Origin of the sequence: Williamwhitmania sp. (assembly GCA_035529935.1) — a bacterium.
GTDB lineage: Bacteria > Bacteroidota > Bacteroidia > Bacteroidales > Williamwhitmaniaceae > Williamwhitmania.
In genome coordinates this window covers 1-45427 of sequence record DATKVT010000095.1, presented here as the reverse complement: position 1 = coordinate 45427, position 45427 = coordinate 1, and the positions used below count along the sequence as shown (strand labels likewise).

Below are 45427 nucleotides of genomic sequence, written 5' to 3'. Positions count from 1 at the left end.
TGTAGCTGGTAACAATACCTTGCTCCTTTAACTCTTTTCCCTGCCAGGTAACCTGCGACATTTTTCTGTTATCCATCGATTGGGTTCCGGCGAGCGAGATGGTCTCTGCAACATTATCCACAACCGTAAGCAGTGGTTCCGGTGAGGCTCCCATCCAGCATCCCACCTCTGGAATGTTAAACAGGTAAACAAAGGCATCGGGGTAGGTGTCAGTAAGAGAACTAAAAATTGTAGTAATCTCCTCTGTGGGCCTTCGCGGTTGCAGTTTAATGCGCGAGAGTACAGCCTTGGTTATATGCCCTTTGGTAATTTCGGTTTGCATGGCCCTTACCTGATCTTCAAACTCCTGCTCGGTTGATTCATAAAGGCTCTCGGATGGAAGTGGTTCAACGCCATCCGATGCGGTTACTTGCGACAGGGTATGCAATATCTCCTTCACCGTTTTATGGCTGGTGTGAACCATGTTTGGTTCAATTACGTAGGTTGGCCCTGTTTGGCTGAATGGTGATGCTACAAATCCTTCAACGTTATCGAGTGCCGAAAGACTGGTAAGTTTTTGCGGTTGCTTTGAGTGCTGAATGAAGGTGGTAATGCGTCCACTTTGGGGCTCATGAAATGAGGCAAATGGAATTCCTTTGCTGAAGCAAATCTGGTGTAAATGCTCAAGGGTAGCCTCCTCGCAATATTCTCTTTCTACTTTCACCTACTTCTTCCCTTTCTCTATAATCATGTTGGTAATCCGTCCCACCATAACCTTTCGGCCCTGCTCGTCTTCAATGCTGATGCTCCACACGTGCGTCCGTTCGCCGCGATGGAGTAGCGTTGCCGTAGCCGTAACTAACCCCTTTCTCACGCTGGCCAAATGGTTTCCATTAATTTCAACCCCTACGGCCGTATATTTCTCTTGGTCGATTAGTAGTATTGATCCTGCACTTCCCACCGACTCAGCCAGCGCCATAGATGCACCTCCATGAAGAATACCGAACGGTTGAACCGTGTGGCTGTCGACGGGCATGGTTGCCCTAACAAACCCCTCTTCGGCCTTGGTATACACAATGCCGAGGGTTTCCATTAGCGTGTTTTTGCAAAGTGTGTTTAGCTTGGTGAGCAAATCTTCCATCAGCCAATTTTTATAGTCAAAACAGCTGTCCGCTCAATCTGTTCATGCGGTAACAGCCAATTATTTCTTTTCAGCAGCGCCAGCGTAACCGGTGATGATTGTTTCAAAATTCGCAGCTAAAATAATAAATCCCTCGCGGTTGTGGATGGTCGCAATGAAAATCTCTACTAACTTACTAGGGGTTTATGGTCCAAGTTACAACTCTTTTGCGGTAGAAAAAGGAAAAGCCCCACTCGGTGGGAGCAGGGCTTTTATGGAGTTTTGTTATGTGCTAGTGATGAATGTTAGCCACAGCGTTACGGTCATGTTTATACTTGAATACCAATGGGAATACAAGTGCTAAAACAAGAGCGTAGGCGGCAAATACCATCCAAATGTCGTGCCAATTTCTTGTCAAAACTTCATGGGTGGTTGGGTTGTAAGTAGTGAAGATATCTACAATTTTACCGCTGGCAAATCCTCCAATAATGGCACCCAGTCCGTTGGTCATAATCATGAAAAGTCCCTGAGCACTTGCTCTAATGTTAGGGGCAACCTCCTGCTCCACAAATAGTGAACCGGAAATGTTGAAGAAGTCGAAGGCCATACCATAGATGATCATGGAAAGAACCAGCAGTATCAAGCCATGTCCGGGGTTACCAATGCCAAAGAGACCAAAGCGGAATACCCACGCAAACATGCTCATCATCATTACCTTTTTAATGCCAAACCGGCTGAGGAAGAAGGGGATGGTGAGGATGAACAATGTTTCTGAAATTTGCGATACCGACATCAGTAGGTTGGGGTGCGTTACTGCAAACGATGACTTATACATTGCATCCATGCTGAAGGAGTCGAGGAATGAACCTCCAAAGGTGTTGGTTATCTGTAGGGCTGCTCCCAGCAGCATGGCAAAGATGAAGAAAACGGTCATCTTGCGTTGTTTGAAAAGCACAAATGCATCTAATCCCAGAGCCGAAACAAGTGAACCCTTTTTGTTTGATTTAGATGGAGGGCAAGCGGGCAAGGTGAAGGCATATACTCCCAGTGCAATGGCAGTGATGGCTCCAACGTAAAATTGAATTGGACTTCTTGCCCAGCCAAACAGGTCAACTACCCACATGGCTGCAATAAATCCAATGGTTCCCCACACGCGGATGGGAGGAAAAACCTTTACTACGTCGTAGCCTTTTTGAGCCAGAATATCGTATGAAACGGTGTTGTTCAAAGCAATGGTTGGCATGTAGGTCATGAGGTAGAGCAGCATGATCCAGAACAGCATGTTTGGATCGGAGATGGTTGATGCATAGAAGAGTAGCACGGCGCCAATAATGTGACATAAACCTAATACTCGCTCTGCATTCATCCATCTGTCGGCCACAATGCCAAGTAGTCCCGGCATAAATAGCGAGGCAATACCCATTGTTGCAAATATGCCTCCTATTTGTTCTCCAGAAAAATGAAGGGTGCCACCAAGATATCCACCCAATGAGATAAGCCATGAACCCCATACAAAGAACTGCAGGAAGTTCATTATTGTAAGACGATTTTTAATGTTCATTGTAAATCTCTTTTTTTGAAGTAGGTTATTAAAATGAAAGGGTGTTAAAAGTAGTAAGAAATTCAAATTGCAGAAGGAAAATCTGTTTTTTTCTGAACTATTTTTGAGTTGAGCTGTTTGAAGCCCTTCTGTTTGCGCCCCTGCATTGGGTTGAATTCTTTTTTAAAAATTTTTCCGGCGATTGCGGTGCAGGCAGCTTACGGTTCGTTGAACATCTCTTGTGCGTGCACCGCTTACGCTAGGGGGGCTTTTAAACCGGGGGTTGGCACCCCCGGCTACAAGCATGCCACCTCTTCGAGGTGGTTTCCATTGGCCAAATTTGTTGCCCCCGCCATTTTTTAACTTCCTTGATTTCCTTGATCTGTCAATGGCCCAATACCTTCGCATTAAATTCATCAACCTTCATCTACCTTCTTTTAACTCCATCCCATTCTTTTTTAAAAATTTTTCCGGCGGTTGCGGTGCATGCAACTTGCGGTTCATTGAACACCATTTGTGCGTGCACCGCCCTTGCTAGTTGGGGTTTCTGACCCATGGCTGAAGCCATGGGCTATGTGTCTTCTTAGGATAGGTTAGTTTTATGATGAATGATTTTTCCTCCTTACATACGGTCACATTCTTTTAATCTTTTAACTCCCTCTAACTTCATTTAACTCCCTTATATTCTTCTTTATATCCTTATGGTTATTGCGGTGCATGGAAGTTGTGGTTCATTGAACACCATTTGTGCGTGCACCGCCCTTGCTAGTTGGGGTTTCTGACCCATGGCTGAAGCCATGGGCTATGTGTCTTCTTAGGATAGGTTAGTTTTATGACGAATGATTTTTCCTCCTTACATACGTTCACATTTTTTTTGACTTCTTATAACTCCCATTTAACTCCTTCTAATCCGTCAATGGCCAGATCTCCGCTGCGCTATGACTTCCTCTACCTTCTTATAACTTCATTTAACTCCCTCTAACTTCCTCTTCTTATTTTTTGCTTTTCAGAACATTTTGTCGGAAATTTAGTCACGTGAATGTTTTTGCCTGAACCGGGTTCTCATGTTTTTGGAAGATTGGCGTTGATTCTAACTTCAGAACATATAGCGTATGTTGGTAAAAACCTTTGGTAGCGCCGTGTATGGCATTAAGGCTACCACCATCACCATTGAGGTAAACATAGGGCAGGGGATAAACTTCTTCATTGTTGGGCTACCCGACAACGCGGTTAAGGAGAGCCACCAGCGTATGCTTTCGGCCATCCAAACCTGTGGCTTTCACTGGCCTGGCAAGCGCATCGTTATCAATATGGCACCCGCCGATATTAGGAAGGAGGGTTCTGCCTACGATTTACCCCTTGCCGTTGGTATTCTTGCCGCAACGGACCAGGTAAAGGCGCAACACCTCGAGGAGTTTGTCATCATGGGCGAACTCTCGCTCGATGGCAGCATCCATCCAATTAAGGGCGTGCTACCCATCGCCATCAACGCTCGTGACGATGGATTTAAAGGACTTATTCTTCCTAAAGCCAATGCTCGAGAGGCAGCGGTGGTAGCCGGTTTGGAGGTTTATGGGGTGGAAGATATACGGCAGGTGGTGGATTTTCTCAGCGACCGTGGTTCAATAGAACCAACCATAGTGGATACCGAGGAGGAGTTTGCCACCCACGCCAACAGCTACGACGTCGATTTTTCGGATGTCAAAGGTCAGGAGAACGTGAAGCGTGCCTTGGAAATTGCCGCCGCTGGTGGCCACAACATCATCATGGTTGGCCCTCCCGGTGCTGGAAAAACCATGCTGGCGAAGAGGCTTCCAACCATCATTCCACCATTAACGCTCGAAGAGGCGCTCGAAACCACCAAGATACATTCGGTTGCAGGAAAAATTGATGGTAACACATCCCTTATGACTCGCCGTCCATATAGGTCACCTCATCATACCATTTCTGACGTTGCTCTAGTTGGTGGAGGTACCTTTCCTCAACCGGGTGAAATTTCGTTGGCTCACAACGGCGTTCTTTTTCTCGACGAGCTGCCGGAGTTTAAGCGCACCGTGCTGGAGGTGATGCGTCAGCCGTTGGAGGATAGGATGATTACCATTTCTCGCGCTAAGTTTACCGTGGAGTATCCGGCCAACTTTATGCTGGTAGCCTCCATGAATCCTTGTCCCTGCGGCTACTACAACCATCCAGACAGGGAGTGCGTTTGCTCGCCGGGTGTGGTGCAGAAGTATTTGAACAAGATTTCGGGGCCGCTTCTCGACCGAATCGATATCCACATTGAGGTGGTGCCAGTTCCTTTTGAGAAGCTCTACGAAGGAAGGCTTTCGGAATCGAGCACGCAGATTCGCGAGCGGGTGGTTAAGGCGCGTAAGGTGCAGGAGCAGCGCTATGCCACGTATAAGGGAATTCACTGCAATGCCCTTCTCTCCTCTAAGTTGCTGCGAAAGTATTGCTCCCCCGATGAGGCAGGAGCAGCCCTACTGAAGAATGCAATGGTAAGGCTTGGCCTCTCGGCACGGGCCTACGACCGTATTCTCAAGGTGTCGCGTACCATTGCCGATCTTGAGGGTTGTGAGTCAATTGAAGCCGCCCACGTGGCCGAGGCTATCCAATACAGAAGCCTCGACCGTGAGAATTGGGCAGGTTAGCTATTTCTATTCTCTTTTTACTTTGCATCGGAGAAGTAGCGCATAAACTGGGCACGCTCATAAACCATTGGCTTTATGAGTTCCGATTGCTTTAGCTTTCCGACTATCGATGAAACGGAGGCGTAGCTGTGCTCGTCAAGCCACTTGTTCATTTCGGCAAGCATCTCCTCAATCACCTGTGCTCCCTTTTTGTAAATCACCGAGGAAATTTCAACGGCCTTGGCACCTACAAGCAAGTTCTTAAGCACCGTTTTCCCATCGTGAATGCCCGTTGTGGCAGCTAGGTCGCAGTTGATTTTTCCTGCCAGAATTCCAAGCCAGCGAATCACCATGGCGTTCTCCTCCGGGTAGCTGTAGATGTGCGATGACACAATCTTCTCGCTGTCGAGGTCAACGTCGGGTTGGTAGAACCGGTTAAATAGTACCAGTCCACCAATGCCAGTGTTGGAGAGCTCCTCAGCAAAGTTGGCAAAGCCGGAGAAGTAGTGGTGAACCTTCAGCGCTAGTGGAATGGATACCTGCTGCTTTACCTTTTCGATAATGTCGAGGTAAACCTGCTCAATCTCCCTTCCGGTAACGCTGGAGTCGGAGGGCATGATGAACATGTTCAGCTCTAGCGCATCGGCACCAGCATCTTCAATTTGCTTGGCAAAGCTGGGCCACTCCTCGCTTGATACGCAGTTGACGCTGGCTATAATGGGGATGTTTACCTTCTGCTTCGCCTCCTTGATAAGCGTGGTATAGTTGCTTAGGTTGTGCCGTTTGGTGTAGAAGCCAATGTAGTTCTCCACATCGGTGTAAGTGTCGAAGCTGTTGTTCATCCGCTGGGAGTCAACGTCCATTTGAATCTGCTCCTCAAAAAGCGATTTGAGAACCACGGCTGCAGCTCCATGCTGCTCAAACCTTACTATCCCATCGATGGAGTCGGTAAGTCCCGAGCTTGCCACAATAATGGGATTTTTTAGCTTCAGGCCAAGGTATGTGGTACTTAGGTCAGCCATACTTTACGTTTTTATACCCGCCGTTGCCGGCGAATTATTAAGTTGTAAATTACCTATTATTGAGGAATTTGTCAATTCCCATCGCTGCTTTATGCCCGTTGGCTATACCATGAATAACATCGGGGCCTTGGATAATGTCACCACCCACAAATAGCCATCCGAGGCTGGATTGGAAGTCGGCATTTACCACAATTCGTCCGCGGTTATCCATCTTCAGATTCTCCTTAATGTTCTCCGGTAGGTAGGTAAGGTCCATTCCCTGTCCGATGGATTCAACCACCATGTCGGCTGCAAAGAAGTTGGTTTGGTTCTCATCGAATTTCGGGCTAAAGCGGCGGTTTTCGTCAAATACGGAAACGCACTTCACCACATTCAATCCTTTGATTTTTCCATCTTCCATCTCAATGCTTACTGGACCCCAGCCGGGTTCAACGATGGCGTACTCTTCACGAGCTTCAATCACCTCTTCACGGTCGGCAGGCATCTCATTCTCCGACTCCAGCGAGGTAGCTAAAGTATCTACCTTCCCAAACTTCTGGTTTTGCAGACGGGCCAGCGAACGGGTAATATCCATGGCCACGTTGCCGCCGCCAATTACCACAATCTTCTTCATTACAGGAACCTCATTGCCCAGCACAATGTCACGAAGCAGGTCAACGGCTTGGTATACGTTGGGATGGTCGGTTCCGGGAATGCGCGTGCTGCGTCCAAGGTGCAAGCCTGTTCCGCTGAATACTGCATCGAACTGCTTGTTTAAATCTTCGAGCGTGATATCCTTGCCAACAGTTACGTTATACTTGATTTCAACTCCTAGTGAAAGGATGTAGTTCACGTCCTTGTCGATGGATTCGTAGGGTAGCCTGTACTCTGGAATACCGTAGCGCATCATACCTCCGGCTTGGGGCAACTTTTCGAAAATGGTACATTCGTAGCCCATGAGCGCAAGGTAGTGCGCCGCCGAAAGTCCAGAAGGTCCCGAACCGATGATGGCTACCTTTTTGCCATTTTTCTGCATGTTTTCGGTTTCCAGAATCTGCTTGTAGTTTTCGGATGGGTTCTGGTCGGCAATGTAACGCTTCAGCCAACGAATGGAGAGCGGATCGCCTTGGTGTCCAACGGAGCATACCGTTTCGCACTTGTGGGTGCAGATGCGTCCACAAATTTCAGGGAGCGGGTTGGTGTCGTATAGAATCCGAAGCCCCTCGTTGAGGTCATCGTTGCGAATGGCTTTGATGTATTCCGGAATACCCATGTGAGCAGGGCAGGTGGCAACGCAGATGCCGCACTCAACACAACGGTCTGCCTCCTCCATTGCTTGTTCCTTAGAGTATCCTTGAACAATTTCGATGAAGGATTTGTCGCGGTTATCTGGCTTTAGCTCGGGCATGTGAGTCCGCTCCTTGCTGTAGAGCTCGTAGTTTGACCCGGGCTTCTTCCATCCAGCCTCCTCGTTGTCCCACTCCTTTTTGTCAACACCGGGAGTGAAGCGAAAAACTTCCGGATCGGTGTCTACCCACTTGAAGTGATTCGATAGCGAGAGTGAGTTGGTGGTGCACATGTCCACGCAGAGGGCACACCAGCAGCAGCGCCCATAGTCAATTCTGGGTCGGAGACCGCTGTCACCATCCTTGGTCTCAATGCCTTCCACCGGCACGAGGTCGATGGCGGCGTTTTGGCAGATGGACTCGCACGTACCACAGCCAATGCAGGTTTCGATGTCGTTCTTGTGAAATCCCCTATACCTAGGTGCCGCCTCACGCTTGAGTGGTTCCTTGATGGTAACCGGTTCTTTTACCAAATTTTTCCAAGCTGTAAATGGGCTCAGTATATCATTTATTTTACTCATGGCTCAAAGAGGTAGAATTAAACACTAGTTGATGCTTACCGCTCAATTTCGGGTGGATAGGTGTGCAGTGACACCATTAATCCAGCCACGTCGGAAATGTTGGTGTTAATTATCATTTTCTCGAGGAGCGCAACAGCGTGCGTGTAGCTTGGTCCTCTAACGTTAATTCTTCGAGGATATTCGCTCCCGTCCGACACCATGTAGTAGCCGTACTCGCCGCGTGAGCACTCAGCGCGTCTGTAGGTTTCTCCCTGTGGCACTTTCCAGTGAAGCACGTTGGGTGTTGGTGCCTTAATGTCGCCTTCGTCTGGAATCCGTGCCATAATTTGACGAATAAGGTCTACCGAAAGGAGAAGGTCGCGTCGTCTTACATCGGCACGAGTGTAGATATCTGAATCCTTACCAACAACCGGTTCAAAGTCGAGTTCGGCATATTTTAGGTAGGGGAAGTCTTTTCGAACATCGTTGGGTACTCCTGCAGCGCGTGCATTAGGTCCAGTTATACCAAACTGGTAAATCCACTCAGGGTCGATGTAGCCCATGCCCACGGAGCGTTTTTTAAATACGGCGTTATTGAACATTACCTTGTCGATGTCCACCATAAAGGTGTCGATGGTTTTTAGCGTTTCCTCCATCCGCTTTCTGAAGCCATCGGGAAGGAGACCTCTAACCCCACCAGGGATAATGTACATGTGGTAAATTCTTCCACCTGTGAGTTCCTCAAAGCGGTCGAGTACCAGGTCGCGGAGGTAGATGGACCACTGCCCGATAACGCCCATGCCAAAGGCACCCGATTGGCCGCCAATCCACATTAGGAAGCTCTGTAGCCTTGCCATTTCCAGCACCAGCGTTCGAAGCCATTGAGCTGCTTCTGGTACTTCAATGCCAGCCAGTTCCTCTAGGCCTGAGGCAAAGCAATACTCGTTAAAGTCGGGTTCCGGAACGGCCACACGGCAAACGATGGGAAAGCATTGGATATACTTTCTCCGCTCCATCAACTTTTCGAAGCCACGGTGTAGGTAGCCTACGTGCGTTTCGCAGTCCATTACCTCATCGCCAAGAACGGTAAGTTCCAGCGACATGTTACCCGTAATTCCGGGGTGTTGAGGTCCGTGCCACAGCTTTAGATACTTGCCAGAGCTGAGATCGACGTCGATTTTTCCATCCTTGTTTTTAGGAGGGAAAAGACTTCTGTCTTCATTTATTTTAAATCGTTTGCTAGTCTTCATTTGGGTAGAGCTTTTTCTTCATGTATTCCCTAGGATCGTTGGTCTCCCTGCCTGGGCGTGGGAAGTAGGTTTCTTCCGAATATTTCTTAGTGTCGAAGTCGCGACGGTATGGAGGAATTTGGTCCCAACCTTCAAGAATAAAGGGTTTGTCGACGCGTGGGCTGCCGGGGAAGTTGATGCCAAACATCTCCCTAAGCTCGCGCTGGTAGGTTGCCGCTTGCTCCCAAAGGTGGTGAATGGAGGTAATCTCCGCCTTCTCCCGGTCGATGAATGTTCTAACGGCAACATCCACCTTCTTGAACGGGTTGCTTAGTAGATAGGTGAGCTGAAACTGGTTCTGCTCAATCCAGTCCACTGCTGTAAGCAGTACTAGGTGCTTGTAGCCCTCGTAGTCGCGCAGGTGGGTAATCAGCGACGCTGCCTTGTCGCTGGGAACCGTCAGCAACGTGAGGTCACTGCGCTGTGCTACAACGTTGGTGATGTCAAACTGCTGAGCTATATGTTCGAAGTTATTTTTCATGGTCATTCCTTTTTTCAAATTTGGCACTACCAGTTATAGTCGGGCATGTCCCAGTCCTTAATGATCTTCTTCTGGTTTGCCTTGTACCAGTCAAACTCCATGGCATACTTATTGGCACCTTCGCCTTTGCCCTCCCTGATGAGCGATTTGAGTTTCTCAAACCCTGCTAGAATGGCCTCTGGACGTGGCATGCAGCCGGCAATGTAGATGTCAACAGGTAGGTAGTGGTCGAGACGGTTAATAGTGTTGTAGCTGTCCCAATACATGCCGCCGTTGATGGTGCAGCTGCCTAGCGCAATCACAAACTTGGGCCCTTGCATCTGCTCGTAGCTACGGATAACGCGCTTGAGCGTCTTTACCGACAGGTAGCCTGAAATCACAAAAACGGACGACTGTCGTGGGGTTGGTCTCCACTGTATGCCAAATCGGTAGGCGTCAAACCGGGGTGTCATGAGCGGACGCATTTCGATTGCGCCGCAGCCGGTGCCAAAGCCCAAAACCCAGAGGGATTCGGAGCGGGCCCAGTTGGCAAACTTCTCGATTATTGCGCTGGCTGGTTTGTGAACCTGCGGCCGGGCGTCACAGAAGTAATCGTTCAACGGGTCAATCTCGATGGGGTTGCCATCGGGTGTCATGACCGTTCTTTTTTCCAATTCGCTCTTACTCATGGTGAATGATATCGAGTGTGATAACTTGTTTAAATGAGGATAATGGCAATAATTCCAAACAGAAGCGGAACGCCAAGGAACCAGCGTACGGACTGGTCGACCCTGAAGCGGGGGAATACCACGCCCACAAATACCGACCACATGTATATGAAGAAGGTTTTGATGATTAGTTCAACCCAGTTGGTTGCACCACCAAATAGCAGGTTCATGTATAAAATGAGCTTGGCAACGGGGAAGATGGCCCGGTTGATCTGTAGCACGCCAAGAAAGCTGGAGTGAAACTCGGTGGGTGGACCGATCGGAATTTCCTGAGGTGCCAGCACCACGTCGAAGGGTGCCCTACCCATTGCTCCCAAGAAGGAGAGCATCAGCGCTATGCCTGCAAATGGGTTGGTCATAATGGTCCAGTGGAAAAATCCGCCCTGCTGTGCAGCCACAATATGGCTAATGTTGAGCGTGTGATACTGCATTGCAATGGAGATAACTCCAAGGGTGAGCGGAAGCTCCAGCGCGGTGGCTTGCGATAATCCACGCGATACACCAATGGCTGAATGGGGATGACTGCTTTCGGCAGCACCCAGCGCCATGCCTAGCACACCAAAAAACTGGAAGTAGAGCACTAGGGTTAGGTCGCCAGCAAAGGAGAAGTTGCCGAAAATTGGGGAGCCGAAAATTACTGGCATAAAGAGTAATAGTCCAATTCCTCCGGTTAGGCGAAATACCGGCGCAATGTAAAACATGGTTCCGTGGGTGATGCTGCTCCGCATGGAGTAGTTCTTAATCAGGTCGATGTAGGGTTGATACCATCTTATGCCGTAGCGTCGTCCTACTCTTGCCCCAATTTTGGGAACAATGCCCTGCACAAGGAGTCCATAGTTGAGCACAATAAAGATTGTCAACAAGGAGTATAGCAGCTTAGTTAGGGTAAAGTCCATTTAGTTTCCTCCCGTAATTATCAAGTAAGCAATTACAATAAATCCAAGAATGTGAATGGCGTACGATTGTCCATTTCCGCTGTATAGCTGGCGAATTTTGTTGGCAACCGACTGAACTCCTTCGGCAACGGAATCCCAAAAGTTGGAAATAACCGGAGCAACCAGAAATCCAAGCGCCCTTCGATATGGTGCAAAAAAGTTATAGGCATAGTGTGTGGTTTCGGGACGGAAAGGCCGTTCACCGGCAAATACAATGTTGAACTGTTTTACCTTTTGGGCCTTACGGTTCATAAACCAAAGCCATGCAAATACGGTTGTAAAGATGCCAACCACGATGTACATCACCATTTTACCATTCCAGTAACCGTATAGGCTTATGGCCAGCTGACCGTGCCATTCGAGTGCCCCGTATGGGAATATGGGTTTGAGCATCTCCCCAATGGGCTTGAGCATTGAGTTTGGTAAGGCCGAAAGCACAAACACTATGAGCAGAATGATGTATTGGGGAACAAGCATCCAAAATGGAGCCTCCTTCACCTGTCGATGCTCATCCTTTAGCTGTCCTAAGAAGATGGAGTGAATGAGCCTAAAGCAGTAGAGGTAGGCCACAATTCCGGCAAAGAATATGACGGCTGCCTGGAAGAACCAACCCTTTTCCATGATGGCATTATAGAGAATCCATTTGCCGCCAAAGCCGGAGAGCGGTGGAATACCAGCAATTACAATGATGCCAATGAGCACCGATACAAAGGTGAACGGCATTCGCTTAATTAGTCCACCCATGCGGTACATCTCCTTGGTTTTAACCCGCATTACTACACCACCGATGGCGAGGAAGAGCATGGCCTTAAATAGGAAGTGGGTTATGGAGAGCGATATGGCGGCTAACCAGCCAAGGTGATTCATCAGTGTTAGGCCAAAAAGTGCATATCCTAGGAAGCCAATGCTGGAGTATGCCAGCAGACGCTTGGCATCTTCCTGGAATGCAGCCATCATATTGCCCATTAGCGCGGTTATGGCACCTACCCAGCTGAGCACGTAGAGTAAATCTACCTTGCCAAAGTGCTGGTCGCCCATTCCCAAAAAGAGGAGAACGAGACCAAATATCCCAGCCTTCAGGAGAATGGCTGAAACCATAGGCGATACATCAGCCTCTGCTTCGGCGTGAGCACCCGGTAGCCATATGTGCAGACCAATGGATGCCGTTTTGGTCATAAAGCCAATTGCCAGTAAGGTAAAGGCGTAAGGTGCATAAAGCTGCACGTGGCTAAGTATGGAAAGGCTGTTGGTAAGTTGTCCTATCTGAACAATACCAAAACCAGCGATTATCATATAGGCCCCGCCAAGGGAGAATAGCATGTAGCTATAGGCATGCTCCATCGATTTTTTACCTCGAATAATGAGGAAGTAAGAACCAGCGGTCATCAGCTCCCATGCAAAGAAGAATTCCAGCGTGGTTTTAGCCTCCAGCAAGCCAACTAGCCCCACAAACATCATCATTGCAAGTGGGTAAAAGCCGAGTCGCTTACCCTTAAAGGTGTAGCCAGCAATAAGTGTGATTATGCCACCTCCCACAAAAATGAGGAGGAACACAAAGTGAAGACCATGGAAGTTGTTGTAGTTGGTGGCAAAATACCAACCCATGGCACCAATGGCAAGGGTATTCTTGATGTATACGTGTAGAAAATCGAGGAGGAAGAGCGCGGCCACAAATCCCAGCGCTAGGTAGTTGAACACCCCTTCACTCTTCATTAAGGTTGAGGTGTAGATGCCAGCAGCGTATGCAGCGATGGCAAAGAGCACCACGGGAATTATCTTGTTGAGCGGAATAGCAATTTTTTTCTCCTCATCGGTGGTTTCCCACTTTATGGCGTAGCCCAACCAGCGGAACAGGTAAACGCCTTCGAAGAATGAGGCAAATAAGATGGCTGCAACATAACCAAACTGCTGTGCTTGCGATAGGCTCATTATAAGCTCCCACTTACCAAAGAAGGAGGGGAAAGGTGGGAATCCAAGCAGAAGGAAAATAAAGGTGCCCATTAGGAGGAGCATGAAACGCTTGCTTTTTAGTATGCCCCAATCCTTCAGCTTCTCCGCTTTTACAATGCCAGCCAACCAGAAGAGTCCTGCCTTGGCGAGGTAGTGCGAAACGAGAATGGATATGGCTATGAATTCAGTCTTGTCACCAAGGAAAGGCTTTAGCCCGGCAATGGCCAAGAGGAGTCCCATCTGCCCAATGGAGGAGTAGCCCAGCAGTCGACGAGTGTTGTCCTGCTTAATGCCCAGTAGGTTTGACCCCAAAAAGGTTAGCAGTCCAATTACTGTGGCCGCCTGGTAGTAGATGCTGCCACCCATATCCAGAACTTTGGTGGCAACAAAGAATGCTGCCGTGGCCGATGCTGCTGAGAACATGGCCCCAACACCCGGTTTTGCTCCTTCATAAAGGTCGAGTGCCCAACCGTTAGCCGGGAAAGGTTTCATCTCAAGAATAATGGAGATGAGTATGAGGAAAACGGCAACGCCGCCTCCGCTTACCGCCATAATGTTGGAGTGGAGCAGCACATCGATGTTGAGGGTGCCGGCAAAGTAGTAAGCAAAGGTTATCCCTAGCAGCAGCATGCTGGAGATAATTCCTGTTGCGATAAGGTATTTGAAACCAGCCTGAGCTGCTTTATCTTCCTTCCCTAAAATTACCAACCCGGCAGTTGCAATGCTTACCACCTCCATAAAAACAAAGAGGTTGAAAATATCGCGGGTCATTATCATGACGTTGAGCCCCATGATAAATACCAAAAACACAATCATGGTGTATATGCCTTGCTTTCGAAGGGTGTTGTAGAGGTATAGCCCGCCAAGCAGCCCCGCAATGTTGATGAGCGTGGTAAAGAAGGCCTCACCTCTGCCCATGAGCAGGTTGATGGAGTAGGGTGGCCGAAAGCCTGCCGTTAATATTTGGGCAGGTGCTCCACCCATCAGGATGGCGAATAGCCACTGGAGCGAAATTGCAGAGGCAAGCGCCACTCCCAGCAGCATAACAATGGCTGAGAGGTGGCTGTTGGCCTTCTTGAGAAATCCAAGGGCAAAAGCAGTTCCCAGCGTAATGGTGATTATATGTATCGGTGAAATCATCACTTGCTTATTTTTAAAGGTTATGCTACCATTTCAAATCCTTGAACTGGTCAATGTCCAGCGTCTGTTTGCTCCTGTATAGCTTAAGGGCGTAGGTAAGCATGAGTGCTGTTACCCCCAGCCCAATCACAATGGCGGTAAGAACCAACGCTTGTGGAACTGGGTCTACTACGCGGCTGGAGGCATCTGCTGCGCTAACCGTGCTGTCGATAATGGGAGCAGTGCCACCTTTAATGTAAGCTATGCTAACCAGTATCACGTTGAGACCAGTGTCGAAAATGGTGAACCCCAGAATTATCTTAATCAGATTTTTTCTGGTCAAAATTCCCCAAATCCCAATGAGAACTAGTAGAAAACCTGTGGCGAGGCTGATGTATTCCATGGTCGTGCAGGATTATATTTCGTTTTGTACTTCGTTAAAGTCGCCCAAAAGGTTGGATAGCTCAGAACCTACCTTGAGCCCAATGAAGGAGTAGATAATTGGTATGGCGCCTGCGCTGAGCAGCGAACCCAACTTCCCCATTTCCATAATTCGGTTGTCGAGAAATCCTCCTGCTAGGATAATTCCTATGATTCCAACTACTACAAATCCAACGCCCGATATGCTCTCGAGAACGGTGAAGAGCGTCCGGTTTATCTTCATATTGGGGTTTGAGAGTAGCAGTAGAACCACCGACGATGCAATTACTGCGCCCCCCTGAAAACCTCCACCGGGAGTGAGGTGTCCGTTTATCATGATGTAAATGCCGAACATAATAAATACTGGAACCAGCACCTTGGTGGCTGTGGCAAGAATTTCGCTTGTTTCCCGAACGGCTCGTTGCTCCTTTGGCTTAACCTTTCCTTTCATAAAGAAGCCCACAATGGAGGCGGTGATGAAGAGTATGGTTACCTCTCCAAGCGTGTCGAATCCGCGGTAGGTTACCACCACTGCCGTAACCAAGTTCGCCGAATTTACGGCGTTGATGTTCTCCTCTGCAGTGTAGTAACTGGCAAGCTGGTTTGGCTTCTCTGTTCCATGGTAGTTGCTGAATAGTCCGTAGAATATTGCAGCAAGGCCGGCCAGTAGCACGATAATAAGGCTATTGCGTATCATTTTCTCTCTTGATTTTATTGAGGACGTAGAAGAAAATTATCGTAGAAAGACCGCTGCCAATGGCTGCTTCGGTCATAGCCACATCGGGTGCAGCAAGCACGAGAAATAGCACAGAGGCAAAAAGGCTCACGCTACCGGCTGCAATAACTGCCACCGACAGCTTTGGGTGGTGGATGGCCATTACCGCTCCAACCAGCATCACCAAGCTGAGGATTAAGGTGAGGATTAAGTATATCATAGCAACATTCATTTGTTTGCGTTATCGGTTTGCTCCAGCTGGTCGTTGTCGCGCTTCAGGTCATCGGCTACGGAAACAGGTGTTAGAGGAATGCCAATGTGGTGAGCCGCTCTGGCCAGCACATGCGATGAGATGGGGTTGGTAATGAGCACAAATAGTATGAGCGTTACTACCTTGCCAATCCATCCCGGCATAAGAAAGCCAATGCCCATAAATATTAGAATGGTGCCAAGCGTAGAGGCCTTGGTGCTGGTCTGTATTCGGGTGTAGAAGTCGGGCATGCGGAGTAATCCAACCGAGGCCAGCAGTAGGAAAATTGACCCTGCTAGTACCAGTAATGCTCCAATTAGTTCCATATAGTTCATCTTGTATCTTCTTGTAAGTGTTAGAGTCCCTTTTCGAAGTATCGGGCAACAATCAGAACGCCCAAAAAGCTTAGCAGACCGTAAACTATAGCCACATCGAGGTAGATAATTCGGCCAGTTAGGTAGGTTATCAGTCCAATAATGGCCACCGAGGTTACGGTCATTACGTCGAAAGCCACCAGCCTATCAGCGCTAGTTGGCCCCTTAATAAATCGTATGAGCGACAGCAGTATGCTGAGAATGGCTATGAACAGAGCCACAGTCAATATCACGTTAACCATAAATTACCTCCAGATATTTTTCAAATTTTCTAACAAGCGCAATAGTTGCCTCCTCCGTGTTGGTGGTGGTAACGTCGAGGCAGTGAATGTAAAGCATCTCTTCCCGCATCTCCACCGTAAATGTGCCCGGGGTAAGGGTAATGGAGTTGGCCAGTATCATGCGAGCCATGGGCGACTTAAGGGTAGTTTTAGCCTCAACTATGCCTGGGTTAATCGGCATTTTTGGCGAAATTACCCGTCGGGCCACGTCGAGGTTGGAGAGCAGCAGATCCTTGGCAAATACCACCAGGTAGATAATGGTGTAGAGAAATGCTGCAGGAGTTAGCCGGATGTCGGAGAAGACCTTCAGCTGTGGTGCCGAGAATGCTGCAATGACCAGCGCCAATGCCGCTCCCGTTATCCACACTATGGGATCGAAGGTGTTGTTGAGCAGCCCCCAAATTATGAGAAGGATTGCAAACAGCACCACACCGTTTTTGAGTTGTTTCATTTTGCTGATTGTTATATGGTATACTTATCTATGGTTCTTTGAACAAGGGCACGAAGTTCCTGCAGGTGTTCAATGGTAGTTTCCTTGGAGTAAACTCGTATGAAATCATCCAGTCCGTACCGGCTGTGCATGGCTGCTTGGGCAAAATCGAAGTTGCTAAAACCGGGCGTTTGCTTTACCTCCATTACAATTTTTTCGAAGTCGGGCCATTTCAGAAATTTAGAGATATGAAAGTATTTGCAGTCGAGATTTTTGTTGCTTGTCCATAGGCCGTCGGCAATGTTTTTCAGCTCAAAAAACTTGTAGACATTCACCATGCTGATGTAGGGCGCAATTGGCTGGTTCTTCGAAAAGGTAACCCCGTAGAGGTTGAATAGGGATATGATGTCCGCAACGGAAGATTCCTCCGAGAGCATAACCCGAATGGCCGACTGAAACTTGTTGTAAAGGGTTAGTCTTCCTGGGCAGGCGTCAAATTCTCGATGGTATGTTTGCCTCAGGCTTTTGGTGATTCTGAATATATGCTCACTGTTGTCCGTTGAGGGCTGGTCAACACCAAGGTAAACATAGGTGGGCTTTGAATCGAGGGCGTTTGAACCTTCGTACCCGGGAAATGGTTTAGTTACAGATAGAATCAGTGAATCATAGCTGGCAAATGCGGCCTCGGTAGTGAGCTGCTCTTGCTTAGTTATGTATCCGTAGGTTTGAATATTCTGCTTTGAACTTACCTCCATTTTCAAGATAAATTATGGGGTGCAAGTTACATGCGGATAGAAAATTAACTAGTTTTGCGCCGCAAACATGAAGCAAGGTATATATATAAATATGGCTGTTAGCCAGTAGACAAATATCTACTTTTTTCATGCTGTGCATCTAATTACTTCTTACATTAGCCATTGCAAACAATTTGAGAACATGAGCAACACCAATGTCGCCAATTGTATCTTTTGTCAATCGAAGTCGGAGTGTTTCAAGAAGTTGGGACACGATGAGCTTGGCCTTGTTGATCAGAGCAAGGTGGAGATTTCGTTTAAGAAGAAGGAGATAATTGCCAAGCAGGGAGTGTTTGCCTCTCACGTAATGTATATCAAGCAAGGATTAGTGAAGCTATACCTTGAGGGAGATTCTGGCCATAACGATGTAATTATTAATTTCTTTCCACCAGGTGAAATTATTGGACTTTCCTCCGTTTACGGCAAAAGTACGTTCGATTTTTCCGTAGCCGCGGTGGAGGATTCTACCCTTTGCCTCATCGAGATAAACGTGGTAAGGAACCTTATACAAACCAATGGCGAGTTTGCTAGCCAGCTTATTCGACGAATAAATGAGACCACCCTGTTTGCCTATCGGCTGCTTTACGATATGACCAATAGGCAGATGAATGGCCGAATTGCATCAGCGCTGCTGCACTTGGCTAAGGATGTGTTTAAGTCGAAGCGGTTTAAGATGACGTTGTCGCGCAAGGATTTGGCAGAGTTTACGGGAATGTCCACCATGAGCGCCATCCGCGTGCTTAACGACCTTAAGAGCGATGGGGTTATCAGCGATACGGAAGGTGTTATCGAAATACTCAACCTCGATGCGCTGGAAATGATCAGCCGAACGGGCTGATACTAGAGTAATATCTTCATCTGTTTTGTGTATTCGTAGCCAACGGCGAACATCTCATCGGCCTTGCTTACGTCCCAAATCTCAAAGTTTGTGAGCTCTCTAGGCTCAATAAGTACGTCACACTTTTCTACTGTGTGCTCGGTGCTGGCGTTTACCATTAGGTGAAAGGTGCGGGTGGCAATCTGCACCAGGTTGCCAATTTTATCCAGGTGCTGAAAGGGGGTGACGTGCACGGCAATAATCTTGTCGCACTTGCCCAGTAGCGGAGCCACTGGCAGGTTGTCGAAAACGCCCCCGTCGGCATAAAGATTTCCGTTAATTTTTACAGGTGCAAACACCACCGGTATGGAGGCAGAGGCGGTTATGATGGTTGAGAGTGGTCCCTGGTTAAAATACTCTATGCGCCCTGCATTGAGGTTTGACGCAGCTGCGAAAAAAGGTATTCGAAGGTCCTTTAAATCCTTAACGGTAATATTTTCATCCAAGGTCTTGGTGATGTGGTCGATGCTCATCAGGCCGGTCATGGGCAGGTGAATGGAGGGGAAGCTGAAGAACTTGGTGTGCTTAAACAGCTCATGAATGGCGTCGGGAGTTTTTCCATCAGCCAAAAAAACACCAGCCAGTGCGCCCGCGCTCACGCCAGAAATCATATCGGGAAAGATATTCTTCTCGTAGAGTGCCTTCACCACGCCAAGAAGGGCGAATCCACGTGCGCCGCCACCGCCAAGAACCAAGCCAATTTTGCTCATCGAATTTTTCGTTTGATTTGAAGTGATTAAGGTAGAAAAAATTTGGTAACCCAATGTTGAGATAGGCTCATTTTGTAATGGATTAGAGATGCAAATCATTATGCCGCACCATTTGGTGATCTTCCCTGAATTCCTCTAACATCGCTTTCGCGGGATCTTCGCTGCGCTACGACTTCTTGTAACCCCTTCTTATTCCCCTTGTATCATTGCTGTGCGGGGTAACTAAAGTGCCTTGAACACTAAACCAATGCGCACCGCCTGCTCCTAACAACAATCCATTTCTACAAAGATTGCACCCCGCTGGGGTGCTGGTATTGGAAGGTGGTGCATGGCAGCCGGGAAGATTTTGATGCCATTTGATCGTGCACCGCTCTCTCAGGCTAAGATATCAAGCCCCGCTGAGGCGCGGGGTAATTTAACCGAAATAGCATGTTTATCCTATATCTACTAAACGTTCATTCCCCAAAACGCTACGTTAAAAAAACGCCTACAACTTTATAATGATGCAGCAAGTATATTGTCTTAGCGGTTTGCGGCTGTAAAGAAGCCAACCCCAGCCAGCAAAGCAACGGAAGAAATTGGCATGAAACTAAAACTTTAAACAAAATGAAGAAGCTAACTTACTTAATTACAATGATGCTAATGGTTGCACTGATGAGTGCAAGCTGCTCTAAGAAGGATGATGCTGTTAATCCTACTCCTCCTCCTACCCCTACCAACCCTATGGTGGCTCACATCGTGGGCAAGTGGATTAATACCGCTACCTACTACGATGGTCAATTGAGTAATGTGGTAGGACAACGTCAATTTGAATTTATTCTGAATGGTAATGCTATTGAAACAGATAGAATTAATTCTGCAATGCACTACGTATATACTTCTTGGACGCTTAGCTCAGATAATACAACACTAACTCTATCTAATGGTCAATATGATTCTCAAGTATTCACCATTGCATCATTGCCATTAGAACCAGATTACAATACAATGGCGTTAGATTTAAGCGGTGGTGGACATACATTTCGATATGTATTGAGCAAGCAATAGTAACCATCCATAGTATTTTAAAAAACCTCGAAGTAATTTCGAGGTTTTTTATTTTAAATCACACCAAAGTCCGATAGCATTTTTATGCAATCATTCCCATACATGCCCTTAAACAGGTAGGCACTTCTATTATCTGTGCTAGAAATATATGTATTATACGGATATGTATAGGCGTTTGGTGACCTATCCCACTCATCCCAACCAAAGGCATTGTAGGTTCGTCCATCGGTATTGCTTGAAAAGTACGAACTTCTTTCCTTTACTTTTGCATACTTGTAATAGTTTGGTGTAAGTTGAATGTCAAATTGATTTTTATAACCATTAACATCTTTTTCTGACCCCCCATTCCACCTAGTAACATTAATACCCTTTAAATCTACTTGAAGCAGCTTAGAAAGTTCCAGCTTAGGTAGGTTAATAAATGCTGTTTGAAACGCATCACCCTTCAATAAGAACTTAGTATTAACTAAACCTGCAAATATTTTCTGCTGGTTATCGGTAACAAAGTTAGGTGAACCACCCTCAAAATCGTTATGGTAAACATCGGCATAGTTAAGATGGTTGCCATATGACCAACCGTATTGTGGAAACATCAGGCAGAAGTTCAGCCACTGTCCACCAAAGAATGTATCTGCACTATATGCTGGAAGGCTGGAATTAAAATTAACGACATTGGGCGAGAAATTATACTTATAGTATGTTGGAGTTGTGCTGCTGCCACTATATGGCTGTACAAGATAATTTTGGTTATCCGTTTGTTCTGATTGAACGACCCAATCCAATCCTGCGGTTTTAAACCAAGCACCAGCAATTTCAGCATAGTTATAGCCAACACCACTACTATTAGTGAAACTGTTTTCAAAATTCTGACCACCAGCACCACTAGCACCCCACTTGGTTGGATAGAATTGTGCAACACTATAAATGCTACCACCGCTGAATTCCTGATACTCTCTTCTCCATGCATTATTGTTTGCGGTAATGTATTCTGGGGGATAAATACCATTAGGATTGTCTTGATTAGTATCACTCAGTAAACCAACACTTTGTGGTATTTTAAACCAGCCACGTGCCTTATATTCATTATCATGACCAAAAAATTTGTGTGACCAACCAGAATTTTGTGGCAGGTCATTTAAATCTGGATATTCAATAAGTATCATACCAAAGAATTTGGTAAATACACCGCTAGGCGAATTCTCATCAATATACACGTCTTGACCATTTTCATCAGTAATTACCTTAGCTCTATTGCAGGGTATGGTTAGAAAAAAATTACCATTTTCATTATATTCGAAATATTCCGTATCTGATAGTTGGCGTATCTGGCTATCGAAATCAATGTCATTATCTGCTGGAAGTTGAATTTCTCCATTAACTACTGGAATATCATTAGTGTAAGTAAATACGCTAATTGTTGGTTTTGCTACTCTAAATGTTCTTATATCAAGGTTGTTATGTCGGCCAATGTTATTATTGCTAGTAACTGCACCATTATCAGTATTAATGGAAGCATTTGATTACGGTTAACCCCTATTGGGCAACTTTAAATAAATCGGTTTGGTTTTCATCTATTTCATCGTAATTTTGAAAACAAAAGTGCATGCTTACTGCTGTTATTATTGATGATGAGCAAAATGCCATTAGCGTTTTATCGCAGTTGCTCAAGGATTTTACCAATACTCCAGTTAAGGTGCTGGGAAGTGCCCATAACCTCGATGAGGGTATCAAGCTAATTAACTCAACCAAACCTGAGTTAGTTTTTTTGGATATTGACATGCCCAACAAGAGTGGCTTGGAAATTTACGACTACTTCAAAGAGCCTCAATTTAGGGTCATTTTTGTCACCGCCCATAGCCAATATGCAATTGAAGCCCTTAAGAATTCAGCAACGGACTACCTTTTAAAGCCCATAAACTTTTTGGAACTCAGGGAGGCCCTTCAGAAGGTCGCCCATGAAATTGAGGACGAACAGCAGCAGCGGGAGCTCGAGGATAGGATTAATGTACTTACAACCGCTGAAATGCCGGGCGTGAATGTGGTGCTCGATGTTGAAAACGGTTTTATAATGGAGAGCACCAAGAATATTGAATACTGCTACGCCGACCAATCCTATGCCGTAATAGTGACAAACCTAGGGAAAAAGATAACGGTTACAAAAACGCTGAAGAGTATGCAGGAAGTACTGCCAGCAATGCATTTCTATCGAACGCACAAATCGTATCTGGTTAACATTTTCTATATAAGAAAGTTTGTAAAGGCCAATGAAAGCTATGTTTTGCTTAAAAGCGGGATGAAAGTCCCCGTATCGGTGCGAAACAGCACAATAATTACCAACGACATCAAGAAAATGTTAGCCCATTGATAAATAGACTTCTATTTTTGCTTTTGGTGCTGTTAATCGCTATCACACACACCAGCATGGCTCAGCAAAAGCCCACCGCACACTTTACCGAGGAGGATGGTTTGGCGGGCAATGTGGTTCATGACATTAAGGCCGACAGGTTCGGGAACCTATGGATTGCCACTGAGAAGGGGCTATCGTGCTACAATGGCAACAGTTTTAGGAACTTCTACAAAACCGATGGGCTACCCTCCAACGCTGTGTGGGCAGTGGAGTTCGATAACCAAAACAACCTTTTTGTTGGCTGTTACAGATCTGGATTGGCTGCAATTAGGAACGATTCGGTGGTGAAAATTCTGCATACCAATGGGCCTTACCCCAACTCATTTCGAAGCCTGCATTACAGCAGCTGTTTTAAGACTTTGCTGGTTGGAACAGATTACGGGCTTTTTAATCTTCAAGACACCACGCTCATTCCGGTTGAATTTCCGAAGGATTCAGAAAAAAAAGCAGCCACTACGTCAATTGCTGAGGGCGGTGGACATGTTTTTTTTACCAATTTAGGATGGAAGTTGAACGGTTTGTATAAGCTAATGGTTGAAGGCAAAAATAATCGCAAGTTTTATGCCAAAAGGATTTCAGCCAATGGGCACTTTGCTTCGGCAGTAATGAACGACTCCCTATACTATAATGGAGGAAATCTGATTTACTCTTGCCCACTCACCAATGTTAATTTGACGCGAGTTTATGCGCCAGTTGATAGCCAGTTCCTTATTTGGACTATGATGCCATACCGTAACAAGGAGCTGTGGCTTGGTGGTTGGGGCGAAGGGAGGTTTAGGGGTTCTTTTGGCAAGCTTGTTTTCGGGGATAGCTATTCTGAAAAGCCCATTAGTATAAATGCTCAATCGGTTTGGAAAATTTATGAGGAGCCCAAATCCAAAACCGTTTGGATTGCTTCCGATAACGGACTCTACTGCGCCTACCAATCGCCCTTTACGGAATACTCCTGTAGCAAGAATGGCAACATTCTCGATATGGCTATTGTGGGCGATTCTACTATGGTGCTTACCGAGAAGGGCGTTTTCCTTTTTAAGGAGGGGCAACTTGTTAAAGTAATTGATGGTACTGTGATGCTAAATAGGGTGTTGCGAACTTACAACAAGATATTGGATAAGACTGATGAGCGGTTTGGCAATCTGTTCAGTTCGCATCGGACGATTGAATTGTCTAACTTTTTGGAGAACGATGGACAGCTCTATGTTCAGACTACTAAGGGGATTATCTCCATTCCAGACCTGAAGCAATACATTGCCATTGGCCTGGGGGCGGTTAAGTTGATTAAGGGCCATGCTGCCTACTCCGGAGTTCTCTACCAACCGCTTTGCTACCATCCGTCCCTCAGCTTAAGCAGAGTGTTGGACTACGATACGCTAAGAGCACCAAACGGATTACTGAATGAAATTTTTAAGATTGTTGAGTCGAAAGGAGTTTTCTACTGTGCTTCTAGATTTAATGGGGTGTATGCCATAAGGCATGAGCGGATATATTCGCTGAACGATTCCAACTCATCCCTCGACAACAATCTCACCGATATTGCCAAGGATGACGGTGGCAATATTTGGTGCTGCTCTGCCAACGGCAACCTGTTGGAGCTGGGCCTTTCCGATAGCCTATTTGTTCGAAAAATACTTACACCTCAAAATGCTGGTATTACAGGCACCTACTGCAACTGGCTAATATTTACGGGTAAGGAGCTATTGCTATCTACCAACTTGGGGTTGAATATTTTTAGGTTAGATAGCCTAAAGGGTAAGCAGCCACAGGTGGACCATTTTTACAACTCCTACAATGGCTATGATGCCATATCGGCGGTGGGGCCAATTAGGGACAGGTTTGGCAATGTGTACGTACACACCACCGACAGGATTATTAAGATTAGTCCCGACCGTGAGCTTAAACAGCAGCTAAATATTCTAGTGCAAGGTGTTTTCATAAACGGAAAGGCAGCGCAGCTCGCCGAAATTGAGGATCAGTCTCTACCTTTTTCTACTCACTCAATCGAGCTGGAGTTTTGTGTGATTAAATACCCTTCGGCAAAAAACATGAGCTATAGCTACCGGGTGAATGATGGAGGCTGGGTTGTTGGCAGTAAGGTTAACATGGAGTCGCCACGATCGGGCAGCTATACCGTTACTCTGCAGGCGTTCGATAAGGAGAACAGAACCGTGTATCTCAAGACCATTTCGTTTAAAGTGAGGTTGCCGTTTTGGCTCGAGCTTTGGTTTTTGGTTCCCCTCGCTTTGCTCATCATCCTGTTTATTTTTCTTATTGTAAAAATCCGTATTATTCGACTGAACCAACAGCACGAGGAAAGGTCGGCCCTTATTACAAGCAATTCAGAGCTGCAGCTGCGCTCCCTGCAGCTGCAAATGAACCCACACTTTATATTTAACTCTCTGCAATCGATTCAGGGATATGTGCTCGACCGAAATGTTGAGGAGGGATTAACGTTTATTGGCAACCTTTCCAGCGTGATACGGGCCAACCTTGCCAATGCTGCAGAGGAGTATATTCCTCTTTCAGCAGAAATTGAATTTTTGAAAAAATACGTTGAGATTGAGAAGATACGATTCCAGAATACGTTTCAGGTCACCTTTTCAAATAAGCTGGACGACTGGAATGTTATGCTGCCCCCGATGCTTATACAACCGCTTGTGGAAAATGCCATAAAGCACGGCGTCCGAAACCATGCTGGCCGTGGGTTAATAAAGGTAGAAATTTCGAAAAACGATAACCAGTTGGTTATTGCAGTTGAGGATAATGGCGTTGGTAGGGAGTATACCAAAAACCTGAAAAAATCGGATGGCAACGGAAAGGGTTTGGATATTATAGTGCAACGCCTCAATTTACTAAACGCCAGAACCCGCACCAACGCTCACAAGCTGGAGTTTGTTGATTTAAGCCATAACGGGCTACCAGCCGGTACAAGGGCAATTATTCAACTTATCTACCAGCTGCAGGAGGGTTAGCAAAATCTGCCTGCTATCTTTCCACTTTTCCCCATTACGTTAAACCCAAAATATTCTACGTTAAATAAACCGACTTTAGGTTGGGGTAAGGGTGTGATATATTTGGTTGAGAAAGTTGGGTTGAAGAGGTGCTAATTCAATCAAACCACAATACAAATAGTATAGTGGGCAATCAAGAAAAACATGGTTAGATACTAATTTTTCAAGTAATGAAAGTATTTACAAAAAAATGATGTTGTTATGGAAAAGTTTAAAATTGGCCAGCGGGTTAGACTCGCAGTTGATAATGAAGTTGTCTATGAAATTATTGAAATTCATCCAAATGTTCAAAAGGGGATTAGAATTCGAGCTTTAGGGTCAGGAACTTTTGTGCAAGTTAGTGCAGATGAAATTGTTTTAATAAAAGGTTAAACGAATTAATTAAGCGAAAACAGCACGTAATACATATGCCTTATGAAAGAAGTTGAGCAAATGATAGATGAAATTGTCGACCAATCAAACGGTCAAAAATGGAATTTCACAAAAACTAAGGCAACAATTGTCGATTTCGACAATAAAATGAAAGATTTATATTCGAATGACACAATAGATAGATTTTTCGTTAAGAGTAATAATGTTAACAATATTAATAAAGTTGTTGAATGGTTGGGTACTCGATTAGATGTTGAAAGAATACCAATTTACTCACAGGAGGAACAATTGAATTCGCTATTTATAACCCAATCTCAGGAAAGACCTACGTATTGGATAATATTTTTTAGGCTCTGCCCAAAAACAATTTGACGACTTCATACAATGATTAATTATGGTTCTGCAATTACAACTTTAAAAACTTAAGAATTATGAATGTACTTGATTTAATGAATGATTTGGATGATCAAAAGATTCGCATCCTAGGCATTAATTTTGATAATGATAATAAAGCAATTGTAATACTGCTAAAAATCTTTGATTTGAAGCATATTCTGACTGCTCATGAGATTCTAAAAAATAATGCTAAGGAATTCACTGCGAATGGTTTTAGTCTGGCTGTTAGATATGAAATATCAATTTAATATTACGAAATCGGGTATAGATGTCCTTATCCGTGCCAATCGGACTGTTGCTAGCGTAAAAATAGTAAACCTTAACCCTGCTGCAAGGAAGAGGTTCTGGTAAAAGAGCATTACTTCTGGATATGACGTGTAATCAGGCTTCTCCCGAACTTATCAAAGGAGGCTAATGTGGAACTATAACCCATTGTCAATAGAGTGATAATGGCAATTGTAACAATAGGTATTTTTCTAAAATAATAAGTCATGAAGAAAATTACAACTTTATTCATCTTAACAATTTTAATGATGTCATGTAGTAATTTCTCAAATGTCAAAAAGCGAGACATTTGTGGGAAAAGATATACAAGTAGCATTCCAAGTCCAATAACCGAAGGTGTTAGTGATGATACCGGGACAACTCTTAATTGCGATGGTACTTTTGAATCGGGTGAGGTTACACGTATGACTGGGCAAAATACTGTCGATAGAAATCATTTTTCAGGTACTTGGCAATTAATTAATGGCAATATTCCAGAAGATGTAATAAATGCTGTAAAAAAGTACGGAATTGACGGCACAAATTATTCAATTATTAAATACTCGAGTAGTAATGGTGTTAATGATTATTGTGTGTATTATCCATCATCTTATGACGGTTCTCCTACCTTAGCACCTCTCAATGTGTCATGTGACCCAAATAATGCTGGTATATATGGTGGTTCTCCTGATGAAAATTAATATTTAAAAGAATGAAAAAGATTGGCTGTGGAGCTATAGTAATAATAGTTGTAATGTTGGCTATTTTTGGCTCATTTTTTAAAGTTGATATTAAGGATGAACAGGCTGTAATAAAAGATATGCAAGGAACTTGGGTTGGTTACGACCATGAAGATGGCGTATATACTCACTATAAGTTACAAATAGTTGGAACGAACTTCAAGGGGTGGATGCAAACTGCTTATACCGATGATGAACCATCATGGTCTTCACAACCAGATGAAAGTGGCACATTTTCACTAAGTCCTGTTCAAGGTTATACAAACGCTACCGGCAAATATAGAAATATCAATTTTGATAAAGCCGGAGGTAGTTATGGTGATAATTCGCTGGTGGCAAGAGCATTTACCAATATGATTATCTATGACGATGGTAATGGCCTTTACGTTGCAGGTTGGGGTTCGATGAAAAAGAAAGATAAATCCTAAAGAAGGGACTAATTTGAATATTATTAATGCATTTAAATTAAATAAATATGAACTCAGCAGAAGAAATTAATAGACTTAAGAAACTTTTAGACCAAGGAGCTATAAGTGAAGATGAATTTCAGACCCTGAAAAAGAAAGTTCTATCAAAAGCGAAATTTCTTCATTCTGAAGAATCGTCAATTTTAAAAGATGGGTCAAATCAAGAGAATGAGGTGTTAAATACAGAAGGGGTGAACGATTCCAATCTAGAAATTAAAAATTCTGAAAATAAAGCATTTCCCAAAGACAAGATTGCACAATACATCAGTATTGCTTCATTAATATATTTAGTTGCAATGGGAATTTACTTAGGTAGTCTTGATAATTCTTACATTTCAATTCTCTTAATAATACCAATTTCAATAGTTATCTACCTTTTTTTGTTTAAAGCACTTCAATTAAAGTTTTCCAAACTGATTTCTTCATTAATAATGCTAAGTTTCCCTATTTTAATTATGGCTTCTCAATTCTTCAATGTCAATCTATACTCAAAGTTTACTTATAATCCCAATATTAAACGAGTTATTACTTATCAATACAATGCCCATGGGGAGAAAATCCCTTATGAAATTTACTTCATTCGAAAAGATTCATTTGAAATAGTTGGGGGTGATACAATTTACCTCAAGACAGGTATGCATGAACTGTTTGATGAAAATGGGATTGCCAAATCAAAAGGTCTTGTGGAAAATGGTATCATGAGAGGAGAGTGGTTTGCAAAAGACAAACAGATAGCATTCTATTGCAAATTTGATAATTCTATAAACTATGATTCTATTCTATTAATAACTAATCATTTTAACACTCAAAAAGAATATTATGAATCTTATTCAATGGATATTAAAGTTGGTAAAGATAAAATCGTTACTAATGGTTTTTTAGATGGTAGTTTAGGTGAAGAAAAACTATATGGTGTATTTAATGGTAGTTTTTCAATATACTATAATGATAGAATCTATGTGAATGGGAGATTTAAATATGGTTATTTAGATGGTATCTGCAAATACTATACCCCTGAGGGGAAAATATATAAAACTATAAATTACAAAAATGGTAATCCTTTTGATTTAACAGTTATTGACGAAAATATTAAGACTGAACCAGTACAAGAAATGAACGGTAGAGAAAGAATCGTAACTTCAAAATTGTTTAACGGTAATTATCATGGCAGTTGTAAGTATTACGATAAGTACGGTGAAGTTATTGCTGAAGGTCTATACGTAGATGGTAATAAGCATGGTAAGTGGAAGTACTATGGAAGGTTCGAAGCGAATTACTATTCTTCAGAAGAATATATTCTGACAAGTATTGAGAACTACTACAATGGTCATTTACATGGTTTGCAAACCCATTATTGGTCGGCTAATGGGCATTATTCTGATGAAATAGGAAATGTAGTTAATTACACCGAAATGTATCGATATGGGAAAAGACATGGGAAGATGACTAAATATTCAAGTAGTGAAACCAGAAAATCAAAAAAGATATGGTACACAGAGGATTGGATTGATGGAGAATTAGTAGAAAATTCAACGAAATATTATTAACCCGCAAATCGCTTATGCCACTCATCTTCTGCTATTTAAAAACAATCAAAAAGGTTTTTAATGGCTGGGCAAAAAAGAGGGACGCTCAACAGGCATCCCTCTTCAAATTAGTGCAAGAACTATCTTACTTTTTAGGAATTCGCATGCTGTAGAACGACCTCCACACAAATACCAGCGCGATAATTAGGAATATTACGCCTACGTATGGAGCAATGTCGCGGAAGCGCTCCGAAATGGCAATCTCCATGGCAAGCAGACCAAACAGCGTGGTGAACTTGATAATGGGGTTGAGCGAAACGGAGGAGGTGTCCTTAAATGGGTCACCAACGGTATCGCCTACAACGGTTGCCTCATGGAGAGGGGTTCCCTTCTCCTGAAGGTCTACCTCTACCACCTTCTTGGCATTATCCCAGGCACCACCAGCGTTAGCCATAAAGATGGCCTGGAACAATCCAAATACGGCAATGGAGATGAGGTAGCTGATGAATAGAGATACCGATGCTGCCTTAACCGGATCACCCGTTCCGGAAGGAGCCGACATAAACGAGAAGGCAATGGCAAACGAGAATATGGCAATAAAGATGTTGATCATCCCCTTTTGCGCATACTGGGTGCAGATCTTCACCACCTCCTTGGAGTTCTCGGTGCTGGCCGATGCGCTGGCTCCGGGATCGAGGTTAATGTGCTGCTTAATATACTCTACGGCACGGTAAGCTCCGGTAGAAACGGCCTGGATTGATGCACCGGTAAACCAGTAAATAACTGCACCACCGGCAATAAATCCAAGGATCGACCATGGATTGAGCAGGTTAAGCACCATCTCGGGCTGAATACCAAGGGTGTTTTTGATCACCAGAATTAGCGAGAATATCATGGTGGTGGCACCTACAACCGCCGTTCCGATAAGAACAGGCTTAGCGGTTGCCTTAAAGGTATTCCCGGCACCATCGTTGGCTTCGAGGTAGTGCTTTGCCTTTTCAAAATCGGGTTTAAACCCAAAATCCTTTTCAATTTCGGCAGCAACATTTGGTCTTCCCTCAATGAGCGAAAGTTCATACACCGATTGTGCATTATCGGTAACCGGTCCGTAGCTATCTACTGCAATTGTAACTGGTCCCATGCCCAAGAATCCGAAGGCCACTAAACCAAATGCAAAGATGGTTTCGTAGCCCATAATGGCATGTAGACCAAATTGGCTAAAGAAGTAGGCTAGGAACATAAGCACAAAGAATACCATGCCCATCCAGAAGGCGCTGAAGTTACCGGCAACCAAACCCGAGAGAATGTTGAGAGATGCTCCACCTTCGCGGGAAGCTTGAACAACCTCGTTCACGTGCTTCGACTTTGGACTGGTGAAAATTTTGGTGAACTCCGGAATAAGCGCAGCACCTAATGTTCCACAGCTGATGATCGAGGAGAGTACGAGCCATAAGCTGGAATCATCGGTTCCAAGAACAGTTCCTGGACCAATTAGAATGTAGCTGATGGCGTAAGTAACTAGGATAGACATAATGGAGGTGATCCAAATGAGGTTGGTGAGTGGTCGCTCAAAGTCGATATCATCCTTGGTGCTATAGCGGAGGTTGCTGATGTATCTGTTAATCCAGAACGAAAAAATGGAGGTGCCAATCATGAGGATACGCATGGCGAAGATCCAGGTGAGCAGCTCCGTTTGGTATTGAATGCTGGTAACCGAAAGAACGATGAAGGAGATGAGAGCTACGCCGGTAACACCATAGGTTTCAAAACCATCGGCGGTTGGTCCAACGCTGTCACCAGCATTGTCACCAGTGCAGTCGGCAATAACGCCGGGGTTGCGCGGGTCGTCCTCCTTAATGTTGAAGGCAATCTTCATCAGGTCCGAACCAATATCAGCAATCTTGGTGAAGATACCTCCTGCAATACGAAGGGCGCTGGCTCCAAGCGATTCACCAATGGCAAAGCCAATAAAGCTGGCACCGGCATACTCCCGAGGAACAAATATCAGTATGGTAAGCATCATAATGAGCTCCACCGAAATGAGCACCACACCAATGCTCATACCTGCATCCAACGGAATGTTGAGGAGTTTGAGTGGTTTGCGCTCGAGGGAGGCGAAGGCCATGCGGCTGTTGGCGAGGGTATTCATGCGAATTCCAAACCATGCAACACCATAGGAGCCCAATACCCCAATTACCGTCCACATGAGGATGAGCATTACACCTCCAAATGAGGTGCTCTGGAGCCCTCCAAAGTAGAACGAAATAAATAGGGCAATAAAGGTGAAAAGAAGAATTAAAAACTTGCCCTGCTGCAAAAGATAGGTTTTGCAGGTTTCGAAGATAATTTGGCCAACTTCAAGCATTGAAGAGTGTGCCTTTATTCTTCTTACTTTCAAAAACTGGTATATTCCGAAGACAAAACCAAGAATGCACACCAGAATGCCGATCATTAAGAGATGGTTTTGCCCTGCACTCAGCTCGGGGATCTTTAGGTCGGCCTCACTGGCAGATGCAGCCAAGGGAAAGAGTAGGGTCCCCATTAGGCCAAGCAGTAATCCTTTTTTCATAAAGTTTGTTTTTTGAACTAGTTATAAATGTTTAGGTCGATTTTTATCGTATTTAACATTGTGGCAATTCATGACAAGGATCAATATAATTTTCCCTCTAAAATAGCGAATGAATGAATAGGATGACCAAATTACCTTTTCTTTTTTCTATTCAATATAATTTTAATTGGCCGAATCAGGTTGCTGCAATTGAATTCTATTTTTATTCTCATGGCGTTGAAGCATGGATAGAAAAGGATGATGTTTCTTTTGATAGGCACTTAGCAATGCTTGCTTTGCCTGATAAAAATTGATATATTGTGGAATAAAGAAGGATGAGTCGGGAACGTTAAATTATGCAAACGATGCCTAGTGATTAGGGCTTCTTTCTAACTTTACGTTCTTTTTTCTGTTTACAAATGCGCCTAACTGATAATCTATGCAGCACAGCCATGTATTAAAGAGATTGACAGCCCAGCTTGGCTTTCAGAAGTTGATTTCTGAAAATCGAAAAATGCTCATTCAGTTTATCATTGCTGCATTTTTCCTTTCGGTGGCCATATACTTTTTCCTTCACCAGGGTGCGGAATTTCAGAATATCAAGAGTGCTCTAACCAACGCAAGTGCATCTTGGGTACTCCTAGGGCTGGTAATAACCTTGACCTATGTTTTGTTGCAGGCATTGATGTATGTCTTCAGTTTTCGATCGCTGGGCTGTAAAATTGGGTTTCGAAACGCCATACTTCTTTTCCTTAAACGAAATTTTATTAGCATTTTTTTGCCGGCAGGAGGTATCTCCTCGTTGGCCTTTTTTACCAAGCCCATTGAAAAGCAGAATATTTCTAAAACGCAGATTCACATTGCCTCGAGCATCTATGCTATCGTAGGAATTGTCTCCGTTATTTTAGTGGCTATTCCCAGCCTCCTCTACCTTGCTATTACTAAAAATCTTTCGAGCGGGGAGGTGTATGCATTTACTGGAATAGTCGCCTTTGTTGCCCTCTTATATTGGATTTTTCGATCGGCCATTAAGGGACGTGTGGTGTATCGAATCATTGTTCGGTTTAGTCCTCAGTTTGCGTCGGTTATTGAGGAGGTACAGGCTCAGTCGTTCAAGGTAAAGTCGTTTATCTTAACCATCATCACCTCTGTCTTTATTGAGTTTTGCGGAATAGGTCACCTATGGATTGCCATGAAGGCATTGGGTTTTGTAGGTAGCTGGGAGGCTGCAATAATCGGCTACATCGTATCCATACTTTTTCTCCTCCTCTCGCCATTTCTCCGAGGTCTTGGAGCCATAGAACTCTCGTTAGCTTTTATCCTCACCCGGTTTGGCTTTTCCACCATGGAGGCTGTTTCAATAACATTCCTTTACCGGTTCTTCGAGTTTTGGCTCCCGCTAATTGGAGGTGCCCTCAGCTTTGTGCTTGTTCGCAATAGTCTCGTTCTTCGAGTAGTACCATCGCTTCTAACTTTCTTTTTGGGTGTGATAAACATTGTGTCGGCTGTTACACCTGCCATTCCAGAGCGTTTTGCACTTATCCGAGATTTTTTACCCATGTCCGCCATCAATGCATCGGTTTACTTTACCCTTGCGTCCGGAATATTCTTGCTAGCCACCTCAGCCTTTCTGCTAAAGGGATTGCGCATAACTTGGAATGTGGCCATGGTGCTGGCCATCGTTTCCATTGCCGCCAACCTCACCAAGGCTATCGATTATGAGGAGGCAATGTTTGCCATGCTTCTTGTGCTGTCGCTGTGGTTAACCCGAAAGCAGTATTATGTTCGTAGCAATCCCTCGCTGCGAATTCTAGGAGTCAAGACAGCCCTGTTCTCGGCGGCGGTGGTTATGCTCTACGGAATTGTGGGATTCTACTACCTCGATAAGAAGCATTTTCATCATGATTTTAGTTTGAGCCAATCGGCTTACTATACCGTGCAGGGATTTTTTCTGCAAAACCCTCCCGACTTGATCGCCCATGATAAGTTTGCCAGAAACTTTCTTCTATCCATCAACTTTGCCGGTATTAGTTCAATTGCCTTTCTGGTTTATACCCTATTTCGCCCTTATGTGTTCAGGGATGAAAAGGAGGAAGAGGCACTGTCTCGGGCAACAGGTATGGTGCATCGCTTTGGAAATTCCTCACTTGACTACTTCAAATATTCAACCGATAAGCTTTTCTACTTTACCACTTCGGTTGATGGGTTTATTGCCTACCGCATTACCGGGAATTACGCCGTAGTGCTCGAAAATCCGGTGTGCCAATCAAGGGAGGATATGAAGATGGCCGTCCATGAGTTCGATAGGTTCTGCTACCAAAATGGACTTATGCCACTGTTTTATCGCGTGCCGGAGGAGTACTTGGAGACCTACCGGAGTATTCATAAAAAGGCCATGCTAATTGGGCAGGAGGCCGTGGTCGCACTGGATGAATTTACAATTGAAGGTCGATCGAGACGATCGATGAGGAGTGCAATTAATCGCATGAATGATGCAGGGTGGAGTTTCAAGGTGTATCAACCACCACTTAAGGCAGGACTAATGCAAAAGTTGAAGGCCGTATCGGACGACTGGCTTGCCGACCAAGGGTATACCGAAATGGTATTTGCCCAAGGAAAGTTTAACAGTGATACGTTGAAAAATCAAACCGTAGTGACCATCGAAAATGCAGAGGAGAAGGTTATCGCTTTTGCCAATATTATCCCTGATTATGTTCCAGAAGAAGCAACCTATGACCTAATCCGCAGGACATCCGATGCCCCTGATGACACCTTGGAGTTTCTTTTGGTTAATCTTTTTTTTCACTTTAAAGATTCGGGATATAAGTATGTGAACATGGGCCTTGCGCCAATGTCGGGACTGGATCGCGCCAAGGATATTTCCGAACGAACCATGCGGTTTGCATACGAGGAGATACGAGTGTTTTCAAGATATAAAGGACTTCGAAATTTTAAGGAGAAGTTCTTCCCAGAGTGGCAAAATAGATATTTGGTGTATGAGCATGGCTACGACTTACTCCAATCGCCAGTTGCCTTGTCTAGGGTTTTTAAACAGTAATATTTGGTCACCATGAAGAGGTATTTAGCACTTATCGCCTTTGTTTTTATAACAATTTCGGGTTATGCTTGGAGTAAAGCCGATACACTTGTTTATAAGCCATTTGGAAGAGTTGTAGTGTTGAATCCTGGTGCAAATCCCGCGGGCGTTGCCATAATTATTTCGGATAAGGGTGGATGGACAAGTGAAATGGATGCAATTGCCAAACGGATAACCGACCAGCACTTAATGGTGGTGTGCGTTGACCTGCGCCACCTGATGACGCTATTTGTGGAGTCGAAGAGCAAATGTCTCTATCCTGCATCAGACTTTGAAAATCTGAGCATATACATTCAGAAAAAGTTTGGATTAAAAACGTATCATAAGCCAATTTTGATTGGAAGGGAGGCGGGTGCTACGCTAACTTATGCATTAATAGCCCAGGCTCCAGCCAATACATTCAAGGGTGGTGTTGCGCTAGGTTTTTCTTCCACCATTGATCTTAACAAGAAGTTTTGTAGAGGATCGGGACTACAATCGTTGCTGAATGCAAAGCATAGCAAAGTATCGGTGATGGCCTCTGCAAAGTTGCTGGCACCTTTTGTGGTGATCCCTTTTGGGAAGGAGAAGGATGGAGAAATTGCGGCGTGTCAAAAGTTCTTTAAGGGTATGGAAAACGCCGATGTGAGCGTTCCCGAAAAGGTTGGCGAAGTAATGGATTGGGAAAAGGTGCTGCTCAGCTCAGTTCAGCGTATTCAAGCGGCAAAACCCTTTGGTGGTTCAGTGCAGCCATCCGAGCCGAACATTGCTGCCTCGGAGATTGCCGATCTTCCATTCTTGGAAACAGATGCTACTAAGGGGAGTAGCCCTTTGATGGCCTTGCTTATTTCTGGCGATGGCGGCTGGACCGATTTTGACCAATCGCTGGCCAACGAGCTGGCTAGTCGTGGAATTCCATCGGTTGGGCTTGATACGCAGAAGTATTTTTGGGAGAAGAAAACACCGGAGGAGACGGCTGCTGCCGCAGAAAAATTGCTGCTGTTCTTCTCCAAAAAGTTTGGGCGCGAAAAGATTTTGCTCATGGGTTACTCCTTTGGGGCAGATGTAGTTCCATTTGTGGCTAATCGGCTTTCGCCAAGTTTAAAAAGCAGGTTAGTTATGGTGGCCATGCTCTCCCCTGACGATAAAACCGATTTTGAGGTTACCATCAGCAGCATGCTCAACCTCGATATGGAGAGTGGTTACGATGTGGCGCCTGAGGTGAAGAAGATGAGCTATGTGCCAAAGATATGCATATACGGCTCCGACGAAGATGAGGAGCAGGATCAGGAGCTGTTTCGTAAACTGGGTGCACAGATCTTGATTCTGAAGGGAGGCCATCACTATGGCGATAGCTACAAAGAGATTATCTCCGCCGTTCTCGCTCCACTAAAAATCAGGTAGCGGCTTCTCTTTTATCAATTCTTGTGCAATCGATTGGCCAACTTTTTCTTGGTGAAGATTGATTTGGCCTGAGTAGTCATTGTCCTGTTAATGTTGGTGGCGAATACATGGAGTTCTTCCGGTTCAGCATGAACATGCACCTCACACCGCGGGATGGCCTCGCGGATATCATCTTCAATCTTGTCGGTAATCATATGCGCTTCACCAATCGAAAGTTCGGGGTCGACATGAATATTTACCTCCACAAACGTATCAGCGCCAGAAGTTCTTACCTTTAAGTCGTGAAAGGCGGTGATTTCAGAAACCTTTGCCATAATTCCCTCCACTTTTCGCCTTGTCTCCTCCGGCACCTTATCGAGAAGCACTTCAATCGACTTCTTCCCAAGCCTAACTGAAATGTAGATTACAATGGCGGCCACCGCTAAAGCGGCAATGGGGTCGGCAAGGTAGATGCCAAAGCTGGCAAAGATTAGGCCAAATAGAACCACCGTGGAGCTCCATATATCGGTGGAGAAGTGTAGGGCGTCGGCTTCTAGCGCTTGGCTATTGGTCTCCTTGGCCACCTTAAGAAGTGCCCTCGACCGAGTAAAGTCAATGGCAATAGAGGTTAGCACCACAACAAAACTCCAAACGTTAATTTCGATAACGGTATTTCCTGTAACCAATCGATGAATGGCCTCATAGATAATCCAAACGCAGGTAATCAACAGCAGAATAGTTTCTAAGAAGGCCGATAGGTTTTCCACCTTTCCATGGCCAAAGTTGTGGTCGTTGTCGGCAGGCTTATCAGAAACTCTTACGGAAAAGAAGGTAATAACGGCCGCAACCAAGTCAAGGGTTGAGTGCAGCGCTTCGGAAAGAATACCCAAGCTGCCAGTCAATACTCCAATAACTATTTTGAAGGTGGTTAAGAATATGGCTGCCAATACTGAAATAAAGGCGACACGCATTTTTTTCTTTTCCATAAACAAATTTTGCTCATGCAAATGTAGCAAAAGATTGATTTTAGAAACAGAATCTGCGTTAGGTTACCTTGTTTTTGGTAGAATGATGAAGGTAGGAATATCGAGAAGGTGCATGGTAGGTAGTTCGGGGTTTAGGTTGTAAGACTATTAGGGAAAAGGCTGTAGGGTAGGCCATTGGCTGAAGATGCGCTACTGCACAATTTCGATCTCCCGACTCAGGGCCCCTACATTTTTCACTATTCACATGTCACTATTTTACGCTTTTCGGCCAACTAGCCAACCATCTAAATCCACTTTTTTATGCGGATTAGCAGCACGCCAACAACCGATAGAATAATAGAGAATGCAAGAATGCTCACAAAGGCAAAGTGGCTATTCTCAAACATGTTGGGCACGTTCATTCCAAAGAAGCTGGAAACCAATGTAGGTATCATTAGGATGATGGTAATGATGGTGAGCTGCTTCATTACGATGTTCAAGTTGTTGGAGATAACCGATGCAAAGGCGTCCATCATGCCGGCCAAAATGTCGCTGTAGATGTTGGTGGTCTGTAGTGCCTGATTTATTTCAATGGTGATATCCTCCACAATATCTTCCGGAATGTTGCTCGATGGAAAATACTTTGGGTTTTTGAGCTTGTTCACTAGCATGAGGTTCGACCGAAGTGATGTATTAAAGTAGACTAGGCACTTCTCCATGAGCAAGAGCTTGTGCAGCTCCTTGTTTTTTGTCGACTTCTCCAAATCTTTTTCAATTTGGTTGGTCTGGTAGTTAATCTGCTTCAGATACTTAAGGAAGGCAGAGGTGGAGTGGTTTATGATGTTGAAAAGGAACTCAACCATGTTGGTATATTCGCTGGTTTTGCGAATGGTGCGCGAAAATACTTCGGAGAGCACATCGTTGCCGTGCTGCGAAATTACGATGAAAGCCTCTTCGGAGATTATAATACCCAGCGGCATGGTAGCGTAGGGAATGCCATTCTCTGGGTTGTAAAATGGAACGCGGTATATGATGTAGATCTTATCGTCCTCAACCTCTATGCGCGATCGCTCATCAATATCCATGATGTCGGTTAGGAAGTCTTCCGAAATGTTGAACGTGGTTCTAAGACTGTTGAGTTCATCCGCCGTGGGAGCTACAACGTTTATTACACTTCCGTTAACAAACGACTGCAGGGGCAGTAAACCATTTTTAATGATTTGCCAGTAATTAATCATTTTCGCTACCTCCATAAATTAAGATCTACAGAGGTTGCAGTTGGCAGTACCTCTCTAGAGCTAGTTTAACCTAAAATTCTCCGCGTGGTAATCGTCCATTATTTGGATAATTTGTTTGATGGCGCAAAGGTATAAAAAAATGGGGCAGATGGTTTAGCTGCCCCATAAATGGTGTTTATTTTTACAACCCCTGCTAATACTAGCCTGCTATTCGTTGAGTTATTTCCCGTTGAACTTTTTCGGCTAACGAATCTGGAGTGTTACCTTCTGGATAAACGGCCGGTAAAAATTTGATATGAACTTTGGTGCCAATCTTCGGAAACTTTGATCCGTGCGGAAGGGCGTCGAATGCTCCTTCAATGGCCACGGGCACCACCGGAATATTTAACTCGGTGCTCAAAATGGCAAATGTCTTTTTAAATTCACCTACCTCGCCTGTAGTGGTACGGGTGCCTTCGGGGAAGATGATGATGTTTCGGCCATTTTTAAGCACCTCTGCCAACTTTTGAATGGACTCCAGTAAATCCTTATTGGTATCCATCACAATTACGTTGTTTGTGTTGGCCATAAATCGCAGAAAACCATTGTTCACGTGTTTTTTCTTAGCGTAAAAATAGGTCTTCTTCATAATCTTTCGTCGAAGAAAAGCTGCCACAAAAAGTCCATCGAAAAAGCTTTGATGGTTGGGTGCAATAATACAAGGACCCATCGGAATATTCTCCATGCCTTCGCCGTGGAAGCGGAAGTAAAGCTTGAAGAATGTTTTGAAAACGTTTTTGAGGAAGTTTTGTGTGGGCCAGGTTTTGGGTAACTTAACGTCCACCTTCTCTCGAAGTGCCTCCGACCAGTTGTGGGTACCCTCCTTAAACCATTTCTTTTTCTCGCTGATGTATTCCGAAATATCCTTTACCGAAGGAAACTTAAGAAGTCGGTCTTCCTCAATAGTTACGCCAAAGGTTTTTTCGATGTAGTCTATCAGGTTCAACTTTCCAAGTGAATCGAGAGCAATGTCGAATTCGATGTGGTCGTTGGGTGAAATGTCCATGTCGACCTGGCTTTCGATGAATGTCTTAACGGCTAGGTATTCTACCGTAGTGGGTTGCGCTACTTGCTCCTTGCCTCGTGTTGGCTTTTCGGCCATTTCAGAAAGTTTAAAGCGCTGAATCTTTCCCAACTTTGTCCTTGGAAGCTCTTCCCTTATGATGGTAAACTGCATTATTCGTTTGTAGGAGCTCAGTTTGCTGTTTAGATCCTGTATAACCTCTTCTCTGAAATATTTTTCAATATCCTTAATCTCTTTCTCTCCAGTGACTTGTAGGTCCGGAAGAATAACCGCGTGAAGTTGGTCGTTGCTCATGAAAACTCCTGCTTCGCGAATGCAAGGGCTTGCCTTTTCGAGCTTGGCTTCCAACTCCACAGGATTAACGTTTTTTCCGTTCGATAAAACAATTATCTCTTTCTTTCGTCCGGTAATGTAGAGATACCCTTTTTTGTCAATGCGGCCAAGGTCTCCTGTATAGAGCCATCCATCCTTTACCACCTCAGCGGTTTCTTCGGGGCGGTTGTAGTAGCCTTGCATTATGTTGGGACCCTTTGCCACAATTTCTCCGTCACGGATTTCAACCTGCATATTGGGCAGTGGTTGGCCGGGGGAGCCAATATGCAGCTTGCCCGGTCGGGTGAAGGTAATCATAGGAGAGGCTTCGGTCATGCCATACCCTTCGAGCACATCGAACCCGAGGTCTCTGAAGAAGCGTCCAACTTCCTTGTTTAAGGCAGCACCACCAGCAACCATTATTTCCAAATGACCTCCAAACCCGTCGTGCACCTTCTTGAAAATTTTTCGTGAAAGCTTTGGGCTGTGAAGCCGGCGAACGATGGCAAAGAGGTTTCGTGCCACAAAACTCGAGTCAAGTTTGGCTTTTAGCCCCTTAAATAGTAGTTCGTAGAGCCGAGGAACGCCAATCATGATGGCTACCTCGTTTTGCTTTAGAGTTTCTAGCAGATCTGATGACTGCATGGAGGGTGCAATAACTACCGATGCACCAACAAAGAGCGGCGCTACTAAGGAGCCGACTAGTGGGAAGATGTGGTGTAGTGGCAGTAGAATGAGAACCTGCCTGTTGGCATCGAAAATCTTAACGTCTTTGGAAACTGCCTCAATGTTTGCCAGCAAATTCCTGAATGAGAGCATTACCCCTTTTGGGTTTCCAGTGGTTCCAGAGGTGTAGATAATTACGGCAGTGCTTTCAATATCCGCTGGCTGATTGACACCTGTTTCCAGACTGTTTTGTGAGAAAGTTTGCTCGTTGAGAAAAGCAATTTCAGGTATATGCTGAAGGTTGGGCTGAATCTTCTCTAGGGCCTCTTTTGTAGTGTTGCTGGCGAAAAGCAAGTCGGGCTTGCAGTCGTTAATGATGTAGGCAACATCATCGGCAGCTGCCGAGAAGTCAATGGGAATAACGGTGCATCCATTCTTCCAAGCTGCATAAAACGCATAAATCCACTCTGGCCTGTTTTCGGCGTAGATGGCTACTCTCGTATAGCCTTTTCCAGAAAAGGTTTGGGCTAATTCCGCAATATGTCCAAAAAGTTGACCATAAGGAATTTTCTCGTTCTTCGAAACGATGGCTACACTACTAATGTTTTCTGCCTTTATCATTTGCAAAATATTTTCAGGTGTTCATCCAATGGCCGAAAAATTTGTGGTCAAAATGTTTCCACAATTACTCTTTCACGAATCACCCATGGTTGGCAAAAGTAGCTTTTTTATTGCTTGCCTATTTTTTTGGTGGGTTGCTGTTTTATCGATGGTCTCATTTTACCGTGCAAAGGCGTTTTTCAAGTGTCAAATATCGACCCTATTGGAGGCATATCCTTATTAAAGGAAACGGTATAAACCATTGTCTGCATTACCTTAATATATAAACAAACAGGCTTGCATTCTGTTTGTTAACTGGGCAATTTTTTGAGGACGATTGCCTCGTAAGGGTTTAACTTAAACTGTAGTTTTTCAAAATAGGTACCAACAGGCAGGTGGGTGGCTGCAACCACAGCCCATTCAATACCACTCTTTTCTGGAATTTCTGCTTCCCTTTCCTGCCCAGAAAAATTGAGTACAACAAGCATCTTCTCACTGCCATAAATCCTTAGGTAGGCGAGTATCCCATTTCTTCCGGTTTTTACAAACTGATGATCGCCAGCTTGAAGCGCCCAACTTTTTTTCCGAAGTTGAATGAGTTTTTGGTAGGTATTCAACAAGGAGTGGTGGTCCTTTTGTTGATCTTCGACATTCACTTTTTTGTAGCAAGGGTCCACCTTAATCCAAGGAGTGGTTGTTGAAAATCCGGCGTAGCGCTCGCTGCTCCACTGCATTGGTGCTCTTGACGGATCTCTTCCTGGATAGATAGGCCAGTAGCGTTTGCCCAGCGGATCACTGATTTGACTTTTAGGTAATTTTAAGTTGGGCATTCCAATCTCTTCCCCGTAGTAGAGAAACGGTGTTCCTTTGGCGGTTAGAATTAAAAATGCGGCTACCCGTGCCTTTTTTGTCTTTTCTCTTCCTTTGCCATAACGACTAATAGCGCGAGGCATATCGTGGTTGGAGAGTACCAGTGCCGGCCATCCGTTCTCTGGAATATGATCGTACCAGCGCTTTAAGCATTTGTAAAACAACTTTGCGCTCCACCAGCGGTAAATGAGCGAGAAATCGAATGCGAGATGCAGTTCGTCATTGTTCTTTCCCAGATAACTCGCTGCAAGTGCTGGATTACCGGGAGGAAAGACAAATACCTCCCCAACGAGCAGTTTGTCTTTGTGCGCATCAAGTTGCTTGCGTAACCGTTTAACCACCTTGTGCGAGATGGCTCTGTTACGGTCGTATTGGTGCTTCTGAATGCCAAGAAGTTTAAGCCAGAATGGATTGTCTCGAAACTTTTTATCTTTTCCAATCCAGTTAATAACATCCAGTCGGAAACCATCTACGCCAAGGTTGAGCCAAAAGGTTATCTCCTGAAAAAAGGTGTCGGCCATCTCCTCGTTGCGCCAGTTTAGGTCGGGTTGTTCCTTAAGAAAGGAGTGCATGTAGTACTGCTCGGTTGATGAATCCCATTCCCAAGCACTTCCGCCAAAAGCTGAAAGCCAGTTGTTGGGCGGCAGAGGTCCCTTGCCATTGGACCAGATATACCAATTTCGCTTTGCATTGCTCCGCGATGCCTTCGATTCCAAAAACCAAGGATGCTGGTGTGAGGTATGGTTCATCACCATATCCATTATAATCCGAATGTTTCTATGATGAGCCTCTTTCAGCAATACCTTAAAATCGTGGAGAGTGCCAAAAATTGGGTCGATGTTCCGGTAGTTGCGGATATCGTAGCCAAAATCGTACATGGGTGATTCATATACGGGAGAAAGCCATACGGCATCGATGCCAAGAGAGGTGAGATAATCTAACTTTTGAATAATTCCAGGGATATCGCCAATGCCGTCCCCGTTGGAGTCATAAAAGCTACGGGGGTAGATTTGGTATACTACCCCATGCTTCCACCATATCCAATTCTTGGATTGCTTCCCTCCTTTGGACATTCTAACCTATGCTAGCTTAACATCCTGAAGTAGTTGGTTTACTATTCTATCGGTGCTGAAGAACTTAGCTCGCTCCAATGCTGCCACTTTAAATGTTTTTTGTAAGTCTGGATTTTGGATGAATTGCCCTATCTTTTTTACCATATCGGTCCTGCTAGGGGAGAGATAGCCGTTTTCACCATCCAGAATGATATCCTTTGGCCCTTTTGTTTTGTAAGCAACAACAGGTAATCCACAGCTTAAGGCCTCGAGCACTACGCATCCAAATGTGTCGAACTTTGAGGGAAGAATGAGCAGATCTGCTGCCGAGTATACATCCACCAATTCGTTATGATCTACCCAGCCAAGGTAAATCGCTTCGGGCAAGGCTTCTTTTAATTCAGGTTCCGCTGGGCCTGTTCCTGCAATGGCAAAGCGAACGGATGGGTATTGTGCTCTTACTTCACCATAAATAGCAGGGAGTTCCATTACTCCTTTTTCGTTGCTAATTCTACCAGCAAATAGAACTACCGTTTCATGCTCTTCAACTCCAAAAATTTCAGCTTTCGACTTTTGTTTTGGTTCAAATCCTTCGTCAGCCCAGTGAGCGGTAAGGAATACTTTCTCAGGCTCAAAGGCCATGCTCTTTCCGGTGAGCCATTTTTGTTGGTCGGTGTTGAGTACAAACAGGCTGTCGAAGCTGCCGTAAAATGCTCGTAGTAATCGGCGAAACCGGTTGAGGTTATGAACGTCGAAATTGAGCACCTTGCGGGCAAACATAATCCAGTCGGTGTGGATGTAGAAGTGTGTGGGGACGGAGTAGGCATTCTTCAAATAGAGCGAAATAAGGCCCATGGCTCCTTCAGTGGAGCACATAATACGGTCATACTCACCATTCAGAAACAGGTCGTGAATTTCCAGCACATTTGGAATACGGACCGGTTGCTGTTCGTAGAACGGGATGTTGAACTCTGCCTGGGGCTTAACAACGATAAGGTGGTCGTCGGGTTCAAGAGTGCTGCTACATACAAGCAGGTCGATAGGTAGATTTCTCCGCTTTATCTCCTGATGAATGGATTTGAGAACGAGTGCTACGCCGTTTTTATCCTCAAAAGTGTCGGTTAGCCAAAGCATTCGCTTGGGGTGACGGAATCGTCCCATTTGGTTAGCAAAGGAGTTGAGTAGCGGCCGTGTATTGTAAATTACGTGAGCGCTAGTAAAGGTCGCTCCTAGTACGAGTGCTGCTGTGAGGAAGGGGAAGGAGAGCCCGTCAAGAAAGGCTGACACGTTCATAGTTGTCATGCCGTTGATTTGTTGTATACCGTTCCCGCTTTTCGAGCTATCAAGGATGGTGCGGAATTGGCTCGGTACCTCAAAACTTTCGATGAGATGGTTGAGGTTTAGTTTCTCTTTGGCTCCGCTCGATAGGAGTGCTTCCAACTTTGTTGTCAGCCGTTGGGCAAGAATGATGTTTAGCTGTTCAAAAATAGCGGAGATGGAGGTTCTAAATGTTTCAACCATCAACTCCGGTTTTTCGTTACGCGTGTCGGCAATTTTTATGGCTTCATCGAAAATGGGCTTATAAACTTTGGGGACAAACCATCGCTTGGTGAAGTGAGGTGTTACACCACAGAAGCATTTGTGAAACATCTCGATGAAGTTCATGGTTATCTTGTGGCGCTTAAGTTCAGCGAAACCGTTGGATACTCCAATGGCAATGAGCTTATCACGCGTAGTTCCTTTATGAAGCAGAATTCTAAGTAGGCCGGGGTCCTTGCTGTAAAGCGCAATTTGAAAAAAGTATTCTAGAAATGCAACGGTGAGCTTTTCGCTGTTGTTGTGGGAGCCATAGGGAGCCATGCGGCCCTCCCGAATTGCCTCCAAGGCAAGTTCCGATAGTGGTTGAGTTTTCCTGCGCTCCTTGAGATTTGGCACATGCAAATAGGTTCCAGCAAGCCCAGCGAATATGCCCATGTGGC

General features: G+C 44.9%; 39 protein-coding genes. 14 read left to right on the top strand and 25 right to left on the bottom strand.

The features are described 5' to 3' along the window. The 3 genes from VMW01_07440 to VMW01_07430 all read right to left on the bottom strand — a co-directional run. Positions 1–703, bottom strand: a 703-nt coding sequence (locus tag VMW01_07440; GenBank protein HUW06078.1) for a chorismate-binding protein, incomplete at its 3' end; no start/stop codon positions are given. After that, entirely contained in the window at positions 704–1120 is a 417-nt protein-coding gene (locus tag VMW01_07435; GenBank protein ID HUW06077.1) for a hotdog fold thioesterase, read from the bottom strand. It abuts the gene before it with no gap. 271 nt (positions 1121–1391) lie between these two features. Next, entirely contained in the window at positions 1392–2660 is a 1269-nt protein-coding gene (locus tag VMW01_07430) for a nucleoside permease (protein ID HUW06076.1), read from the bottom strand. A 1091-nt stretch (positions 2661–3751) separates the two neighbouring features. Between VMW01_07430 and VMW01_07425 the strand changes: the two genes are divergently transcribed. After that, complete coding sequence (locus tag VMW01_07425; GenBank protein HUW06075.1) at positions 3752–5290, top strand: YifB family Mg chelatase-like AAA ATPase; 1539 nt, start codon at positions 3752–3754, stop codon at positions 5288–5290. Positions 5291–5307: 17 nt separating this feature from the next. On the opposite strand, the gene VMW01_07420 is transcribed toward VMW01_07425, so the two are convergent. The 14 genes from VMW01_07420 to VMW01_07355 are packed head-to-tail and all read right to left on the bottom strand — an operon-like array spanning position 5308 to position 17822. After that, positions 5308–6291, bottom strand: a complete 984-nt coding sequence (locus VMW01_07420) for a dihydroorotate dehydrogenase-like protein (protein HUW06074.1) — start codon at positions 6289–6291, stop codon at positions 5308–5310. Between the two features lie 49 nt (positions 6292–6340). Further along, the gene (locus VMW01_07415; GenBank protein HUW06073.1) at positions 6341–8137 is read right to left on the bottom strand and encodes an FAD-dependent oxidoreductase; all 1797 of its coding nucleotides are present in this window, start codon (positions 8135–8137) and stop codon (positions 6341–6343) included. 35 nt (positions 8138–8172) lie between these two features. Continuing rightward, positions 8173–9366, bottom strand: a complete 1194-nt coding sequence (locus VMW01_07410) for a hypothetical protein (GenBank protein HUW06072.1) — start codon at positions 9364–9366, stop codon at positions 8173–8175. Then, positions 9356–9886, bottom strand: a complete 531-nt coding sequence (locus VMW01_07405) for an NADH-quinone oxidoreductase subunit C (protein HUW06071.1) — start codon at positions 9884–9886, stop codon at positions 9356–9358. Before VMW01_07405 ends, VMW01_07410 begins: the two co-directional genes overlap by 11 nt. 26 nt (positions 9887–9912) lie before the next feature. Beyond that, positions 9913–10554 carry an NADH-quinone oxidoreductase subunit NuoB gene (gene nuoB / locus VMW01_07400; GenBank protein HUW06070.1) on the bottom strand — a complete coding sequence of 214 codons (642 nt, stop codon included), beginning with the start codon at positions 10552–10554 and terminating at the stop codon, positions 9913–9915. Between the two features lie 29 nt (positions 10555–10583). Further along, on the bottom strand, positions 10584–11489 hold the full coding sequence (locus VMW01_07395; protein HUW06069.1) for an NADH-quinone oxidoreductase subunit H: 906 nt from the start codon (positions 11487–11489) through the stop codon (positions 10584–10586). Next, positions 11490–14618, bottom strand: coding sequence for a proton-conducting transporter membrane subunit (locus VMW01_07390; GenBank protein HUW06068.1), 3129 nt, complete (start codon positions 14616–14618; stop codon positions 11490–11492). It abuts the gene before it with no gap. Between the two features lie 25 nt (positions 14619–14643). Next, complete coding sequence (locus VMW01_07385; GenBank protein ID HUW06067.1) at positions 14644–15000, bottom strand: cation:proton antiporter subunit C; 357 nt, start codon at positions 14998–15000, stop codon at positions 14644–14646. Between the two features lie 12 nt (positions 15001–15012). Continuing rightward, positions 15013–15714 carry a hydrogen gas-evolving membrane-bound hydrogenase subunit E gene (mbhE, locus tag VMW01_07380; protein HUW06066.1) on the bottom strand — a complete coding sequence of 234 codons (702 nt, stop codon included), beginning with the start codon at positions 15712–15714 and terminating at the stop codon, positions 15013–15015. Beyond that, positions 15701–15952, bottom strand: a complete 252-nt coding sequence (locus tag VMW01_07375; protein ID HUW06065.1) for a hydrogenase subunit MbhD domain-containing protein — start codon at positions 15950–15952, stop codon at positions 15701–15703. Before VMW01_07375 ends, mbhE begins: the two co-directional genes overlap by 14 nt. 8 nt (positions 15953–15960) lie before the next feature. Continuing rightward, on the bottom strand, positions 15961–16317 hold the full coding sequence (mnhG, locus tag VMW01_07370; protein HUW06064.1) for a monovalent cation/H(+) antiporter subunit G: 357 nt from the start codon (positions 16315–16317) through the stop codon (positions 15961–15963). 20 nt (positions 16318–16337) lie between these two features. Further along, positions 16338–16598, bottom strand: coding sequence for a monovalent cation/H+ antiporter complex subunit F (locus VMW01_07365; GenBank protein HUW06063.1), 261 nt, complete (start codon positions 16596–16598; stop codon positions 16338–16340). Continuing rightward, positions 16591–17088 carry a Na+/H+ antiporter subunit E gene (locus VMW01_07360; GenBank protein HUW06062.1) on the bottom strand — a complete coding sequence of 166 codons (498 nt, stop codon included), beginning with the start codon at positions 17086–17088 and terminating at the stop codon, positions 16591–16593. Before VMW01_07360 ends, VMW01_07365 begins: the two co-directional genes overlap by 8 nt. An 11-nt stretch (positions 17089–17099) precedes the next feature. After that, positions 17100–17822 carry a hypothetical protein gene (locus VMW01_07355; protein ID HUW06061.1) on the bottom strand — a complete coding sequence of 241 codons (723 nt, stop codon included), beginning with the start codon at positions 17820–17822 and terminating at the stop codon, positions 17100–17102. A 181-nt stretch (positions 17823–18003) separates the two neighbouring features. Here VMW01_07355 and VMW01_07350 point away from each other — a divergent pair, with 181 nt between their 5' ends. Continuing rightward, positions 18004–18699, top strand: a complete 696-nt coding sequence (locus VMW01_07350) for a Crp/Fnr family transcriptional regulator (protein ID HUW06060.1) — start codon at positions 18004–18006, stop codon at positions 18697–18699. 2 nt (positions 18700–18701) lie between these two features. Here the strand turns inward: VMW01_07350 and VMW01_07345 are convergent, their stop codons facing one another. Beyond that, complete coding sequence (locus VMW01_07345; protein HUW06059.1) at positions 18702–19448, bottom strand: patatin-like phospholipase family protein; 747 nt, start codon at positions 19446–19448, stop codon at positions 18702–18704. 606 nt (positions 19449–20054) lie between these two features. Between VMW01_07345 and VMW01_07340 the strand changes: the two genes are divergently transcribed. Further along, positions 20055–20495, top strand: a complete 441-nt coding sequence (locus VMW01_07340; protein HUW06058.1) for a hypothetical protein — start codon at positions 20055–20057, stop codon at positions 20493–20495. Positions 20496–20548: 53 nt separating this feature from the next. Here the strand turns inward: VMW01_07340 and VMW01_07335 are convergent, their stop codons facing one another. Beyond that, positions 20549–21658 (bottom strand): hypothetical protein, encoded by a 1110-nt coding sequence (locus tag VMW01_07335; GenBank protein HUW06057.1) that lies wholly within the window; start codon positions 21656–21658, stop codon positions 20549–20551. Between the two features lie 440 nt (positions 21659–22098). Between VMW01_07335 and VMW01_07330 the strand changes: the two genes are divergently transcribed. The 8 genes from VMW01_07330 to VMW01_07295 all read left to right on the top strand — a co-directional run bounded on the left by VMW01_07330 (position 22099) and on the right by VMW01_07295 (position 29696). Further along, positions 22099–22860 (top strand): response regulator, encoded by a 762-nt coding sequence (locus VMW01_07330; GenBank protein ID HUW06056.1) that lies wholly within the window; start codon positions 22099–22101, stop codon positions 22858–22860. Continuing rightward, the gene (locus tag VMW01_07325; GenBank protein HUW06055.1) at positions 22857–25871 is read left to right on the top strand and encodes a histidine kinase; all 3015 of its coding nucleotides are present in this window, start codon (positions 22857–22859) and stop codon (positions 25869–25871) included. Before VMW01_07330 ends, VMW01_07325 begins: the two co-directional genes overlap by 4 nt. Positions 25872–26111: 240 nt before the next feature. Next, positions 26112–26282: a hypothetical protein gene (locus VMW01_07320; protein HUW06054.1), complete on the top strand. Its 171-nt coding sequence runs from the start codon at positions 26112–26114 to the stop codon at positions 26280–26282. Positions 26283–26324: 42 nt separating this feature from the next. Beyond that, positions 26325–26654, top strand: a complete 330-nt coding sequence (locus VMW01_07315) for a hypothetical protein (GenBank protein HUW06053.1) — start codon at positions 26325–26327, stop codon at positions 26652–26654. 59 nt (positions 26655–26713) lie between these two features. Continuing rightward, positions 26714–26926, top strand: coding sequence for a hypothetical protein (locus VMW01_07310; GenBank protein HUW06052.1), 213 nt, complete (start codon positions 26714–26716; stop codon positions 26924–26926). Positions 26927–27169: 243 nt separating this feature from the next. Next, complete coding sequence (locus VMW01_07305) at positions 27170–27643, top strand: hypothetical protein (protein HUW06051.1); 474 nt, start codon at positions 27170–27172, stop codon at positions 27641–27643. Positions 27644–27654: 11 nt separating this feature from the next. Then, a complete protein-coding gene (locus VMW01_07300) occupies positions 27655–28110 on the top strand; it encodes a hypothetical protein (protein ID HUW06050.1) in 456 nt (151 codons plus the stop codon). A gap of 47 nt (positions 28111–28157) precedes the next feature. Beyond that, positions 28158–29696 (top strand): SHOCT domain-containing protein, encoded by a 1539-nt coding sequence (locus VMW01_07295; protein ID HUW06049.1) that lies wholly within the window; start codon positions 28158–28160, stop codon positions 29694–29696. Between the two features lie 124 nt (positions 29697–29820). On the opposite strand, the gene VMW01_07290 is transcribed toward VMW01_07295, so the two are convergent. Next, positions 29821–32244 (bottom strand): sodium-translocating pyrophosphatase, encoded by a 2424-nt coding sequence (locus VMW01_07290; protein ID HUW06048.1) that lies wholly within the window; start codon positions 32242–32244, stop codon positions 29821–29823. 113 nt (positions 32245–32357) lie between these two features. On the opposite strand from VMW01_07290, the gene VMW01_07285 reads away from it, so the two are divergent. The 3 genes from VMW01_07285 (at position 32358) to VMW01_07275 (ending at position 36703) form a co-directional block, all read left to right on the top strand. Then, complete coding sequence (locus VMW01_07285; protein ID HUW06047.1) at positions 32358–32537, top strand: hypothetical protein; 180 nt, start codon at positions 32358–32360, stop codon at positions 32535–32537. A gap of 125 nt (positions 32538–32662) precedes the next feature. Continuing rightward, positions 32663–35281, top strand: coding sequence for a phosphatidylglycerol lysyltransferase domain-containing protein (locus VMW01_07280; protein ID HUW06046.1), 2619 nt, complete (start codon positions 32663–32665; stop codon positions 35279–35281). A gap of 12 nt (positions 35282–35293) precedes the next feature. Further along, the gene (locus VMW01_07275) at positions 35294–36703 is read left to right on the top strand and encodes an AcvB/VirJ family lysyl-phosphatidylglycerol hydrolase (protein HUW06045.1); all 1410 of its coding nucleotides are present in this window, start codon (positions 35294–35296) and stop codon (positions 36701–36703) included. A gap of 14 nt (positions 36704–36717) precedes the next feature. Here the strand turns inward: VMW01_07275 and VMW01_07270 are convergent, their stop codons facing one another. From VMW01_07270 to VMW01_07250, 5 genes are all read right to left on the bottom strand, one after another. Beyond that, on the bottom strand, positions 36718–37668 hold the full coding sequence (locus VMW01_07270) for a cation diffusion facilitator family transporter (protein ID HUW06044.1): 951 nt from the start codon (positions 37666–37668) through the stop codon (positions 36718–36720). A gap of 284 nt (positions 37669–37952) precedes the next feature. Beyond that, a complete protein-coding gene (locus tag VMW01_07265; GenBank protein ID HUW06043.1) occupies positions 37953–38900 on the bottom strand; it encodes a magnesium transporter CorA family protein in 948 nt (315 codons plus the stop codon). 184 nt (positions 38901–39084) lie between these two features. Further along, entirely contained in the window at positions 39085–41547 is a 2463-nt protein-coding gene (locus VMW01_07260) for an AMP-binding protein (protein ID HUW06042.1), read from the bottom strand. Between the two features lie 290 nt (positions 41548–41837). Continuing rightward, positions 41838–43469: an alpha-glucosidase gene (locus VMW01_07255; GenBank protein ID HUW06041.1), complete on the bottom strand. Its 1632-nt coding sequence runs from the start codon at positions 43467–43469 to the stop codon at positions 41838–41840. A gap of 6 nt (positions 43470–43475) precedes the next feature. Then, the coding region (locus VMW01_07250; protein HUW06040.1) for a glycosyltransferase at positions 43476–45427 on the bottom strand (1952 nt) is incomplete at its 5' end.

Bases quoted from the DNA above. Each gene is read 5' to 3' on its own strand.
- VMW01_07435 (HUW06077.1), bottom strand. From the start codon at position 1,120: ATGGAAGATTTGCTCACCAAGCTAAACACACTTTGCAAAAACACGCTA.
- VMW01_07430 (HUW06076.1), bottom strand. From the start codon at position 2,660: ATGAACATTAAAAATCGTCTTACAATAATGAACTTCCTGCAGTTCTTT.
- VMW01_07425 (HUW06075.1), top strand. From the start codon at position 3,752: ATGTTGGTAAAAACCTTTGGTAGCGCCGTGTATGGCATTAAGGCTACC.
- VMW01_07420 (HUW06074.1), bottom strand. From the start codon at position 6,291: ATGGCTGACCTAAGTACCACATACCTTGGCCTGAAGCTAAAAAATCCC.
- VMW01_07415 (HUW06073.1), bottom strand. From the start codon at position 8,137: ATGAGTAAAATAAATGATATACTGAGCCCATTTACAGCTTGGAAAAAT.
- VMW01_07410 (HUW06072.1), bottom strand. From the start codon at position 9,366: ATGAAGACTAGCAAACGATTTAAAATAAATGAAGACAGAAGTCTTTTC.
- VMW01_07405 (HUW06071.1), bottom strand. From the start codon at position 9,886: ATGAAAAATAACTTCGAACATATAGCTCAGCAGTTTGACATCACCAAC.
- nuoB (HUW06070.1), bottom strand. From the start codon at position 10,554: ATGAGTAAGAGCGAATTGGAAAAAAGAACGGTCATGACACCCGATGGC.
- VMW01_07395 (HUW06069.1), bottom strand. From the start codon at position 11,489: ATGGACTTTACCCTAACTAAGCTGCTATACTCCTTGTTGACAATCTTT.
- VMW01_07390 (HUW06068.1), bottom strand. From the start codon at position 14,618: ATGATTTCACCGATACATATAATCACCATTACGCTGGGAACTGCTTTT.
- VMW01_07385 (HUW06067.1), bottom strand. From the start codon at position 15,000: ATGGAATACATCAGCCTCGCCACAGGTTTTCTACTAGTTCTCATTGGG.
- mbhE (HUW06066.1), bottom strand. From the start codon at position 15,714: ATGATACGCAATAGCCTTATTATCGTGCTACTGGCCGGCCTTGCTGCA.
- VMW01_07375 (HUW06065.1), bottom strand. From the start codon at position 15,952: ATGATATACTTAATCCTCACCTTAATCCTCAGCTTGGTGATGCTGGTT.
- mnhG (HUW06064.1), bottom strand. From the start codon at position 16,317: ATGAACTATATGGAACTAATTGGAGCATTACTGGTACTAGCAGGGTCA.
- VMW01_07365 (HUW06063.1), bottom strand. From the start codon at position 16,598: ATGGTTAACGTGATATTGACTGTGGCTCTGTTCATAGCCATTCTCAGC.
- VMW01_07360 (HUW06062.1), bottom strand. From the start codon at position 17,088: ATGAAACAACTCAAAAACGGTGTGGTGCTGTTTGCAATCCTTCTCATA.
- VMW01_07355 (HUW06061.1), bottom strand. From the start codon at position 17,822: ATGGAGGTAAGTTCAAAGCAGAATATTCAAACCTACGGATACATAACT.
- VMW01_07350 (HUW06060.1), top strand. From the start codon at position 18,004: ATGAGCAACACCAATGTCGCCAATTGTATCTTTTGTCAATCGAAGTCG.
- VMW01_07345 (HUW06059.1), bottom strand. From the start codon at position 19,448: ATGAGCAAAATTGGCTTGGTTCTTGGCGGTGGCGGCGCACGTGGATTC.
- VMW01_07340 (HUW06058.1), top strand. From the start codon at position 20,055: ATGAAGAAGCTAACTTACTTAATTACAATGATGCTAATGGTTGCACTG.
- VMW01_07335 (HUW06057.1), bottom strand. From the start codon at position 21,658: ATGATACTTATTGAATATCCAGATTTAAATGACCTGCCACAAAATTCT.
- VMW01_07330 (HUW06056.1), top strand. From the start codon at position 22,099: ATGCTTACTGCTGTTATTATTGATGATGAGCAAAATGCCATTAGCGTT.
- VMW01_07320 (HUW06054.1), top strand. From the start codon at position 26,112: ATGGAAAAGTTTAAAATTGGCCAGCGGGTTAGACTCGCAGTTGATAAT.
- VMW01_07315 (HUW06053.1), top strand. From the start codon at position 26,325: ATGAAAGAAGTTGAGCAAATGATAGATGAAATTGTCGACCAATCAAAC.
- VMW01_07310 (HUW06052.1), top strand. From the start codon at position 26,714: ATGAATGTACTTGATTTAATGAATGATTTGGATGATCAAAAGATTCGC.
- VMW01_07305 (HUW06051.1), top strand. From the start codon at position 27,170: ATGAAGAAAATTACAACTTTATTCATCTTAACAATTTTAATGATGTCA.
- VMW01_07300 (HUW06050.1), top strand. From the start codon at position 27,655: ATGAAAAAGATTGGCTGTGGAGCTATAGTAATAATAGTTGTAATGTTG.
- VMW01_07295 (HUW06049.1), top strand. From the start codon at position 28,158: ATGAACTCAGCAGAAGAAATTAATAGACTTAAGAAACTTTTAGACCAA.
- VMW01_07290 (HUW06048.1), bottom strand. From the start codon at position 32,244: ATGAAAAAAGGATTACTGCTTGGCCTAATGGGGACCCTACTCTTTCCC.
- VMW01_07285 (HUW06047.1), top strand. From the start codon at position 32,358: ATGAATAGGATGACCAAATTACCTTTTCTTTTTTCTATTCAATATAAT.
- VMW01_07280 (HUW06046.1), top strand. From the start codon at position 32,663: ATGCAGCACAGCCATGTATTAAAGAGATTGACAGCCCAGCTTGGCTTT.
- VMW01_07275 (HUW06045.1), top strand. From the start codon at position 35,294: ATGAAGAGGTATTTAGCACTTATCGCCTTTGTTTTTATAACAATTTCG.
- VMW01_07270 (HUW06044.1), bottom strand. From the start codon at position 37,668: ATGGAAAAGAAAAAAATGCGTGTCGCCTTTATTTCAGTATTGGCAGCC.
- VMW01_07265 (HUW06043.1), bottom strand. From the start codon at position 38,900: ATGGAGGTAGCGAAAATGATTAATTACTGGCAAATCATTAAAAATGGT.
- VMW01_07260 (HUW06042.1), bottom strand. From the start codon at position 41,547: ATGATAAAGGCAGAAAACATTAGTAGTGTAGCCATCGTTTCGAAGAAC.
- VMW01_07255 (HUW06041.1), bottom strand. From the start codon at position 43,469: ATGTCCAAAGGAGGGAAGCAATCCAAGAATTGGATATGGTGGAAGCAT.